General features: G+C 76.7%; 52 protein-coding genes and 3 pseudogenes (2 of these 55 cut by a window edge). 18 read left to right on the forward strand and 37 right to left on the reverse strand.

Translation table 11 applies throughout. The annotated features are described in order from the left end of the window. Both LUW75_RS00760 and LUW75_RS00765 read left to right on the forward strand, forming a co-directional pair. Positions 1–1,203 carry the 3' portion of a cytochrome P450 gene (locus LUW75_RS00760; protein ID WP_250333882.1) on the forward strand. The gene continues 45 nt to the left of window position 1, outside the view, so 1,203 of the gene's 1,248 nt are visible here — the last part of the coding sequence; its start codon lies off the left edge, out of view; it ends in the stop codon at positions 1,201–1,203. Beyond that, positions 1,200–1,742 (forward strand): cupin domain-containing protein, encoded by a 543-nt coding sequence (locus tag LUW75_RS00765; RefSeq protein WP_250333883.1) that lies wholly within the window; start codon positions 1,200–1,202, stop codon positions 1,740–1,742. Before LUW75_RS00760 ends, LUW75_RS00765 begins: the two co-directional genes overlap by 4 nt. Before the next feature lie 104 nt (positions 1,743–1,846). Here the strand turns inward: LUW75_RS00765 and LUW75_RS00770 are convergent, their stop codons facing one another. Continuing rightward, a complete protein-coding gene (locus LUW75_RS00770) occupies positions 1,847–2,305 on the reverse strand; it encodes an SPW repeat protein (protein WP_250333884.1) in 459 nt (152 codons plus the stop codon). Between the two features lie 232 nt (positions 2,306–2,537). Between LUW75_RS00770 and LUW75_RS00775 the strand changes: the two genes are divergently transcribed. The 3 genes from LUW75_RS00775 (at position 2,538) to LUW75_RS00785 (ending at position 4,697) form a co-directional block, all read left to right on the forward strand. Next, a complete protein-coding gene (locus LUW75_RS00775) occupies positions 2,538–2,750 on the forward strand; it encodes a hypothetical protein (RefSeq protein ID WP_250333885.1) in 213 nt (70 codons plus the stop codon). Between the two features lie 320 nt (positions 2,751–3,070). Continuing rightward, positions 3,071–3,523 carry a subtilase-type protease inhibitor gene (locus LUW75_RS00780; protein ID WP_250337503.1) on the forward strand — a complete coding sequence of 151 codons (453 nt, stop codon included), beginning with the start codon at positions 3,071–3,073 and terminating at the stop codon, positions 3,521–3,523. Positions 3,524–3,719: 196 nt separating this feature from the next. Then, positions 3,720–4,697 carry a hypothetical protein gene (locus LUW75_RS00785; protein ID WP_250337784.1) on the forward strand — a complete coding sequence of 326 codons (978 nt, stop codon included), beginning with the start codon at positions 3,720–3,722 and terminating at the stop codon, positions 4,695–4,697. A gap of 351 nt (positions 4,698–5,048) precedes the next feature. On the opposite strand, the gene LUW75_RS00790 is transcribed toward LUW75_RS00785, so the two are convergent. From LUW75_RS00790 to LUW75_RS00805, 4 genes are all read right to left on the reverse strand, one after another. Beyond that, positions 5,049–5,450, reverse strand: a complete 402-nt coding sequence (locus LUW75_RS00790; RefSeq protein WP_250333886.1) for a hypothetical protein — start codon at positions 5,448–5,450, stop codon at positions 5,049–5,051. Positions 5,451–5,980: 530 nt separating this feature from the next. Next, positions 5,981–6,649 carry an HAD family hydrolase gene (locus LUW75_RS00795; protein ID WP_250333887.1) on the reverse strand — a complete coding sequence of 223 codons (669 nt, stop codon included), beginning with the start codon at positions 6,647–6,649 and terminating at the stop codon, positions 5,981–5,983. 122 nt (positions 6,650–6,771) lie between these two features. Beyond that, positions 6,772–7,455, reverse strand: a complete 684-nt coding sequence (locus LUW75_RS00800; protein ID WP_250333888.1) for a DUF6766 family protein — start codon at positions 7,453–7,455, stop codon at positions 6,772–6,774. Between the two features lie 86 nt (positions 7,456–7,541). Continuing rightward, positions 7,542–7,946, reverse strand: a complete 405-nt coding sequence (locus tag LUW75_RS00805) for a hypothetical protein (protein ID WP_250333889.1) — start codon at positions 7,944–7,946, stop codon at positions 7,542–7,544. Positions 7,947–8,159: 213 nt separating this feature from the next. Between LUW75_RS00805 and LUW75_RS00810 the strand changes: the two genes are divergently transcribed. Then, complete coding sequence (locus LUW75_RS00810; RefSeq protein ID WP_250333890.1) at positions 8,160–8,714, forward strand: DUF6328 family protein; 555 nt, start codon at positions 8,160–8,162, stop codon at positions 8,712–8,714. On the opposite strand, the gene LUW75_RS00815 is transcribed toward LUW75_RS00810, so the two are convergent. Next, positions 8,696–10,243 carry an ATP-dependent DNA ligase gene (locus tag LUW75_RS00815; RefSeq protein WP_250333891.1) on the reverse strand — a complete coding sequence of 516 codons (1,548 nt, stop codon included), beginning with the start codon at positions 10,241–10,243 and terminating at the stop codon, positions 8,696–8,698. The genes LUW75_RS00810 and LUW75_RS00815 overlap by 19 nt on opposite strands. Positions 10,244–10,823: 580 nt before the next feature. Next, positions 10,824–11,231, reverse strand: a complete 408-nt coding sequence (locus LUW75_RS00820; protein WP_250333892.1) for a roadblock/LC7 domain-containing protein — start codon at positions 11,229–11,231, stop codon at positions 10,824–10,826. 621 nt (positions 11,232–11,852) lie between these two features. Here LUW75_RS00820 and LUW75_RS00825 point away from each other — a divergent pair. The 3 genes from LUW75_RS00825 (at position 11,853) to LUW75_RS00835 (ending at position 18,112) form a co-directional block, all read left to right on the forward strand. Further along, positions 11,853–12,170 carry a hypothetical protein gene (locus tag LUW75_RS00825; protein WP_250333893.1) on the forward strand — a complete coding sequence of 106 codons (318 nt, stop codon included), beginning with the start codon at positions 11,853–11,855 and terminating at the stop codon, positions 12,168–12,170. Positions 12,171–12,770: 600 nt separating this feature from the next. Further along, positions 12,771–17,456: a hypothetical protein gene (locus tag LUW75_RS00830; RefSeq protein WP_250333894.1), complete on the forward strand. Its 4,686-nt coding sequence runs from the start codon at positions 12,771–12,773 to the stop codon at positions 17,454–17,456. Next, on the forward strand, positions 17,453–18,112 hold the full coding sequence (locus tag LUW75_RS00835) for a hypothetical protein (protein WP_250333895.1): 660 nt from the start codon (positions 17,453–17,455) through the stop codon (positions 18,110–18,112). Before LUW75_RS00830 ends, LUW75_RS00835 begins: the two co-directional genes overlap by 4 nt. A 170-nt stretch (positions 18,113–18,282) precedes the next feature. Here the strand turns inward: LUW75_RS00835 and LUW75_RS00840 are convergent, their stop codons facing one another. The 24 genes and pseudogenes from LUW75_RS00840 to LUW75_RS00955 all read right to left on the reverse strand — a co-directional run bounded on the left by LUW75_RS00840 (position 18,283) and on the right by LUW75_RS00955 (position 42,300). Further along, positions 18,283–18,504, reverse strand: coding sequence for a hypothetical protein (locus LUW75_RS00840; RefSeq protein WP_250333896.1), 222 nt, complete (start codon positions 18,502–18,504; stop codon positions 18,283–18,285). After that, complete coding sequence (locus LUW75_RS00845) at positions 18,471–20,420, reverse strand: ATP-binding protein (RefSeq protein ID WP_250333897.1); 1,950 nt, start codon at positions 20,418–20,420, stop codon at positions 18,471–18,473. The genes LUW75_RS00840 and LUW75_RS00845 overlap by 34 nt, the downstream gene beginning before the upstream one ends. Positions 20,421–20,425: 5 nt before the next feature. After that, positions 20,426–21,400, reverse strand: a complete 975-nt coding sequence (locus tag LUW75_RS00850) for a hypothetical protein (RefSeq protein ID WP_250333898.1) — start codon at positions 21,398–21,400, stop codon at positions 20,426–20,428. A gap of 694 nt (positions 21,401–22,094) precedes the next feature. Then, the gene (locus tag LUW75_RS00855; protein WP_250333899.1) at positions 22,095–22,628 is read right to left on the reverse strand and encodes a hypothetical protein; all 534 of its coding nucleotides are present in this window, start codon (positions 22,626–22,628) and stop codon (positions 22,095–22,097) included. 2 nt (positions 22,629–22,630) lie between these two features. Continuing rightward, positions 22,631–23,770: a hypothetical protein gene (locus LUW75_RS00860; RefSeq protein ID WP_250333900.1), complete on the reverse strand. Its 1,140-nt coding sequence runs from the start codon at positions 23,768–23,770 to the stop codon at positions 22,631–22,633. Then, complete coding sequence (locus LUW75_RS00865; RefSeq protein ID WP_250333901.1) at positions 23,767–25,800, reverse strand: hypothetical protein; 2,034 nt, start codon at positions 25,798–25,800, stop codon at positions 23,767–23,769. Before LUW75_RS00865 ends, LUW75_RS00860 begins: the two co-directional genes overlap by 4 nt. 13 nt (positions 25,801–25,813) lie before the next feature. After that, a complete protein-coding gene (locus LUW75_RS00870) occupies positions 25,814–27,079 on the reverse strand; it encodes a hypothetical protein (RefSeq protein ID WP_250333902.1) in 1,266 nt (421 codons plus the stop codon). Positions 27,080–27,091: 12 nt separating this feature from the next. After that, positions 27,092–28,051: a phage tail protein I gene (locus tag LUW75_RS00875; protein WP_250337504.1), complete on the reverse strand. Its 960-nt coding sequence runs from the start codon at positions 28,049–28,051 to the stop codon at positions 27,092–27,094. Next, a complete protein-coding gene (locus LUW75_RS00880; protein WP_250337785.1) occupies positions 28,012–28,767 on the reverse strand; it encodes a hypothetical protein in 756 nt (251 codons plus the stop codon). The genes LUW75_RS00875 and LUW75_RS00880 overlap by 40 nt, the downstream gene beginning before the upstream one ends. Positions 28,768–29,061: 294 nt before the next feature. Continuing rightward, positions 29,062–29,307: a hypothetical protein gene (locus LUW75_RS00885; RefSeq protein WP_250337786.1), complete on the reverse strand. Its 246-nt coding sequence runs from the start codon at positions 29,305–29,307 to the stop codon at positions 29,062–29,064. Between the two features lie 145 nt (positions 29,308–29,452). Next, positions 29,453–31,105 (reverse strand): annotated as a pseudogene (locus LUW75_RS00890) (putative baseplate assembly protein); the annotation flags it as partial. Positions 31,106–31,448: 343 nt separating this feature from the next. Then, a pseudogene (locus LUW75_RS24450) lies at positions 31,449–32,780 on the reverse strand (baseplate J/gp47 family protein); the annotation flags it as partial. Then, on the reverse strand, positions 32,774–33,040 hold the full coding sequence (locus tag LUW75_RS00900; RefSeq protein WP_250333903.1) for a hypothetical protein: 267 nt from the start codon (positions 33,038–33,040) through the stop codon (positions 32,774–32,776). The pseudogene LUW75_RS24450 and the gene LUW75_RS00900, both read right to left, overlap by 7 nt. Then, complete coding sequence (locus tag LUW75_RS00905; protein ID WP_250333904.1) at positions 33,037–33,459, reverse strand: GPW/gp25 family protein; 423 nt, start codon at positions 33,457–33,459, stop codon at positions 33,037–33,039. The genes LUW75_RS00900 and LUW75_RS00905 overlap by 4 nt, the downstream gene beginning before the upstream one ends. After that, entirely contained in the window at positions 33,456–35,336 is a 1,881-nt protein-coding gene (locus LUW75_RS00910; RefSeq protein WP_250333905.1) for a phage baseplate assembly protein V, read from the reverse strand. The genes LUW75_RS00905 and LUW75_RS00910 overlap by 4 nt, the downstream gene beginning before the upstream one ends. 10 nt (positions 35,337–35,346) lie before the next feature. Then, positions 35,347–36,018 carry a CIS tube protein gene (locus LUW75_RS00915; protein ID WP_250333906.1) on the reverse strand — a complete coding sequence of 224 codons (672 nt, stop codon included), beginning with the start codon at positions 36,016–36,018 and terminating at the stop codon, positions 35,347–35,349. Beyond that, positions 36,015–36,209 (reverse strand): putative phage tail protein, encoded by a 195-nt coding sequence (locus tag LUW75_RS00920; protein ID WP_349816382.1) that lies wholly within the window; start codon positions 36,207–36,209, stop codon positions 36,015–36,017. Before LUW75_RS00920 ends, LUW75_RS00915 begins: the two co-directional genes overlap by 4 nt. Beyond that, positions 36,206–36,724, reverse strand: coding sequence for a phage tail protein (locus LUW75_RS00925; protein WP_250333908.1), 519 nt, complete (start codon positions 36,722–36,724; stop codon positions 36,206–36,208). The genes LUW75_RS00920 and LUW75_RS00925 overlap by 4 nt, the downstream gene beginning before the upstream one ends. Beyond that, complete coding sequence (locus LUW75_RS00930) at positions 36,721–38,244, reverse strand: phage tail sheath family protein (RefSeq protein WP_250333909.1); 1,524 nt, start codon at positions 38,242–38,244, stop codon at positions 36,721–36,723. Before LUW75_RS00930 ends, LUW75_RS00925 begins: the two co-directional genes overlap by 4 nt. Position 38,245: 1 nt before the next feature. Continuing rightward, positions 38,246–38,701 carry a phage tail protein gene (locus tag LUW75_RS00935; RefSeq protein WP_250333910.1) on the reverse strand — a complete coding sequence of 152 codons (456 nt, stop codon included), beginning with the start codon at positions 38,699–38,701 and terminating at the stop codon, positions 38,246–38,248. 31 nt (positions 38,702–38,732) lie between these two features. Further along, a complete protein-coding gene (locus tag LUW75_RS00940) occupies positions 38,733–40,997 on the reverse strand; it encodes a phage tail sheath family protein (protein ID WP_250333911.1) in 2,265 nt (754 codons plus the stop codon). Positions 40,998–41,008: 11 nt separating this feature from the next. Next, entirely contained in the window at positions 41,009–41,209 is a 201-nt protein-coding gene (locus tag LUW75_RS00945) for a hypothetical protein (RefSeq protein ID WP_250337787.1), read from the reverse strand. A gap of 609 nt (positions 41,210–41,818) precedes the next feature. Then, a pseudogene (locus LUW75_RS00950) lies at positions 41,819–42,055 on the reverse strand (Pvc16 family protein); the annotation flags it as partial. Next, positions 42,031–42,300, reverse strand: a complete 270-nt coding sequence (locus tag LUW75_RS00955) for a DUF4255 domain-containing protein (RefSeq protein ID WP_250333912.1) — start codon at positions 42,298–42,300, stop codon at positions 42,031–42,033. The gene LUW75_RS00955 and the pseudogene LUW75_RS00950, both read right to left, overlap by 25 nt. A gap of 538 nt (positions 42,301–42,838) precedes the next feature. Between LUW75_RS00955 and LUW75_RS00960 the strand changes: the two genes are divergently transcribed. After that, entirely contained in the window at positions 42,839–43,558 is a 720-nt protein-coding gene (locus LUW75_RS00960) for an AfsR/SARP family transcriptional regulator (protein ID WP_250333913.1), read from the forward strand. Positions 43,559–43,757: 199 nt separating this feature from the next. Here LUW75_RS00960 and LUW75_RS00965 read toward each other — a convergent pair whose 3' ends face one another. The 4 genes from LUW75_RS00965 to LUW75_RS00980 all read right to left on the reverse strand — a co-directional run bounded on the left by LUW75_RS00965 (position 43,758) and on the right by LUW75_RS00980 (position 47,634). Continuing rightward, complete coding sequence (locus tag LUW75_RS00965; RefSeq protein ID WP_250333914.1) at positions 43,758–44,717, reverse strand: sensor histidine kinase; 960 nt, start codon at positions 44,715–44,717, stop codon at positions 43,758–43,760. Then, the gene (locus LUW75_RS00970) at positions 44,714–45,589 is read right to left on the reverse strand and encodes an MEDS domain-containing protein (protein ID WP_250333915.1); all 876 of its coding nucleotides are present in this window, start codon (positions 45,587–45,589) and stop codon (positions 44,714–44,716) included. The genes LUW75_RS00965 and LUW75_RS00970 overlap by 4 nt, the downstream gene beginning before the upstream one ends. Before the next feature lie 122 nt (positions 45,590–45,711). Beyond that, on the reverse strand, positions 45,712–46,746 hold the full coding sequence (locus tag LUW75_RS00975; RefSeq protein WP_250333916.1) for a DNA topoisomerase IB: 1,035 nt from the start codon (positions 46,744–46,746) through the stop codon (positions 45,712–45,714). A gap of 492 nt (positions 46,747–47,238) precedes the next feature. Further along, complete coding sequence (locus LUW75_RS00980; RefSeq protein ID WP_250333917.1) at positions 47,239–47,634, reverse strand: VOC family protein; 396 nt, start codon at positions 47,632–47,634, stop codon at positions 47,239–47,241. A gap of 229 nt (positions 47,635–47,863) precedes the next feature. On the opposite strand from LUW75_RS00980, the gene LUW75_RS00985 reads away from it, so the two are divergent. From LUW75_RS00985 to LUW75_RS00995, 3 genes are read left to right on the forward strand one after another with little or no spacing between them, the layout of a single operon-like run. After that, positions 47,864–48,547 carry a HemK2/MTQ2 family protein methyltransferase gene (locus LUW75_RS00985; protein ID WP_250333918.1) on the forward strand — a complete coding sequence of 228 codons (684 nt, stop codon included), beginning with the start codon at positions 47,864–47,866 and terminating at the stop codon, positions 48,545–48,547. Further along, positions 48,531–48,746: a CDGSH iron-sulfur domain-containing protein gene (locus LUW75_RS00990; RefSeq protein ID WP_250333919.1), complete on the forward strand. Its 216-nt coding sequence runs from the start codon at positions 48,531–48,533 to the stop codon at positions 48,744–48,746. The genes LUW75_RS00985 and LUW75_RS00990 overlap by 17 nt, the downstream gene beginning before the upstream one ends. 2 nt (positions 48,747–48,748) lie before the next feature. Beyond that, a complete protein-coding gene (locus LUW75_RS00995; RefSeq protein ID WP_250333920.1) occupies positions 48,749–49,762 on the forward strand; it encodes an iron-containing redox enzyme family protein in 1,014 nt (337 codons plus the stop codon). 335 nt (positions 49,763–50,097) lie between these two features. On the opposite strand, the gene LUW75_RS01000 is transcribed toward LUW75_RS00995, so the two are convergent. Further along, positions 50,098–50,268 (reverse strand): hydrophobic protein, encoded by a 171-nt coding sequence (locus LUW75_RS01000; protein WP_250333921.1) that lies wholly within the window; start codon positions 50,266–50,268, stop codon positions 50,098–50,100. A 293-nt stretch (positions 50,269–50,561) separates the two neighbouring features. Here LUW75_RS01000 and LUW75_RS24455 point away from each other — a divergent pair, with 293 nt between their 5' ends. Both LUW75_RS24455 and LUW75_RS01010 read left to right on the forward strand, forming a co-directional pair. Beyond that, complete coding sequence (locus LUW75_RS24455) at positions 50,562–51,311, forward strand: restriction endonuclease (protein ID WP_349816383.1); 750 nt, start codon at positions 50,562–50,564, stop codon at positions 51,309–51,311. Next, complete coding sequence (locus LUW75_RS01010; protein ID WP_250333922.1) at positions 51,308–51,850, forward strand: putative immunity protein; 543 nt, start codon at positions 51,308–51,310, stop codon at positions 51,848–51,850. The genes LUW75_RS24455 and LUW75_RS01010 overlap by 4 nt, the downstream gene beginning before the upstream one ends. A 521-nt stretch (positions 51,851–52,371) precedes the next feature. Here the strand turns inward: LUW75_RS01010 and LUW75_RS01015 are convergent. Next, a complete protein-coding gene (locus LUW75_RS01015; protein ID WP_250333923.1) occupies positions 52,372–53,013 on the reverse strand; it encodes an RNA polymerase sigma factor in 642 nt (213 codons plus the stop codon). 407 nt (positions 53,014–53,420) lie between these two features. Between LUW75_RS01015 and LUW75_RS01020 the strand changes: the two genes are divergently transcribed. The 3 genes in view from LUW75_RS01020 to LUW75_RS01030 are tightly spaced (each overlapping or abutting the next) and all read left to right on the forward strand, a layout consistent with a single transcriptional unit that may run on beyond the window. Then, the gene (locus LUW75_RS01020; protein WP_462933679.1) at positions 53,421–54,719 is read left to right on the forward strand and encodes an FAD-dependent oxidoreductase; all 1,299 of its coding nucleotides are present in this window, start codon (positions 53,421–53,423) and stop codon (positions 54,717–54,719) included. Beyond that, on the forward strand, positions 54,716–55,450 hold the full coding sequence (locus tag LUW75_RS01025) for a methyltransferase (protein WP_250333924.1): 735 nt from the start codon (positions 54,716–54,718) through the stop codon (positions 55,448–55,450). The genes LUW75_RS01020 and LUW75_RS01025 overlap by 4 nt, the downstream gene beginning before the upstream one ends. Next, on the forward strand, positions 55,447–56,025 hold the beginning of the coding sequence (locus tag LUW75_RS01030; protein ID WP_284453791.1) for an FAD-dependent oxidoreductase. It continues 981 nt past the right edge of the window; the window shows 579 of its 1,560 coding nt (coding positions 1–579); the start codon lies at positions 55,447–55,449; its stop codon lies beyond the right edge, outside the window. The genes LUW75_RS01025 and LUW75_RS01030 overlap by 4 nt, the downstream gene beginning before the upstream one ends.

Below are 56,025 nucleotides of genomic sequence, written 5' to 3' on the forward strand. Positions count from 1 at the left end.
GCCGGGCCGGCGCTGCCGCCCGTGCGGCACTGGCCGGCGCTGGACCTGTCCGGGGTGGACTTCGACCCGGTGCTGGCCCGGCTGATGGAGGAGGGCCCGGTCACCCGCGTCAAGCTGCCGAACGGGTCCGGCTGGGCCTGGCTGGTGACGCGGTACGACGACGTGCGCATGGTGACCAACGACCCCCGGTTCAGCCGGAAGCTGGTCGTGGAGAACGACGTCACCCGGTTGGCGCCGCACTTCATCCCCGTCGACGGGGCCGTCGGGTTCGAGGATCCGCCGGACCACACGAGGCTGCGCCGCGCGGTGGCGCCCGCGTTCACCACGAAGGGCGTCGAGCGGCTGCGCGACCGGGCCCGGGAGATGCTCGACGAGCTGGTCGAGGGCGTGCTGCGGGACGGGCCGCCGGCCGACTTCACGCAGCGGCTGCTCGGGCCGTTCCCGCTGGCGGTCGTGTGCGAGCTGATGGGCGTCCCGGCCGGGGACCGGCCGCGCATGCACGAGTGGACCAACCTCATCCTGTCGTCGGCGCAGGGCGCGGAGCGCAGCCAGCGCGCCAAGGAGGAGATGTGCGCCTACTTCGCCGAGACGATGCGGCGGCGGCGCGGCACCGGCGGGGAGGACGTCATCGGGCTGCTGTCGGCCGCGGTGGAGGCCGGGGAGATCACCGAGTCCGAGTCGGTGGGTCTGGCGCTGCTCGTCCAGATCGGCGGCGAGGCGGTCACCAACAACACCGGGAACATGCTGTTCATCCTGCTGACCCGGCCGGACCTGATGGACCGGCTGCGCGCCGACCGGCAGGGCAGGCCGCGCGCGATCGAGGAGCTGCTGCGGTACATCCCGCACCGCAGCGCGGTCGGGCTGTCGCGGATCGCGCTGGAGGACGTGACGGTCGCCGGCGTGCGGATCCGCGCCGGCGAGGCGGTGTACGTGTCGTACCTGGCGGCCAACCGCGATCCGGACGTGTTCCCCGACCCGGAGCGCGTCGACTTCGACCGGGCGCCCAACCCGCACGTGGCGTTCGGGTACGGGCCGCACTTCTGCGTCGGCGCGATGCTGGCCCGGCTGGAGTCGGAGCTGCTGGTGGACGCACTGGCGGACCGGTTCCCCGGGTTGCGCCTCGCGGTGCCGGCGCAGGAGGTCCCCTTCCGGCGCGGCGCGCTGATCCGGGGCCCGGAGTCGATGCCGGTGGCCTGGGGATGAGCGCGCACGCGACGCCGGACGGGCTGCTGGTCCCGACCGGGCACGGCCGGACGCTCAGCGCGCCCGCCCACCAGGTGACGTTCAAGGTCACGGGCGAGCACTCGCGGGCCGCGTCGAGCTTCGAGGTGGTCGTGCCCCCGGGGTTCGACGTGGGCGCCCACGTGCACGCGCACAGCGAGGAGCTGTTCTACGTGCTGGAAGGGGAACTGGAGGTGCTCGCCTTCGAACCGCGGGTGCGGACGCGGGACGACTGGCGCACCTGGGAGTCGCCGGCCGGGCGGCGGACGGTGCGGGCCGAGCCGGGCACGGTGATCGTGGTGCCGCCGGGCTGCCCGCACGCGTTCGCCAACCGTACGGACGAGCCGGCGAAGATGTTCTTCCAGGCGTCCCCGCCCCCGGACCACGAGCGGTACTTCGAGGAGTTGCTGGAGATCCTCGACGGGGGCGGCCCGCCGGACCACGCCGCGATCGCGGCGCTGCGCGCCCGGTACGACATCGAGCAGCTGACGCCGATGCGGCACGGCGCGCCCGCCCGGTGACGGCGGCCCGCCCCGGACCGGGGCCCCGGGCGGGCGGGTGGGCGGACGCGTGGTCCCTGGGCCGCCCTCGGGGCGGTCCGGGGACCACGCGCGTCACGCCCGGGTCACGGGAGGGACGTCTTCCCCCGGGCGCGGGTCGCGCCGGTGCGGCGCCCGCGCGTCAGGAGTGCCATGGCCGCGCCGAGGAGCAGGGCCAGGAGGCCGACGACGACGTTGTTCCAGACGCTGCGGGTGGTGTCGACGTTTCCGGCGACGAGCCACGGCGAGAGGATCGTGAACGCCCCGATGGCCACGGCGCACCAGGCCATGGCGTGGGTCCGCTCGTACGCCGAGCCGAGGCCGCTCACGCACAGCGCGTAGGCGAGGCCGAGGATCAGGTTGCACACGGCGAGCGCCGTGAGCCCGCTGAACCCCGCGATCCAGGGCGACGCCGCCAGGTACACGCCGGTGAGGAAGGCCAGTGCCTCGATGGCCTGCCCGCGCGGGGTGCTGGTGGCCCGTTCGAACCGGGCGCGCATCTCGGCGACGTCGGGGTGGTGCTCGATGGTCGGGTGAGTGGTCATTGCGGGCCCGCCTCCCGTAGAAGCCTTTATCTACCCTTTATGAACATAGAACCCCCGTTGTCCCGTTCAGGCAACAGGAGCCCCTCCGCCCCCTCCACCCGCCCGCCTCCGGCCCGGCGGACCGGAGGCGGCGCGGCGCCCCTGCGACACCTCCGCGGCGCGCGGTCGTTGATCAGCCGTACGGGGCGCGACCGCGCACCCCGCCATGACGCCGAACGATCGAGAGGGAACCATGAGTCTCCGCACCGCCGCCACCACCGCCCTGGTCACGGCCGCCGGCGCACTGCTCGCCGCGGGCACCGCAACCTCCGCCCAGGCCGCGCAGACCCCCGTCCCGCAGACGCCGACGACCCCTGCCGCCTTCTTCGGAGAGGAGGTCACCCCCGCGGAGGGCGCCGCCGCGACCTGGTCCCTGACCCGCTTCCTCCTCGGCAGCGGGGACTGACGAGGGGACACCGGCGGCCTCCGCGCGGCCGGCGGGGAGGGATCAGGAGGATTTGTCACTACCGGGTTTCGGCCGTGTTGCGACTCACACGCCGCGCCGTTTCCCCCATGGTTCGCGCATGGACCAGTTCCACCACACTGCGTCAACCAGCAGTGACAGGGGGTCACACGTCAGGCCGTGACCTCGGGGTGACTGTTTCACGCCACTGCTTGAAGGAGTGACGAAACCTGAAAACCTCCACTGAACGTGCATCAAAGGCCCTGACACGACAATCTGTTCACGCACCACGACCGAGCCGGACGAAAAGGAAAGGGATGACCATGTCGCACAAGCGGGCATCTATACGGCGTACTGCCATCTTCGGGATGATCACCGCCGCGGCGATGACCGCGCTGGCGCCGGCCGCCGTCGCCGCCCCGGAGCGGGCGGGCACCGGCACCTCACGGCTCTACGCGCCGAACGCGCTGGTCCTCACCGTGGCGAAGGGCGAGAAGGCCAAGACGGCGACGCCACTGCGCGCGGTGACCCTCACCTGCGCCCCGACGCCGGGTGGGACCCACCCCGCGCCCGAGGAGGCGTGCGGTGAGCTCCGCGCCGCGAATGGCGACTTCTCCGCCTTGCGCGGTGAAGCGGAGCGGGCCTGCGCCAAGATCTACGACCCGCTCGTCGTCACCGCCGAGGGCGTCTGGGAGGGCAAGCGCGTCGCGTACGAGCGCATGTTCGGCAACTCCTGCGTCCTGCAGAACGAGGGCGGCAGTGTGTTCTCCTTCTGAGCCCTGCCGCTCGGCCCTTCCCCGGCCCGCGTCCTCCCCACGGCCCCCGCCGTGGAGACGGCGCGGGCCGCCGTCGTGCGCGGGACGGACGGAGTGGCCGACACGGACCGGTGGAAACGGGCACCCGTGGACACGGGAGCCGCTGCCGGCGGTACCGCCCCGAACAGGACCGACCGTGAGCCGTGGAACGTGAGTCATGGACGTGGAGAGCGCCGCCGAGGAGTTGTACGGGCTGCCGCCCGCCGAGTTCACCGCGGCCCGGGACCGGCTCGCCGCCCGGGCCCGCGCGGCCGGGGACCGCGAACTGGCCGCGCGGATCCGGGCGCTGCGCCGCCCGACCCTGGCCGCGTGGGCGAGCAATCTGCTCGTACGCACCCGGCCGGACCGGGCCCGGTCGCTCCTCGCCCCCGGAGGCGGGCCGCGGCCGGCCCGCACGGCCCCCGGCGGCGCGCGGCCCGACGAACCGGAGTCCCGGCACCACGCCCGGGTGGCCGCGCTGGCGCGGGAAGCGCAGCGGCTGGCGGCCGAGGCCGGGAGGGAGATCGGGGACGCCGCCCGCGGACAGGTCGAGGCGACCCTGCGGGCGGCACTCGCCGACCCGGAGGCGGCCCGGCAGTGGCTGTCGGGACGCCTCAGCAGGGCGCTGGGCGCCCCGGCCGGTCGCGGGACGACCGGTACCGCCGGGAGCGGTGGACCCGGGCGCCCGCGTCCCTCCCCCCGCGTGCCCGGCGGCGCCGGGGAGTCCTCCGCCGGTGCGGGGGCCCCCGGCCCCTGCGCCGCCCCGGCCGGGCGCCGGGGCGGCCCGCGGGCGGGGGACGGCGACGGCCCGCTCCACCCGGACGCGGCGCTCCGGGTCCCGCGGGAGCGGGCCGGGGAGGAGGTGGTCGCCGCCCGGCGCGAGGCGGCGGCGCGGGAGAGCGAGGCGCGCCGCGCGCGGGACGCGCTGGAGGGTGCCGAGCAGCGGGCGCACGAGACGGACCTGCAGGTGGAGGAGGTGGTCGTGCGGCTGAGGGAGGCGCAGGCCCGCAGGGAGGCCGCGCACCGCGCCGCAGACGAGGCCGGGCGGCGGGTCCGGGAGGCGGAACGGGCCGCCCGCCGGGCCGCGAGGCACGTCCGGGAGGTCGCCGGGCGGCCGGATCGGGGAGGCCGGGACGACGGGGGCGGCGGAACGTAGGGGGGCGGCGGGACGTAGGGGGCGGGACCGGTCCGCCGGCGCGAGCGGCCTGCGGCCCGGTCAGGGGGCGGCGGACGGCGGCCCGGGGACGGTGAACCGGCGGGTCAGCGGACCGGGCGGGGCCGGCGCACCGGTGGGCCGGGTGGAGCCGGCGGGACGGGGGCGGCGGGGCGTGGGACGGGACCGGTCCGTCGGCGCGGACGGCCGGCGGACCCGGCGAGGCCGCACCCCGCGTCCCGCACAGGACGTGCGACGCGTGGCGGTGTCCGCGAAGGGGCGCGGACACGTCCGGGCGCGCCGGCGCGGAGCCGGCGCGCCCGGACGGCGGAGGAGCGCGGTGCCGGTGGGGCGTCAGCGAGAGGCGAGGAGCAGGCGGCACTCCGCCTCGTGCTCGCCGGGGACGTGCTGCGCCGACCGCACGTCGAAGAGCCGGCCGAGCGCCTTCTCGACCTCTTCCACCGCGTGGTGGTCGCCGGTCAGCAGCGCCTCGACCGGCGAGTCGAGCCGCGGCGCGCCGGTGGGCTCGCCCGAGCGGGCGGAGCTGTCGAACGTGGCCACCCACACGGTCGGCTCGCGCCCTGCGCCGGAGTGCGGCGCCACGTCCTCGCAGCCGGCGAAGACCTCGTCCAGCGCCCCGAAGACCGCCTCCGCCTCCGCGCGGCCGCAGCCGCTGAGCTGGACGGTGACGTCGCAGTCGGCGGGGTGCTCCCCCGCACCCCGGTTCGCCGTGTCCTTTTCCAGGTCGCTTGCCATGGGGTCTCCCTGTCCTTCCGTCGGATCCTGCGCAACGGGTACCCGTCTTCCCCGTGCCGCCACGGACGGCACCCGCGGGCCACTCCGCTGGCGGACGGGCGCGACGGGGGTTCGCGGGACGGCACGGCTGGCACCGGGGTGGAGCCTGCCGGGGCCGCCGCAGGGCGTCGGGGAATCGTCGAGGAGGGGGACGGCCGTGCCCGCGGGATCCGGTTCCGAGTGCCAGCGGCGGTGCGGCCGCGTCGGGAACGGCACCCGCAGCCGCGGCGAGGGCGGGAAGCGCGCCCGGGGAGCCGCGGCACGCACGGCCGACGGGGAGCGGGCGCGCAGCGGCGGGGCGGAGTCCTCCGGCGGGGCGCCCGCGCGCGGCACCCCGTCGCCGAAACCGGGCGGGCGGCGCGGGCGGGGCGGCGGTTCCGGAGGGGCCGCGTGCGACGAGCTGCGCGCCGAGGCCGGGAAGCGCGAGGTCCGGCCGCTCCTCGGTGGACGAGGCGGAGCCGCAGCGCAGGCCCGGCAGGTGATCCGGCGCGTCACGCGCCGCCCCCTCCGAACGGGCCGGCGTCCAGGTGGGCGAGCAGGTCGGCGGGGTCGGCGTAGAGGGCGGCCGCCCCCGCGTCGACGAGGTCCGCGCGGGGGATGCCGCCGCAGAGGAGGCCCACGCAGGTGACCCCGGCGCGGGTCCCGGCCCTCATGTCCCAGACGGTGTCGCCGACGAACACGGACCGGTCGGCGGGCGCACCGGCCAGTTCCAGCGCGTGCCGCACGGGGTCCGGGGCCGGCTTGCCCCGCTCGGTGTCGCCGGCCCCGGCGACGGCGGTGACGGCGTCGTCCGCGTCGATCGCGCGGCGCAGCGCCGCGAGTTCGGCGCCCCCGGCGGACGTGGCCAGGACGACGGTCCAGCCCCGGGCGGCGAGGGTCCTCAACAGCAGGCCGGCGTCGGGGAACGCGGGCAGGCGGTCGGAGTAGGTGCCGTAGAGCGCCTTGTGGGCCGCGCTGATCGAGGCGTCGCCGCTCCGGTCCCGGTCGGGGGCGAGGAGGTGCTCCACGAGGTCCTCGGCGCCGAGGCCGACGGCCCGGTGCACGGCGTGCATCGGCACGTGGTGGCCGGCCTGCCGGAACGCCTCCCACCACGTCGTGACGTGGAGGTGGTTGGTGTCGGCGAGGGTGCCGTCCACGTCGAACACGGCGGCGCGGTTCATGGGGATCCTCTCGATGCGGTCGATGCGGTCGGTGCAGTCGATGCGGTCGATGCGGTCGGTGCGACCGGTGCGACCGGTGCGACCGGTGTGCTGGTGCCCCCGCTCCCCCGCTCCAGTCCCCGTCAGCCCTCGACACCGGTCGCGCCGTGGGGGGCGCCGACCGGCTTGGACTCCGGGGAACCGCGCTGCCGCAGGTACACGGAGAAGATCGCCATCGAGCCGATGGCGAGCAGTTCCGACTGCCAGTTCTGGAGCGTGCGGCCCCAGAAGTCGGGCGAGGCGAGGTACTCGGACCAGGGCGGCGGGCTCTCCAGTGCGCGCAGCCTCTCCTCGCCGTACGCGGCGGCGCCGCTCACCGACTGGGCGTACCAGGAGCCGAGGAACACGGCGCACATCCAGATGCCGAGGGAGCGCGAGTACAGGGTCCGCCGCAGGCCGTCCGCGGCCGCCCAGCGGGGCGAGTCGGGGGTGGCGTAGGGGCCGACGCGCTGGTCCTCCTCGGACTCGGTTCCGGCCTTGTGCATCTCCTTGGACTCCGGGGAGCCGCGCTGCAGCAGCCACACCGTCCCGAAGAGGTAGAGGAAGAACTGCAGGTACTCGGACTGCCAGTTCTCGGTGACGGCGACGGCGAAGTCGGCCGACGCGAGGTAGCGGGCGAACCCGACGGGCTCGGCGCCCAGGGCCCGCATCTCGTCGTCGTACCGCGCCTGTCCGGCGAGCGCCTGGCAGCAGAGGGTGGCGAGGAACCCCACCCCGAAGGCGAGGGAGAGGCCGTTGTCCCGGGCGAAGCGGAGGAGGCGGTTCATCGGTGGGTCACCCCGAGCGCGCTGAAGTAGACCAGGCCGCACAGGAGGGTGAGGGCGTACAGCGTGAACATGGTGCGCACGGCGGGTCAGTCCTCCTTCACCCGGCAGTCGTAGGGGCGCTCGGGACGCGGTGCGCAGCCGGCCGCCCTGATCCTCCAGCCGTCCGGGAACCGGGTGGCGAAGTACGTGTCGCGTTCCAGGACGACGCGGGCCTGGTGGCCGTAGACGTCGAGGGTGCGGACCCGCCCCGGCGCGGGCAGGGCGGCGCCGGAGAGCCCGGCCTCGCAGGACGGGCCGGGGTCCCGGGCGAGCGCCTCGCGGGTCGCCGGGGCGAGGAGCCGGCAGGCGGCGGCGTGGCCGGCGTCCCCGGTGTGGGAGGCGAAGCGGAGCGCGGTCGCGGTGACGGCGGTGCGCTCGGCCCCCGAGACGGAGCAGCCGGCGAGGGCGGCGGCCGGGACGAGGAGCGCGAGGACGGCGGGGAGGCGGCGCACGGGGCTCTGCTCCTCTCGGCACCCGGCCCCGCGGGACCTTCCCGGAGGCACGGGTACGAGCATGGCGGTTCGGCGGCGGCCGGTCGCGTCATGACGGCGCGACACCCGGTGGGCTTCCTCCCGCTGCCGTATCGGGGCGGGGCGCGCCCGGGTCGGCTGGAGGGCGCCGGAGCGGGTACCAGGGACGGGTCGGACCGATGACGGGAGGGCGAGATGCCTGGCCGGGAGCACGGCGCCTCGAAGGGCGCGGACGGGGCCCACGGACCCTCGGGCGCCGAGGAGCGGGGGAACGAGCAGTGGCGGGGCCGGCGCGAGACGCCGGAGGAGCAGGCGGACCGCCGGTGGACCGAGTTGCTCCAGGAGATCCGGGTCGCGCAGACGGGGGTGCAGATCCTGTTCGGCTTCCTGCTGACGGTGGTCTTCGCGCCCCGCTTCGCGGACCTGTCGGACGTGAACCGCGCGATCTACATCACGACGGTCGTACTGGGCGCGGGGGCGACGGGCGCGCTGATCGGGCCCGTGTCGCTCCACCGCCTGGTGTCGGGCCGCAGGATCAAGCCGCAGACGGTGGTGTGGGCGTCGCGGATGACGTTCACGGGGCTGGTGCTGCTGCTGGCGACGATGGTGTCGGCGCTGTTCCTGGTCCTGCGGGTGGCGACGCACGACGGCTACGTGCCGTGGCTGGTGTCGGGGGTGGCCCTGTGGTACCTGCTGTGGTGGTTCGTGCTGCCGCTGTGGGCGCGGCACCGCTACACGACGCGTGACTGAGGGCCCGCCAGGACCGTGTCGACCGTGTCGGCCTGGGCGGCGGGCTTGTCCGGGCGGTGCCGCACGACGCGGGCGAAGCGGAGGGTGATCCCGGCCGGATAGCGCGGGGAGCGCTGGAGGCCGTCGTAGGCGATCTCGACGACCAGTTCGGGCCGTACGCGGACGGTGGAGCCGTCGTCGGAGACGGCGAGTCCGCGCAGCCGGTCGGTCTGCCAGCGCAGCATCGTGTCGGTGAGGCCCTTGAAGGTCTTGCCGAGCATCACGAAGGTGCCGTCGGCGGCGCGGGCGCCGAGGTGGAGGTTGGACAGCAGTCCGGTGCGCCGGCCGTGCCCCCACTCAGCGGCGAGGACCACCAGGTCGAGGGTGTGCACCGGTTTCACCTTCAGCCAGGAGCGCCCCCGCCGGCCCGCGCCGTAGGGCGCGTCGAGCGCCTTGACCAGGACGCCTTCGTGGCCCCGGTCGAGGGTGTCGGCGAAGAACGCCTCGGCGGTGGCGCGCTGCCCCGGGTCGGCGGGGTCGGTGACGACGGTCCGCCGGACGCGCAGGGCCTCGGGGACGAGGCGGGCGAGCTCCGCGTGCCGCTCCCGGCCGGGCAGGTCGAGCAGTACGGCGCCGTCCGCGGCGAGGACGTCGAAGAACACGGGCGACACGGGACGGGTCGCCGCGGCCGCGGCCACGTCGGCGCGTGAGCCTACACGGGAGGCGGTCTCCTGGAACGGGGCGGGGCGGCCCGACGCGTCCAGGGCGATCACCTCGCCGTCCAGGACGAACGCGTCGCCCGCGATGCCGCGGGCGGCGGCCCGGACCTCCGGCAGGCGGTCGGTGACGTCGTCGAGGGAGCGGGTGTAGATCCGCACGTCGTCGCCGGTGCGGTGCACCTGGATGCGGACGCCGTCGAGCTTCTCCTCCACCGCGCACGGCCCGAGCGCGGCGAGCGCGTCGGCGACGCTCCCGGCGGTGTGGGCGAGCATCGGCTGCACGGGCGTGCCGACGCGGAGCCGGAACCGCTCCAGTGCGGCCGTCCCCTCGGCGAGGAGCGCCGCGGCGACCCTCGGCAGGGACCCGTCGAGCATCACCGCCCGGCGTACGTCGGCGGCCGGGACCCGGGCCGCCGCGGCGACGCCCTCCAGAGCGACGGCGTCCAGCGCCCCCTGCCGGATCTCGCCGGTGAGCAGCCGGAGGAGGAACCGCTGTTCGGAGGCGGTGGCGGCGGCCATGAGGCCGTGGACGAGGCGCCTCCGCTCCGCCTGGGAACCCGGCCCCGCGACGCGGGCGAGTTCGCTCAGCGCGGCGTCCGCGCCGGCGACGGTGAGGGTGGCGCGGCCGGCGGGGGCGACGGGTTCCTTCAAGGTGCTCCAGCCGACGCCGACGCGGCCCTGCGGGAGGCGGCCCGCGAGGTAGGCGATGACGAGGGGGACCTCCGCCGGTGGGGCCGCCGAGAACAGCTCCGCCAGTACGGTGATCTTGCGGGAGCGCGCCGCGGTGGCGGCGACCTGCTCGGACACGTCTGCGAGTCGGGCCAGCAGCATGCGGCCATCGTGCCCGCACCGCGCGCCGCGCACACCCGGGGCGCCTCCCGCCGGGCGCCCCGCGGCGTCGCGGTCCCGGCGCGCCCGTGCCCCGTCCGCGGCCTGGACCGCGTCCCTCCCCGCCGGTATCACCCTGCATCGTCGACGCGCCCGAACGGGGGACGTTCCGCGTCGTCGGGTGAGGGGGCGGTGCCGTCCCGCTGAACGCTTCCCGTCCTGAACGCACCGCGCGGTCCCGGTGGTGGCGTGGACGGCGGCGGTGGTGCGGCCGGTTTCCCCCACGCCAGGACAGCGCGTCCCCGCCGGGCGGGTTCGGCCACCGCCGGCGGGGAAGGGCCGGTCCCGTTCCGCCGCGGGTACGGCTTTCCCGCCTCCACCGCCGGTCCCGGCTCTCGTCCGGGGCTTCGGGACGGGCCGCCGCCGGCCCGCGAGGGTGCCCGTGCCCCCGGAGGGGGCGGGTCGTGGGTGGCGGCGGGGAGCGGCACCGCTCCGGCGTCGTCCCGGAACCGTCCGGGTGGCCGCGGCCCCGCGGTCCACCCGGGGGCGACCCGGCCCCGGCGGCCGGGGCCGGGAGCGGTCCCTAGCCCCGTCCCCGGGTGTCCGGGCGGCGCGAGGCCACGGCCAGGTGTTCCCCGACGCGGTTGACGAGCAGCGTCATCTCGTACGCGACCTGCCCGACGTCCGCCTCTGCGGTGCTGAGTACGCACAGGCAGCTGCCGTCGCCCGCGGCGGTCACGAAGAGCAGGGCGTCGTCGAACTCCACCATGGTCTGGCGGGCCTCCCCCGCCCCGAAGTGCTGTCCGGCGCCCCGGGCGAGACTGTGCAGGCCCGACGAGACCGCCGCGAGGCGTTCGGCGTCCTCCCGGGCGAGATCGCTGCTGGCGGCGGTGACGAGTCCGTCACTCGACAGCAGCAGGCCATGGCGGATGTGGGCGATGCGCTTGGTCAGGTCGTCCAGGAGCCAGTCGAGTTCCTTGTCGAGCGCCATGCTCGGTCCTCCCCGTTGCCGTATGTCCCCGTTTCCCCCGGGTTGGCGCAAGCCTTACCCACCGGGGCTGAGGGGAGCAAGCGTTCTCCCGGCCACCGGGCCGTCACACGGGGTCGGACGGGCGGACCGAGGGGGCGCGGGGTCGCGCGGCCGCGCCCCGGACGGGAGCCCCCTCCGCGGTGCCGCGGACACGGGCGTCCCGCGTCGGCCGGGGGCGCGCCCCGGTACCGGCTCCCCACCACTCGGCCCGGGGCCCGGGGCGGGGCGGTGAGGGGCCCGCCGCTCGCGGGGTACGGCCCCGCGTACCGCGGCGGCACGCGGTGGAGGTCCGCCCGGCGGCGCGGGCCGGTCACCGCCGCGTCGCGGCGCCCGCGGCCCGGTGTTCCGCAGCCCGGTGTTCCGCGGCCCGGTGTTCCGCTTCGGTGCGGGTCCGTGCCCCGCCGGAGCCGTCGGGCGTGTGGGCGAGCGCCGTTCCGCCGCGGGGGGCGCCCGCCGACGGTCAGGGAGACGAGGTCCGTCCCGCCGGGAGCGCCCTTCTGCCGAGGGGGCGCCCGGCTTACGTTGGACGTGACGGGACGGCGGGTGGCGGCGACGCGTCCGCCGCACGGGAAGGTGGGCCCCATGTTCAGCAGACTGCGTACGCTCCTCCCGTTCCCCGCGCGGACGCGCCGGGACGCGAGGGCCCCGGAGGGCGGGGAGGGCGGCCCGGGCGGCGCGCCGCGGCGGCACAACATCTTCGAGGCCGCGGCCGTCCACGTCGCCGCCTGTGCGGAGGACGACGAGGACGCCATGGAGGAGGCGGCCGGGTGGGTGTCGCCGGAGGCGCTGTCGTTCGGCGTCCGGGAGCTGGCCTGCCGCGCGGTCACAGCCCTCGCGCGTGAACGCGACGAACCGCCGGAGGCGGTGGCGCGCGGCCTCCTCGGACTGCCGCCCGCCTGACTGCCGGCCCGGCCCCCGGCGGCCGGGGCGCCCGCGGGTCGGGGCGGGTCGGCCGATCCCGCGCGGTGCTCCGGGGGCACGCCGTGCGGGCCGTCGCGACCGGGCGCCGGGGGCCGCCGCGGCCGGGGTCGGCGACGGGCTCGCGGACGCGGGCCGGAGAGGTCCGCGCGGGCGCCGCCGGGCGGGGCGGCCGGCTGCCGGACCGGTTCCGGGTGGACGGCACCAGGCGGTAGCCGCCCGGGGCCTCGACGGGGCGCCCCACCGGTCCCGGGAGGGGCTGCGGACGGGGCGCGCCGACCGCCGTGCCGTCGGAGGCGCCCCACGAGGGCGTCGGGGACCGGCCGGTCGGGGTGGACGACCGGCGGTCCTCCGGCGCCTGCCGCGGGGCCGCCGTACGGGCGGGGGACGGTGCCGGGCCGTACGGGTGGAGGACGCGACGGGGCGGCGGGGCCGCTGGGGGCGGGGGCGGTGCGGGTGCGGAGACGCTTCGGGGGACATGGGGGTGACGGGCCGGTCACGCCCGCGCCGGCACACTGCCCTCGGGGAGTCCCGGGGGTTCCGGGCCCCCGTCGCCGCCGACACGCCGGAGGGGGCCGCCCGGTGCCAGCGTCGAAGGTTCTCGCCGTACGGCCGGCGTCCGCGGCGGTGTCCGCGACGGCGGGGCGGCGGCCGGAGGCGGCCGTCCCCGCCCGCTTCCCGGGAATCCCGTCCAACGCTGCGGTGACGGCCGCCCTCGCGGGCGGAACCGGAGGGGCGGCGGCCCCGCCCCTCCCGGGGCGGGCGGCCGACGCCCAGGACCTGCTCGGCAACGGCGCCGTCGCGGCGGCCGGCCGCGGCGCGGCGGCCCCGGCGGCCCCGGCCCCGCCGGCGCGTGGCGGGGAGGACGGGGCTTCGGCCGCACGGGACGGGGAGGACGGGACTCCGGCCGCACGGAACGGGGACGCGGGGGCGCCGGCGGCCCCCGCCGCCGCGCGGAAGGCGGAGAAGGCCGGGAAGGCGGGGAGCCGGCCGGGTCCCCACGCGGATCCGAAGTTCGCCTCCCTGAAGAAGGACGTGCGGCGCAAGAAGCGCTCGCTCGCCGCCTCGCACCCGCCGCCGCGCGCCGAGGCCTCGGCGGCGCAGGACGCGGCCCTGCCTCCCAGGGACGACGAGGTGGCGCAGGGCAAGGCCGCCAACGCCGAGAAGATGAACGAGGCCGAGCCGAAGGAGTTCGACAAGGACGCCTTCATCAGGGCGGTCGAGAAGGCGATCGCGGACAGGGCCCCGAAGAACCTCGACGAGGCGGACAGGTTCGCCGACTCCGGCAAGGCGGACGAGGTCCGCGCGGAGGTGCACGACAGGGTCGGCGAGGGCAGGTCGGACTCGGCCGAGCAGATCGCCACGACGACCGCCGCCCCGCCGGACACGTCGGCGGCCGTGCCCAAGAAGGTCGTACCGATGAGCGCCGACCGGCCTCCCGGTGCTCCCGGCGCGCCGGACCCCGCGCAGGCCGTACCGGACAGGCTGCCGCCGTCGGCCACCGACATGTCGGCGGGCCCCGCCGAGGTCGACCGCCGGATGGCGGACGCCCAGGTCACCGAGGTGCAGCTGCGGAAGTCCAACGAACCCGGCTTCACCAGGGCCCTGGGCGCGAAGAGGGCCGCCGAGCGGCACTCCGACGCCGCCCCCGGGCGGCTGCGCAGGCACGAGGCGGCCGAGTTGCGCGCCTCCACCGCGCAGGCGAAGCGGCTCGGCACCGCCGCCATGGGCGCGATGGGCGCCGAGCGGGTGCGCGCCGGGCAGCGGGTCGACACGGGCAAGAAGGGGGCCAAGAGCCGGGACGAGGAGAAGCGGGCCCAGGTCACGGCGGTCCTGCAAGGCGTCTTCGACACGATGAAGAAGGACGTCGAGGCGATCCTGGACGGACTCGACAAACTGGTCGACGACCAGTTCGGCCGGGGCGAGAAGGCCGCCCGGGAGGCGTTCACCGCCGAGCACCGGCGGAAGATGGACGAGTACAAGGACCGCCGGTACTCGGGCGCCACGGGCAAACTGCGCTGGGTGCGGGACCTGTTCGCGGGGCTGCCCGCCGAAGCCGACAGGATCTTCGAGGAGGCCCGCGACCACTACGTGCGCCGGATGCGGCAGGTGATCTCCGAGGTCGCCGACACCATCGGCGCGGAGCTGAACCGGGCCAAACGGCGCATCGCCCAGGGCCGGGCCGAGCTGCGGGACGCGGTGCGCGGGCTCCCGGCCGACCTGCGGACCATCGGGCGGCAGGCGGCGGCCGAGTTCGCCGACAAGTTCGGCGAACTGACCCGGGCCGTGGACGACAAGGGCACCCGGCTCGTCGACACCCTGGCGACGAAGTACACCGACGCGCTCAAGTCGGTCGACGACGAGATCGCCGCGGAGAAGGAGAAGAACAAGGGGCTGGTGGCCAAGGCCGTGAACGCGGTCAAGGCGGTGATCAACACGATCCTGGAACTGAAGCGGCTGCTGCTGGCGGTCCTCGCCAAGGCCGCCCAGGCCGTCGTGCTGATCCTCAAGGACCCGGTCGGCTTCCTGCGCAACCTGGTCTCCGCCGTCGGAGCCGGTCTGCGGAGGTTCCTCCAGAACATCGGCCGCCACCTCCAGCAGGGCGTCCTGTCCTGGCTGCTGGGCAGGACGGCCGAGGCGGGTCTCGAACTGCCCGCGAGGTTCGACACCCGGGGCGTGGTGAAGATGCTCGCCGGGCTGCTCGGCCTGTCGTGGCGGAACATCCGTGCCCGGATCACCCGCAAGGTCCCCGAACCGGCCGTCGCGGCGGCCGAGACGGGGGTGCCCCTCCTCGCCGACGTCCGCAGACGGGGCGTCACGGCGATGTGGGAGGACCTGAGGACACACGTCGGCGACCTGAGGAAGAAGCTGCTCGACGACGTCATCGCCTACGTCACGCCGACGATCGTGGTCGCCGGCGTCACGTGGGTGATCTCGCTGCTCAACCCGGCGTCCGCGTTCGTGCGGGCGGTGAAGCTGATCATCGACTTCATCCGGTTCGTCGTCACCCGGACCCGCCAGATCTTCGACTTCGTCGACGCGGTCCTCGACGCGGTCATCGCCGTCGCACGGGGCGGCAGCGGCGGCGTCCCCGCCCTGATCGAACGCGCCCTGGCCCGTTCGATCCCGGTCCTGCTGGGCGTCCTGGCGGCGGTCCTGGGCGTCGGCGGCGTCGCCGCACGGGTGCGGCAGATCGTCCAGCGGCTGTCCGCCCCGGTCGACCGGGCGGTGGACCGGGTCGTCGACAAGATCGTCGGGCTGGTCGAGAAGCTGTGGGCCGGGCTCCGTTCGAGGTCCGGCGAGAAGCCCTCCGGGCGCCACCCGGCCCGCCCCCGTCCCGGCAGGCCCCGCAGGGGCGGGCGTCCCGGCCGGCGGCGCAGGCCCGACCGGCACGGGCCCGGGCCGGGTCGGGGGCGCGACCCGAGGAAGCAGCGTCCCGACCAACGCTCCGGGCAGCAGAAGAAGAACGCCCTCGACGCCGCGGTGCGTGACGCGACGCGCCTGCTCAACGAGGAATCGGCCACCGTGAAATCCGTACGGCACGGGCTTCCGGCCATCAAACGGCGGCACCGCCTCACACGGATCCGGCTCGAGAAGGTCGCCGAGGGCAGGTACCGCGTCAGGGTGTCCATCAACCCGCAGGCGGAGACCCCGGTCGAGGACCTGGGCGACAGGTTCCCGTACAGGATCGGCCCGGCCGAGGGCCGGTTCGCGATCAGGAAGCACGGGAAGGTGGTCGACCAGCTCAACCCGATCAGGAAGATCCCCATGACGGGGAACGACTCCCGAGCCGGCTTCGTCATCAACATGGCGGCCGTCCCCGGAGAGGTGAAGAAGAATCCCGGCATGGCCGCCCGGTACCTGCACGAGGCGTGGAAGCACCCCGAGACCAGGCATTTCGGCGCGGTGAGCACCGCCGTCGTGGTCGGCGTCAACACGTTCGAGCACCTGGACCCGACGAACGACGGCAGGGTCCTCAACGAGGCCATCGACTCGGTCAAACGGCCGGTCAAGCTCATCATGGCCGTCTTCGGCTTCACCTGGACGCCCAGGTGGCTCCACAGCGACGGCCGTGAGGTGCCCATCGGCGAGGTGCGCAGGAAGTACCGGGAGCTGACCGCCGAGGAGAAACCGATCGCCGAGCGGAACGAGAAGGGCCTGCGCGACAGGGGCGCCCTCCCCTACGGGCTCTTCCGCGAGCAGGTGATGAACTCCTCGTACACCCGCGAGGCGGTGGCGATCCTGTCGCAGGCGAACGACCAGGTCCACATCCTGGGCCAGGACGCCGACACCGGGGCCGCGGTGTCCGAGACCACCGGCGTCCTCGCCGCGTACCGGCAGGTCCTCCGGGCGATGGAGAGCCACCCGCTGATCACGATCGGCGGCTACCACTTCAAGGGCTTCGACTGGAGCCCGGAGGGCGACCAGCGCCCCAAGCAGCTCACGCTGCTCGCCAACGAGCTGGACCGGACCGTCCGGGTCGCGATCGGCAGGGAATTCCCGCAGATGCTCTACCCGACGGAGCCGAACATGCTCGTCAAGGCGTGGGATCGCCGCCGGGCGGACGGCCTCTTCCAGAACAGCCGCGTCCACGCCCTGCGCCAGATCCAGGGCGGGCTCTACGGGATCGGCCAGGCGGAGGGGCGCAACCTCCGTGTCCGGCTCATGGAGCTCTTCGGCGAGGACTTCACCGTCGCCTACGCTCCCGAGGCCTCCACCACCACGAGCCCGGAGCCCGGCGACGAGGACAGGGGCCTGACCGTACGGCCGTCGGGCGTCCACCTGGCCGAGAGGGGCCTGATGAGGACGAAGGGCGGCGGGGAGGCGGCCGTCCGCGTCGCGCACCGCATGTACGCGCTCCTCATCCAGTCGCAGTCGTACGCCAGCGCCCACACCCTCTCCCGGGAGTACTTCCACGCGAATCCCGGGATGCCCAAGGACCTGCGGTTCGCCCTGCAGAAGAGCGTCTTCGTCCACGTCGAGAACGTCGCGATGCTCATGGCCGACGACCCCGGGCTGACCACGCGGAGCGACCGCGTGCAGGCGGAGCTGCAGCAGCTCGCGGCGGCCGTCGACCGGCTCCTCCGCCAGGCGAAGCAGCAGCGCGACCCGCGGCGCAGACAGGCCGTCGAAAGGGCCCGGGACCTGACCCGGGACATCGTCACGGCGATGACCGCGCCCGAGCTGCAGACGTTCTGGGAGAGTGTCCGTACCGCCCTCGACGATGCCGTGAGGGACGCTCCGCAGAACGAAGGAGAACCGCGGTGAACCCGGAGTCCGTCGACCGCCTGCGGCAAGCGGCGTCGCGCGACGACTACGCCTCCATGGCGAGCCTGGCGCGGGCACTGTACGGGACCGGGCTGGGAGCGCGCGAGGTCTTGCGCGAGTGCTACGGCACCGACTTCCCCGAAGAGGTCCTCACCATCGTCGACGCCGGGCTGTGGTCCCTCGACCTGCTGGCCTGCTTCACCAACCAGCCCTGGCAGATGGCCGTCCCGCCCGACCGGGGCGGTCCCGCCGACGACCTCGATCCGATCGTCGACACCGAGCTGCTGGTCCTGGCCCTCGATCCGGACCTGGTGCCGCTCGCGCAGATCCCCGGCGTCGAGGCCGGCGAGGACGACCGGGTCCTCTGCTATCGCGTCGGGGAGCTCCGGGCCGGCCGCCCCACGGTCTTCTGCCTCCGCGCGGCGGCCTACCCGTACAGCGAGCTGCGGGACACCGAGGCGACGCGCTGCGGCCCGTCCCTGCTCGCGGTCCTGCACGAGGTGCACGCCGACGACCTCCGCCGGCTTGAGGAGGAGCTCCACCAGCCGTGGAACCGGGGCGCCGGCTCGGTGGACCTCGGGGAAGTGGAGCAGGCGCGCGCGGCGCTGGAACGGGTCCGGGAACTGTCGCGGAGAGCGGCGTCCCGGGAGCGCTGAACGGCCTTCGGCCGCGCGTCGCCGCCGTGCCCGCGGACCGCGACCGGACGGGACCGGCCCGCCACCGCCGCGCCCGCCACCGCCGCGCCGCCCGCCCGGCCCCGGTCCGCCGCCGGGAGGCGCTCGAAGTCGGTCGGTGGCTTCGCCGGGGCGTGGCGGTGGCCACGGCCTCACCCCTCCGGTACGGCGTCGAGCAGATGGGCGTGGGGGCCGAGCTCGGACGGGCGCAGCAGGCGGGCCTCGCGCTGGAACTGGCGCACCACGCCGCGTACGACGTGCCGCATGCCGATCGCGTCGCCGCCGCCGTCCGCCGCGGCCAGGGCGGCGGTGCGGGCCGCCGCCGCGATGCCGGCGCCCGTCATGTCGAGGCGGGCCAGCGCGTCGAGGTCCACGTCGGCGGCGAGCGGGGCCTCCCGGGGAAGGCCAGCCGCCACAGCCTGCGCCGCTCGGCCACGCCGGGGCGGGGGAAGTGGACCACGAAGTGGAAGCGCCGGGTGAACGCCGGGTCGATGTTGTCCTTCAGGTTGCTGGTGAGGATCACCAGGCCGTCGCTCGCCTCCAGGCGCTGGAGGAGGTAGCCGACCTCCAGGTTGGCGTACCGGTCGGTGCCGTGCTTGACGTCGCCGCGCTTGCCGAACAGGGCGTCGGCCTCGTCGAAGAGCAGTACCGCGTGGCTCTCCTCGGCCTGCCGGAACGCGGTCTCCATGTTCTTCTCCGTCTCCCCCACCCACTTGGAGACGACCTGGGCCAGGTCCACCTTGAGCAGCTCCAGGCCCAGCATGCCGGTGACGATCTCGGCGCTCATGGTCTTGCCGGTGCCCGGCTCGCCGGTGAAGAGCGCCTTGACCCCGCCGTGCGCCGAACGGCGGGCAAAGCCCCAGGTCTCGGCGATCCGGGGCCAGGCGCGGAACGCCGAGGCGATCTCCAGGATCTGCTGGAACTGGACGTCGGGCAGCACCAGGTCGTCCACGGTGCGCCGGGGCGCGATCGAGCGCACGGCGCTGCCGCTGCGCCCCCGGGTGACGGCGGCGATGGCGGATCCGACGTGGCCGGCGACCGGTTCGGGGCGGCCCCCGCCGACCAGGCGCGCCCCGGCCTCCGCGACCGACGCCACGGCCCGCAGTTCGCCCCCGCTCATCCGGTACCGTGCGGCGAGGTCCTCCAGGAGGGGGCCGTCCAGGTCCGGGAGGGCGGCCGACCACATCGCCCGCCGCTCGGCGAACCCCGGTGCGGAGAGGGCGAGCTCGGCGTACGCGCGGGCGGCGAGCAGGGGCGTCGGGCGCCAGGGTCGAAGACCGGTCAGGCACACCGGCACGCGGGAGCGGAGCAGCGCGGCGACCACCCCGTCGGCGTCCTGCCGCCGCGGTTCGCCGTGCAGGCCGTCGGTGGGGATCCACAGCACCGCGCCCAGCGCGGCGGCCGTCCGCAGGTCGGCCTCGGGGTCCTCGGTCAGGGTCCGCAGCGGTGCTCCGGCCACCCGGGCCAGGGCCTGCACGGCGTCGTGCCGGCCGTCGGGCGAGCAGCCCCACAGCCCGACGAGGTCCACGGCGCCCGCGCCCAGGGCGCGGCCGAGGCGGGTGAGCCGGTCCGAGGACAGGTGCGGGGCGAGGAGGCGCGGGTCCGGAGGGGCGACCTCGCCGGGGTCGTGGCCGAGCAGGCCGGCGTCGGTGACCCAGCCCAGCAGGAAGTCCACCACCCCGGGGCCCGGGAGGAGCTCCTGGGCGAGTTCGACCGGGGCCTGCCCGTGGGGGCGCAGCAGGCCGTACCGGCGCAGCGGCCCGGCGGGCCCGAGCGCGCGGCGCAGGGCGAGGCGGGCGGCCGTGTTCGGCTCCCCCGCCGCGGTCCCGGTGCCGTCGTCGCCCGGCGCCCCGACCGCGACCAGCAGTTCCACGCTCGGCAGCCGCCGGTTGAGGTTGTCCACGACGTAGGCGTAGATCCGCTCGTAGCCCCGGTCCAGTTCGGGTGCGGCGGCCAGCAGCAGCGCGTCCTGCTCCGGGCGGGTCAGGCCGAACCGGGCGGCGAGGGCGTCCAGCGGCAGGGTCCTGCCCTCGGCCGACGCCCGCCGCCTCAGGACCAGTTCGGCCTCCGGCTCGGGCCGGCGGGGCGGGTGCGGCCCGGTCATCGCGTCGGCGGAGGCGGCCACCTCGGCGAGGAGCACGCCGACCTGCTCGTCGGTCACGCAGTACGGCGTGAGATCCGGCCGGGTGAGCCGGGCCGCGATCCGCGCCTGCCGCCCGACGGCGGCCCGCAGCGCCCGGTGGACGTCCGCGAGGCGGATCCGCAGGTGCTCCAGCGCCGGGTCGCCCACGGACCTCATCCTCCCGAGAACGTCAGGGTCCGGCCGCCCAGCCAGGCCACGTCGGGCACGTCGGCGAGCAGCCCGCCGCGCAGCAGGTCCGCGTGGCGCCGCCCCATCGGGACGCGCACCCGGACGGCGGCGGACTCGAACCGGACGGTCGCCTCCAGGTCGGCGAAGCGGTCCAGGGCCAGCAGGGGGTCGGGGGTCTCGCGGTCGCGCCAGAGCGTCCAGGCGATCGTGGACAGGCCCAGGGCGGCGGCCAGGGTGACGGTGCGCTCCAGTTCGCCGTACCGGGCGAGCGGCACCGCCCGGCGCTCGGCGACCAGGGCGGCGACCAGGCCCGCGAGCCGGTCGGCGTGGCCCGGCAGTTCGGCGGCGAGGCGCAGGTCCGGCCCTCGCCCCGCGGTGCCCGTCCACAGCGGCGTGCGCCAGGGCAGCCGTGTGGCCGGGTCGCCGCGCAGCGGCCGTACGCCGGTGAGGAACGGCACGTCCGCCGAGGCCAGTTCGCGCAGGGTACCGGGGGGCAGGGGGCCGTCGCAGACCAGCACGGGCGGCCGCCCGCAGTGGCGCCAGTACGGCAGCAGCGCCGCGGCGTCCGCCGCCCAGGCGATCGGGAACACGCCCCGTGCGTCGACGAGGAGGAGCCCGTCGGCCCCGGTGAGCAGGAGGGGGTCGGCGGGATCGTGACCGCGGCACACCGCGAGCGCGAGGACGCCGTCGAGGACCGGCAGCGCGGGGCGCACGGCGCGGGCGAACGCGGTCAGCTCCTCCTCGTGGACGGGGGGCCGGAGCCCGGCGAAGGCGGCGGCCGCCTCGCCGTCCCCCTCCCCGCGGCGCCAGCCGCGCGCGGTGGCGCCCAGGACCTTGTACGCCAGGGCCGCGGCGAACAACGGGAGGTCCTCCGCCAGTTCGGCGCCGGCCAGGGCCGGGCCGAGCGCGTCGAGGTACCCGATCCGCGCCAGGGGGCCGGCGAGGAGGAACGGCAGCACGGACCGCACCCGCACCTCGCCGGCGGCGCCCGCCCGGGGGGCCGGCCCCCGGGCGGGCGGTCGTGCGGGCCGGCCGGCCCGGCCCCCGGCCGGGCCGCCTCCTCGCGGCCGGCCGGCCCGGCGTGCCCGGCGGGCGGTCCGGGCCGCCCGCCGGGGCGGGTGCGCCGGGCGAGCTCCGCGCGCAGCCGGGCGGCCGCCGGGTCGCCCGCGTCGAGCAGGGCGGACGCGTACAGCCGGAGCGATTCCCCGGGCAGCAGCGCGAGCAGCGCGTCCAGTTCGCCCCGCTCGGCGAGTTCGCCGAAGAGCGCGGCGGCCCCGGGCACGGTCCTGGGGTCCGCCGCGGCGAGGGACTCCCCGAACGGCACCGTGCCGGGGGGCGCCCCGCCCGGGTCCGGCGCCCCCGCGGCCGGTTCGAAGCGGACCTCGGCGGGGGCGTGGGCCCGGCCGGGCCACCCGGGTCCGCCCGGGCGGACGGTGACGGTCACCGGTTCGGTGATCTCCACGTCCGGTCCGTCGCCGGCCAGCTGCCGCGCGAAGTGGTCGGCCAGCAGTTCCGGGAGGGCGTCGACCACCCGCTGCACCAGGCCGTGCGGGTCGGGCCCCCAGCTCCATCCGCCGCTCCGCACCACCGTCACCGTGCACCGGCGCACGGTGACCTCGCCGGTCTCCCCCGCGGCCGGCGAGGCGGGCGCGGTCACGTCGCCTCCGCCCTCTCCAGGCGGCCCGCCCACCCCTCCACGAGGACCAGCACGCCGTACGCGCCACCCGCGTCGAGGGCCACGGGCAGCTTCACCCGGTCCTGTCCGGCGGGGAGCTCCCCGGCGAGCACCCGGGTGTCCCGGTCGTCGGCGACCAGGGCGACCACCCGGGCGGGCCGGGCCGCCGCGACCCGGACGGCGACGGTGAGGCCGTCCGCCGCCAGCGCGACGCCGTCGCCGCTCCACTCGGCCAGGCGCAGCAGCGCGGGCCGGGGCGCGCCCTCGGCGGTCAGCCCGACTCCGAAGGCCAGCGGGTCGGCGAGGGCGGCCGGTTCCTCGTCCACGGCCGCCACGGCGAGCTCCCCGGCGCCCAGCGGGAGGACGGCGGTGCGGCCGCCGCCGAGGGGGACGCGCAGCGGCAGCGCGCGCCCCACGAGCGCGGCCGCGTCGGCCGGGGCCTCGGCGCCGGTCAGGGCCAGCGCGCCCACGACGTGGCCGGTGCCGGCCGCGTACACCACGGTGAGGGCCATCGTCAGCCGCCTCCGTTCGCGGCCGCGACCGTCGCCAGGACGAGGAAGTCGACGACCCCGGGCCGTTCGGCGACCCCGGCCGGGGTCGCCAGCGGATCGTACAGGCGCATCCGGCACCTGACCCTGCGGTCACCGTCCACCGCGGCCTCCACCGTGCTGACCAGCGTGGAGTCCGTGGCGGGCGGTGGTGTGCGCGGGGTCAGCAGCACGTGGACCGCGACCCGCCCGTCGGCGACCTGCTGCGGGGTGACGCCGGAGGGCAGCGGCAGCAGCATCCCGTCGGTGGCGGTGCCGGAGACCGCCGGTGTGCCGCCGGCCGGCATCCGGCCGCTGAAGCCGCCCTCGACGGTGAGGTTGCCGTTGGCCGCGACGGTCATCAGCGGGGCGACCGCGCCGCCGCCCCGGTACAGGCCGAAGACCAGGCTCGGCTGCTCGCCGCCGGACAGCACGAGCGCGGGTTCGCCCTCGCGGGCCGCCGTGCCCGTCCGCAGGGTCAGCGAGCCCGACCGGGCCGCGACGGTGTCCGCGCGCACGCCCGTGAAGCGCACCCCCACTCCGCGCGCCCTGGTCTCCACGCCGCTGAAGCGGCCGTCCGTCCAGCGGACGTAGCCGAGCAGGACGAGCCAGCGGTCGGGCGGGGCGGCCGGCGCGGCGCCGGTCGCGGGCGGCCGCTGCTCCTCGACCAGCCGCTCGTCGCCGAGGCGCCCGAAGAGGATCCGGTACGACTCCTCCACGCGCGTCCCGGCGGCGCCGCCGGCGCAGGGGACGGGGGTCCGGGCGCGGTCCGGCCTCCGGTCGGCGGCGGTGAGGAAGACCGGGTAGGGCTCGTCCGTGGGCCGGTCCGCGCCGTTGACCTCCTCGAAGTCGCTCTCGCGCAGCACGACCGGTTCGGTGACGACCACCTCGCGGCCGGTGCCGTCGACGGCGACCCCCGGCGCCACGCTCACCCCGACGTGACGGGCGCCGGTCAGCGGGTCGGTGCGGGGCTCGGCGGCCAGGCCGAGCCCTTCGGCGACACCCCACTCGTGGAGGTGCCGCGCGTGCCGGACGGCCAGGCCGCGCGCGTACTCCACGGTGGCGGTCAGGTCCGCGGCGGACAGTACCTGGCCCTCGTGGAAGGCGGGGCGCAGCGGGCCGGTCACGGCGCCTCCCCGGACTTCCGGTTACGGGAGGAGCGGGTGCGCCCGGCCGGGGGTCCCGCGGTCCCCTCCCGGCCCGGCGGCTCTCCCGCGGTCCCGTCCGGCGCACCGGGCGGTTCCCCGCCGGGCGCCCGGCCCGATGACCCCTCGAGTTCCGCGAGGCGCGGCCCGAGCCGTTCCGGGACCTGCTTTCGGAGCCGGGCCAGCTGGGTCCGCGCGCCGGCCAGCTGGGTGCGCAGACCCTCCAGTGCGGCTGTCAGGTCGGCGACGTGCGTCCGCAGCGCGGTCAGTTCGCGCATGCCGTCGGTCACTTCGCTGGGCGTCGTGTAGACCTGCTCGTGCAGCGCCTTGGGCGGCGTCTCCCCGGGTGCGGGGGTGAGGAGCAGGGACAGCATCTCCTCCAGGTCCCCGGTGCGCGGCCAGTCGCCGAGCAGTCCCTCGGCGTACGGACGCACCACGTCGCCCTCCGGGGGGAGCGCCGGCCCGCGGTGCCGCGGCACGGGGCGGCAGCACAGCCGTCCGGCCAGCTCCCGCAGCCGGTAGAGCTTGGGCAGCCACTCGCCGTACGCCGAGCCGCCCGGCAGCACCTGCTCCCGGGTGGCCGGGCAGACCCGTACGACGTCGCAGCCGTCCAGTTCCAGGTGGGCGAGGAGGACGTCGGTGTCCGCGCAGTCGCCGCAGGGCGGGTTGAGCGTGGCGCACGCCGTGTCGGTCAGGAAGCGCCGCAGGGCGGTGGTCAGGGCCGCCGCCGCCTCGGCGATCCGCTGCACCTCGGCGACGGTGGCCTTCTCCGCGCTGTCCCGGGGCGGGACCGGCAGCGGCGGCGGCGCGTCGACGGCGGCGACCTCCGCGCGCAGCCGGCAGTCGCCGCTGCCGTCCGCCCGGTCCAGGCGGCACAGCAGCCACTCCCGGACCAGGCCGAGGTCCGCCCGGAACTCCGCCCGCAGCGCGTGGCTCAGCGGTGTGCCCTGGGCCAGCAGGCGCACTTCCAGCGGCGCGTCGGCGTCGCCGCGTTCCGGTACGATCCGGGCCGCCGTCTCGGTGACGACGGCGCGGGCGAGCGTGCGGTGCAGCAGGTCGGGCCACGCCTCCTCCGTGTCGGTGCCGCCGAGCCGGTCGCACGCCGCGCCCAGGACGCCCCGGGCCTCCCGGACCGTGGCGAGGTCCGGGTACTCCCTCGTGAGCCGGTCCCGTCCGGCCGCGTCGTGGGTGTCGAACCGGGCCACGGCACTGGCGAGCGCGCGGACGTGTTCGGTCATCTCGCGGGCCGCGGGCGGTGGCGGCGGGCCCTCGCCGGCCGCGTTCTCCCGCAGCCACGCCAGGGACGTGGCGTACCGCCCGGCGTCGGCGGCGTCGAGGCGGAACGTCCGGCCCGTACCGGCCGCGGCGGCGGACAGGGCGTCGAGGTAGTGGCCGAGCCGCCGGTCCCGGGCGCGTGCCCGGTCGGCCCGCGCGGGGTCGCCGATGCCGGCGAGCAGCCGGGTGCCGGGGTTGTGGCGGTGGTCCTCGGCGCCGTCGCACCTGACGACGAAGCGGAACCCCTCCTGGATCCGGGAGGGCACGCAGCCCGGCGTGGGGCAGGGCTCCTCCGTGGCGTACGGCGCCACCGGTTCGACGGGGCGCTCCCGGTAGCGCACGTAGAGGCCGTAGCGGCGCCCGCCCTCGTCGTCGCAGTCCTCGCCGCAGTCCGCGCCGAGGGAGCCGATCCGCTGTTCCCGGACCAGGGCGCGCACGTCGACCTGCTCGGTGCAGGGCACCACGATGTCGTTCCCGGCGCAGTCGAGCGCGTGCCCGGGGTGCACCGACACGGTTCCGCCGCCGCAGGGGGCGCAGGTGACGGCGAGGCCGCAGACGACGCCCGGCCCGTGCAGGGAGCGGTTGTGCAGCCTGCTCTTCGCGGTCGTGTAGTCGACCAGGAGGCCGAGGTCGTCCTCGGTCAGCAGTTGGCCCGCGAAGAAGCGCGGGCGCACGAAGGCGGCGGTCCGGGTGGCGTCACCACCGCAGCCGCAGCCGCATCCGCGGTCTGTTCGCATGATCAGCGCTCCTTCACGAAGAACCAGCTCTCGAAGACGTCCCCGCCCGCCCCGGTGCCGGACGTCCAGGGACCGGTTCCCGACGGGGGAGGTCGCCTCCGCCGGGGGCCGCGGGCGCGTCCGCGCGGGCATCGAGGAGGGGTACGCGCCCGCCGACGTGGGTGCCGTCGACCGGTCGGCGGCAGCGGTCCAGGACGAACGCGGCACGAACGGTGACCATGACGCGGTCGCCGTCCTGCAGCGTCTCGCGCGTGGTCTGGCGGTAGCGGAACCGCCGGGTGAACTCGCCGCACCCGTCGTCCGGTTCGGCGAACGTGCCGCCCATGTACCAGGTGGAGGCGTTGCGGCCGCTGCCGCCCTCGATCACCTGGAGCTCCACCACTCCGGGCCGCAGGGAGTCGGTGCGCACGTCGCCGGAGAAGCGCACCACCAGCCCGGCGTCCTCGTCCTGGGTTCCGAGCAGCGCCCTGGCCTCGTCGACGGTGTAGGTGTGTCCGTGGATCCAGTTGATCCCGGTGATCACCGTGGGCACGTGGCGGCCGAACGGACGGCGCACGTCCATGTGGATCCGGTCCCGGCGCACCGGCTCGTACCGGTCCGCGCGGTCGATCCGCGCCAGCCACAGCACCTTGTGCGCGCACCGCGGGCAGCAGGTGTCGCAGCGCTCGTCCACCGGCGGTTCGCACCCGGTGACGCAGATCCGGTAGCACTCCTCGGTCCAGCCGTACTCGCAGTCGGAGGTGTCCGCGCAGCCGTCGTCGTGGACGGCGCGGGTGGCCTCGACGGGCCGTTCGGCGTAGCGGACGCCGACCCAGACCGTGTCGGTGTCCCGCTCGTCGCGGGGCAGCGCCTTCCACAGGTCGATCACGCGACCGCCCCGCACCACGACCTCGTCGCCCTCGCAGTCCACGGCGAGGCCGGGGGTGAGCCTCACCCGGGCCCGGTGGCGGGGGCGCTCGGGCCCCGCGGCCGCCTCCCCGGCCGGCGCGGAGCCGGCGGCCTCCGCCGGGTGCCCGGCGGCTTCCGCCGGGTGCCCGTCCGCCGCGGGCCCGTGGCCGCCGGACGGGCAGTCGCCGTCCGGCGGCGCCGGCTCCACGAGCAGGCCGCACACCACGCCGTAGCCGAGCAGGCTGCGCACGCGCAGCCGCGCCTTCTCCCGGTGGTACTCCTGTTCGCGCCGGAAGTCCCTGGCGCCCAGCATCTGGCCGTGGAAGTAGCGCAGCCTGCGCAGCGGCGGCGCGTCGAACCCCTCCGCCGCCGGTGTCCCCGACTCCGTCATCTGACCGTCCTCTCACGTCACTCGTGTGTGCACACCGACGGCGGAGACGACTCCCACACCCACCCCTCGGCGTGATCCTGCAGGTCCCGGCCAGAGCACCCCGTCGCGGTCCAGCCTGAGCGAACCGCCGAGCACGGGCGGCGGCAGCGGGACGAACGCGGTGTCCACGCCGACCGCGGACCGGGAACCGACGACGAAGCCGGCGCCGCCGATCCGCACCGCCCCCACCGTGTGCGCGGGGGCCTGGCGCTCCACCAGCCGCCGCAGCGCCCCCGCGTCCGCCGGCCCGGTGGGCAGGAGCACCCGGAACCGGTGCGCGTGCGCGGCGAGCGGGTCGCCGTCCGGGTCCCCGAACGCGCGCAGCGGCGCCGCGCCCAGGGCCGAGCCGCCGGCCCGGAAGCGACTCGCCGACCGGCCGAACAGCCGTACGGAGCCGAGGCCCCCGTCCCGTTCCGGCCCCCGTCCCGGCCCGGCGCGGCCGGCGTCCGCCCGCAGCCGCGCCCAGCGGCGGTCGGCGGCCGCCTCCTCGACGACCGGGGCCGCCCCGAACACGATGCGCACCGCCTCCCGCAGCGCCCACGGCGTGCCCCGGCGCCGGTACAGCTCGGGCGCGGCGGCCAACAGCGCGCGCCTGGTGCGCGCGTCCCAGCCCGCCTCGAACGACAGGCCCAGCAGCCCGGCGAGCCAGGGCAGCACGCGGTCGGGGACGCCCTCGGGGTCGAGGAGGGCCGGGTACCGCTCGACGACCCGGTCGAGTTCGGCGAAGGCGGCGTCGAAGAGCGACAGGAACCGCTCGGTGAAATCGTCGGCCGCGGGGTCCTGGCGGAAGGCGGGGGGCAGCAGGTCGGCGCTGGTGGCCCGGGGGAAGTCCAACCGGATCCGGCGCACGACCGGGGTCGCGCCGCCGTCGCCCGACAGCCGCAGCCTCAGCTTCAGGAAGCGGCCGGGCGGCTGGTCGACGAGGAAGTCCACGATCCCCGGGGGGCCGCCTGCCAGTCGCTCTCCTCGTGGTGGCCGTCCTCGGTCACCACGATCTCGGTGCGGACCGACGTGCCGGACGGCACGTCGGCGTCGAGGCGGACGCGGTGCCAGCGGCAGCGCGGGATGCCGCTGTCGATCAGGGCGGTGGCGTACGAGCCTCCGGTCACGTACGCGCCGGGCGCCTGCGGCGCGGCGTCGCGGGGCAGGCCCCGCCAGGTGTACCAGCGGGTCTCCGGACCGTCCGGGCCGTTCTCGTCCAGGCGGAAGCCCTCCTCGCCGGCCGCGGTGAGGGCGGAGGGCGGCAGCGCCGCGGCCAGCTCGTCCGCGGTGGCGGCGCGGAAGGGCCGGCCGTGGCCGCCGCGGTGGATCCTCAGCCGGGTGCCGTCGTCGGTGAGCAGCCACACCGTCCGCTCCGGTCCGGTGCGCAGGCCGACGACCTCGCCCCGGACGCCGGTGCGCAGCACGCCGCGGAAGCCGCCCGCCGAGTCGAACCGGCGCAGGTCGGCCCCGCCCCGGCAGGCGACCAGGACCTCGTCGCCCGGCGCCATCGCGGCCCACCGGGGTCGCGGCACCCGGATCACCCCGGCGAGCCGGGCGCCCTCCGGGCGCCACACCAGCACCCGGTCGGAGCCCACCACGGCCAGCCGGTGCCCGCGCGCGGCGACGGAGACGGGTTTCCGCGGCGCGTACGGGCCGGGCGGCCGCACGGGTGTGAAGGCGCCGGTGCACGCGTCGCGGCGCAGCAGCAGCCGCTCGCCGGGGACGAGCAGGTACCAGGCGCGCGGTCCGCGTCCGGGCGCCAGACGCGGGTCGGGGAACCACGGCAGCAGCCCGGCCCTGGTGGGGCCCTCCGGAGCGGGGCCGGGACGGGCGAGCCGGATCCCGGCCGGGTCGTCGAACCCGACGACGCCCTCCGTGCCCGGCCCGTGCCCGGCGGGGGGCCTCGTCCCAGCCGACGTACGCGTCGAGGAGGCGGAAGGTCGCGGGGGACGGGGTGCACGTCACGGCGGGTCTCCTGCGGGGATCAGCAGCGGACGCTCGGGCCAGACCAGTTCGTGGGGCCCGATCGCGTGGTCGGTGCAGGCCGGCAGCCGCACGCCGTCGACGGTGAACGAGAGCCGGGGGACGGCCAGGACCCCGTCGACCGCGAGGAGGCGCCGGACCAGCGGGGCGTGCCGCAGCGTGCCGCCGAAGGGCCAGCCGGCGCCGTCCTCCCCGCCGTGCAGCGGGTCCAGGTGGGCGCGCACCGCGTCGCCCGCCCTCGCCAGGACCGCGGCGCGGTCGAGGTCCGGGTCGAGGGCGATCCGCGACTCGACGGCGACGCGGCGGTACCGCGGGGGGCGCCGCGACCACGGTGACCCCGGCGGGGGCGGCTTCGCGGGTCAGGAAGTCGGCGACGGCCCGCAGCGTCGCGGCGGTGGGGACCGGCGGCCCGCCGCCGTCGCCGCCCGGCGGTACGACGAGGACGCCCACGACGCCGGGGATCGGCACCCCGGCGAAGTCCGGGTGCAGGCCGGGCACGCCCCGGGCGCGGGCCACCGGGGCGCCGGGCGCCCGGGTGGCCAGCAGGCCGTAGTCGGCCGGTGCGACGGCCCGGCCGCGGGCGCGCAGTTCGCCGACGCCCCGGAGCACCGCGGCGGCGTCGGGCTCGGCGTCCGCGCCTCCCGAGGAGGGGAAGGGGTTGGTGACGCCGACGACGTGCGGCAGGGCGGTCACCACGGAGCCGACGGCGCCGGCCCGCACGGTCACGGCGCCGCCGCCCACGCGGTAGCGGACGGCTCGGACGTTGCGGAAGCCGGACGGCACCGCCGCGCCGTGGACGCCGTCGCCGAAGGCGACCTCACCGCTCGCGTGGTCGACGGTGAAGACGCGGTCGTCGGCGCCGTGGGCGGTCAGGCTCTCCACCTCCCGCCAGCGGGAGGCGGAGCCGGCCGTGGTGCCGAACACGTCGGCGCCGGGGTCGTCGTCGACCTCGATGACCACCGAGCCCTCCAGGACGGGGACCTGGCTGAGCCTCATGCGGCGGGGCCCGCCGCCCCCGGTGTCCTGGACCGGCCGCAGCGGCTCGTCCCCGACCGTGCGGGCGGCCGTGGCGGGGACCGTGTTCAGCCGCAGCCCGGACAGGAGCGGCGCGGGTCCGCCGGAGGCACCGTGCGCGACCCGCAGGCGCAACCAGCGCAGCGGGGGCCCCGGCCGGGCGCCGGGCGGGCTGCCCGGCGCCCAGGAGCGCGGGACCCGCAGCTCCACGGTCCCGCTCGCGCGGAGCCCGCCCGTGGAGTCGCGCACCGGCTCGGCGGGGACGAGGCGCGCGCCGTCCAGCACCTCCCAGCGCAGCGGCGGCGCGGGGTCGGGCGTCCGGGGCGCGGCCCCGCCCGAGGCCGCGGGCGCGGGCGGGGCGGCGGCCACCTCGAAGCCCAGCGAGAGGGCCGGGTGGGGGGCGGCCGTCCCGGTGAGCCCGATCCACAGGCCGTCGCCGGGCAGCGGGTCCCGGCCGAACGGCGCGAACGGGCGGCCGGGACCCGCCGGGCCCAGCGGCAGGGCCTCCAGGGTGCCGCCCTCCTGCACGGCGAGGGCGCCGAGGGCGGCCGGGGTGGCGTACAGGTCCCGGTCCGTCTCGAACACCACCTGCCCGGCCGGCCCGGACGCCGCGCTCCGGAACCCGGCCGGCACGAGGACGGAGGCGCCGTCCGGCGGGTTCACGGTGAACTCCAGCAGGACGGTCGCCGCCCCCGCCGGGCGCCGCCGCACCCCCGCCGTCGCCAGGTGTTCGGCCAGCACCTTCTCCGGCAGCCGGTTGACCCGTGCCAGCACGGGTTCGGCCTGGACGCCGAAGAGGCGGACGAGCGCGACCCCGGCGTCCCGGCGGTCGGGGTCGGTCCAGTCCGGGGTGTAGCCCGCGATCCGGTCGCGCACGCCGGCCCGGACCGCCTCGCGGGTCGCGTCGATCAGCTCGGGCCGGACGCCGGCCGGTCCGGGGTCCGGGACCATCCGGCCCTCCCCGGGTCCCCCGCGCGCGGCCCTCTCCCACCACACCTCGCCGGTCATACGAGCCCCTCCCCGGGGTCGGGGGCGGGCACGATCCGGGTGCGGAGCGCCCGCAGGACGGGCAGTTCGCCGGGTCCGAGCGGCACTTCCCGGCAGGTCTCGACGGGGGCGCCCCGTCGAGACCGACCGCCACGGCGGAGACGTCCGCGAGGTCGCCCAGCGCGCGCCGTGCGGCCCGCAGCAGGACCGGGGGCCGCAGCGGCTGCCCGAACGGCCAGCCCTCCCGGTCGTCGCCCCCCACCAGCGGGTCGAGGAAGCGGAGCAGCGCCCCGGTGAGCACGGCGGAGACCCGGGTGCGGTCGGCGGGGCGGCCCGCCAGGTCGGCGCGCACCGCCACGTCGCGGTAGCGGGGGGCGCGGACGAAGACCTCGGAGGTGAGCAGCCGGGCCTGCTCGAGCCGGGCGGCGACCGCGCACAGCATGCCCGGGTCGGGGAGCGGTGCGGCGACGAAGTCCTCGCGGGCCGGGTCGGGGCGCGGCACGGCCGGTACGAGGTGCACGGTGACCGCGCCGGGCACCGTGGAGCACGGGAAGCCGGGGTGCTCGCCCAGGGCGGCGTGGGCGCGGGCGACGGCGACGCCCGGCGTCGTACGGGCGAGGGTGACGTAGTCCTCGGCGGTGACCGCGCGGGTCACCTCGCCCAGGGCGGCGGCGGCGCGCCGCCGCGCCTCGGGGACGGTCTCCGGGTCGGCGCCGCCCTCGGCCCGCACGGGGTTGGCCGCCGTGACGGCCGCCGGGACCGCCCCGGCCGGAACCCAGTTCGCGGTCGTGCCGCCGTTGCCGCCGCGGCCGCCGCCGACGGTGTACCCGACGCTCACGTCGCGGTCGGGGCGGGGCACGCGACCGGTCAGTCCGTCGCCGAACACCACCGCTCCCCCGGTCCGGTCGAGGACGAAGACGCGGTCGGCCGGCCCGCAGAGGGCGAGGTCCGGCACCGGCCGCCACTCCTCCCCCGCGAGCCGCAGGCGCGCGTCGAGGAGCCGCTCGGCGGCGTCCGGCAGCACCAGGCGCTGGCCGGGCAGCCTGAGCCAGGCGTCGGTCTGCTCCCGAAGTTCGCCGCCGTCCGCGGTGCGCCGCTCGCGGTGGTGCGCGGCGGACACGTTGACGGCGAGCCGGAGCAGGCGCGGCGGGGCTGCGTGGGTCGCGGCCGGGGTGGAGACGAGGACGCCGCTGTCCCGGGTGGTCCAGCCGGGGGGCGGGTGGAGCCGTACGACCCCGGACCGCCTGAGCCCCGCCGTGCCGTCCTCGACCTTCTCGAACGGGCCGCCCAGGCCGGTGCCCGGCCGGAACCAGGACCAGGTCAGCTCGGCGGGCGGCGGTACGTCGGCGACCGCCCCGGGCAGCCAGGACGGGACGGACGCGGCGGGCGCGTCCAGTTCGAACAGCAGGCCGAGCGGGCCGGGCGCGGGGTGCGCCCCGGTGAGCGGCAGGGTGAACCGGGCGCGGGCGGGCCCCCCGCCGGCGGCCAGGAGCGGGACGCCCCGGCCGGCCCGCAGGTCCGCCGTGCGGTCGCGGTCGGTCCACACGGCGGGGGGTGCGTCCTCGGCGAGCGGGAAGACGGCCACGTCGTCGTCGAGGGTGAAGACGACCCGCCCCGCCGGGTCGCGGGTGAGCGCCGTGCCGGCGGGGACGACCGGGACGGCGGTCCCCTCCCGCCGGGCGGTGACGCTCAGCACGGTGGCGGCGGGCCGGGCGGGGCGCGGGGGTCGAGGCCGAGCAGCCGCAGGACGGCGGTCACGAGCGCGTCCGGCACCTGGTCGAGCCAGTACAGCCGCTGTTCCAGGAGGTAGGCGAAGAGTTCGAGGAGGGTGACGCCGGGGTCGACGGGTGCGTGCAGTGTCCACAGGCCGTCGGACTCGGCGGGGACGCGGCGGCGGACGGCCGCCGTCATGTCGGCCCAGGTGAGGTCGTCGAGCTTGGGTACGGGCAGGGTCATGGGGTCCTCCCCGCGGGGCCGGCGGGTCCGGTGAGCGCGGTGTAGAAGGGGAACACGAGGTTCGCCTTGGTGTTGCTGCGGCGGACGCGGTAGACGACCGAGACGGTGACCCGCGAGGGGTCGGCCGGGTCGGCCTCCGCGCGGACCTCGTCGAGCTCCACCCTGGGCTCGTGGGCCCGGACGGCGGCGGCGATCGAGTCCTCCAGGTCGCGCAGGTTGCGCACGCCGCCGGGTTCGAAGACCGACTCGTGCGCCCGCGTGCCGAGGTCGGGCCGCATGACCCGTTCGCCCGTGCCGGTGAGCAGCAGCGCCCTCAGGCAGTGTTCGACGCTCTCCTCGCCGACGGCGTACCCCAGCCGCCCGGACGCGTCGGGCAGGATCGGGAACCGCCAGCCGGTCCCGAGGAACTCCTCGCTCACGCCGTCCTCGCCTTCCTGGCCAGTACGGCGGGGGTGAGCGGCGGGGCCGGCGGGCCGGTGGGCCCGGCGGCGGAGGGGTGGGTGTGCGCGTTGAACGCCCGGAGCAGCGCGTTGCCGAGCACGAGGGGCTCGGTGGCGCCGCCGCCGAGGTCGACGGCGGGGGAGTCGAGCGTCACCCTCGGCGCCTTGAGCGTGATCTCCCCCTGCGCGGTGACGGTCACGCTGCCGCCCTCGGCGGCGGTGATCCGGACCGCCTTCCCCCCGTCGTCCAGTTCCACCACGTGCCCGGCGGCCGAGGTGATCCGGACGGCGGCGTCGGACCGCGTGTCGTCGAGGAGCACCTCGTGCCCGTGCCTGGTCCGGATCGTCTTCCGGTCGCGGCCCCCGGTGCGGGAGGCCGGCGGTTTGTCCTCGCCGTTGTAGAGGCCGCCGAGCACGATGGGGAACCGCATGTCCCCGTGGACGAAGGCGACGAGGACCTCGTCGCCCTTCTCGGGCACGAACACGGCGCCGTAACCGCGTCCGGCGTACGGCTGGCTGACGCGGACCCAGTCGGTGACCGTGACGTCGTCGAACCACGGGAAGCTCAGCTTGACCCGGCCCTCGTCGTCGCCCTCGTTCTCCACGACGAGCGCCTCGACGACGCCGTAGTACCGCTTGTCGGTGCTGCGGGCCCGCGGTGTGGTCCTGGTGGTCACTGGTCCCCCTGGTGGATCCGCCGTCCGGTGAACTGGGTGAAGAAGCCGCCGGTGTTGAGGGTGTGCTCGACGCGTTTGACGAAGTACATGCCGGAGAAGCGGCGCCCGAGGGCCGTGGATCTCCAGGTTGTCGCCGGGTCGCAGTTCGGGTAGGCCGGCCACCTTGCCGGTGGCGGTGATGAACTCGTAGGCGCGCTCCCGCAGCAGGCTGATCGCCAGTTCGCGGGCCTCCTGGTCGCTGCCGACCGGCGCGTCGACCAGCACTTCCTGACGGCCCTGGAGCGCCGACTCGGCGACCTGCGGCCCGCTCTGCCCGTCGGCGGCGTCCTGTCCGGCCGGCAGGTTCTCCGCGGTGGCGGTGAACGCGATGGGCTGCTTGGACCGGGGGTCCCAGCCGCGCACCGTGACCTTGCTGACCTGCTGGGACACCGTCAACGTGGGGGTGAACTCCAGCAGGTTGGGGACCAGTCCCCCGGGCTGGGCGGCGGGGCCGGTGGACAGCCCCGGCGCGTAGGCCAGCCGGTAGACCCGGATGGGGCGGCCGTCCCGGCCGTCGGTCGGCCTGGTGAAGTGGAGGGTGTCCTCGCCGGTCTCGGGGTCCGGCAGGATGTGGCAGTCGAAGTCCAGCCGCTTGGCCCGCTCCAGCAGGAAGGTGGCATCGTCCTGATTCTTCTGCACCACCCGCTCGTGCGTCGGCCCCTCCCGGGTGACCTCGACCCGCAGGTGGTTGCGCCGGGCGATCTCCTCGGCGATCCGCCAGTCGGGCATGTTCCGGTAGATCTTGGTCTCGTTCCCGGTCGGTTTGCGGTCCTTGAGCCGCAGCAGCCCGTCCACCCCGCTGACCTGGACGGTGGGGGACGCGCTCTCGGTGAACCTCGGGCTGAGCGTGGAGATGGTCCCGGTGGCGACGGTGAGGAGCCTGTCGGCGTAGCCGAGCCGCACCGAGACCCGGCCGCCGAGCCGGAAGCTCGGCGAGTCGCTGTGCTTGAACCGCAGGTGGGCGTCGTCCCAGTTGTTGAGGGTGAGGTCGAAGCCCGACATCTCGTCGATGTCCCGGTTCACTTTGATGTCGATGACGTCGTTCTTGGTGGAGGGGTCCATCTCCAGTCCCTCGATGCGCACGTCGAACTCGGGGGCGTACCGGTCGGGTGGGGCCGCCTGGGGGGCGGGGCTGCTCATCGCGCGCTCCTCACGGCAGCCGGGGCACGGTCAGCACCCGGCCCGGCCGCAGGTCCCGCGGGTCGGTGATGCCGTTGGCGCGGGCCAGTTCCCGCCAGGCGTCGGGCCGCCGGTACAGGGCGCTGGAGATGGTGCTGAGCGTGTCGCCGCGCCGCACCACGTAGCTCTTCTCCACCGTGGGCGAGGAGCGCGGGGCCTCGGCGACCTGCAGGGCGGCGGGGCGGAACTCCTTGAGCGTCAGGTCCAGCACGGCCCGCAGCGGTACGCCGTCGGGCCGGAACAGCTGGTAGTGGACGTCCAGCTTCTCCACGACGCCGGTGAAGACCTCCTCGTCCCACACGAACCGCACGACGGGCGGCGCGTGTTCGCGGCCGTCGGGCCGCAGCAGGTCGCGCAGGGCGCCGACGTAGGCCCTGCGCACGTTCTCCAGGGTGTCGGAGGTGTCGACGAGCGCCTGGACGGTGAGGGTCTCCGTACCGCCGCGCACGTACTGCAGGGGCGGGGTCTCCAGGCCCGGGATGGCGATCTCGGCGAAGGTGTTGCTCTTGCTCAGCTTGTAGTCGGTCGGGTTGAACCGCAGCGGGATCCGCCGGCGCCGCTCGTCGGCGATCACCGGCCGGACGATCTCCAGGTGGGCCCGGGCCGCGTTCTGGCGGGCGAAGGACACGGGGGTCACGCTCACGGCTGGTCCTCCCCGTCGCCGAAGCGGCGTTCGGCCCGGGTGTGCCTGGCCCGGGCGCACGCGTCCTCGTACAGCTTCGCCCAGGCCTGGATGTGCCGGTTGAACAGGCGGGTGAACACGGCACCGTCGTCGCCGTCCACCTGGAACCGCACCTCGAGATGGTGAATGGTCACCTTCGGCACGTCGGTCACCTCCCTCGGTTCGGCCGCGGCGAGGGGCTCGCCGCGGTGTCCTGAAGGACCCTGGTCAGTCCCTCGTGGGCGATCTCCAGCGACTCGACGGCGATCGCGTTCTGCTCGGCGTGCAGGTCCGGGCCGGTCCACTTGGCGGCGAGCCCGCCGTGGAACGCCCAGGCCGCGCCGGGTGCCCCGTCCGGGCCGAGCACGATCACCGCGCCGTCCCGGCGGGCGCCCAGCGAGTCGGCGAGCCCGGCGTGGTACCAGGCCCACAGGCCCGGGTCGCGCACCACGCCGCGCTTGAGGACGATCCGGTTCCACGAGTGGCGCAGCGGCAGCTGGTGCACCGAGTCGTTGCGGCCGCCCTCCGGGTAGGCCGTCACCTCCAGTTGCGCGCCCAGGCCGGTGACCTCCTGGAACGCGCCGGACGCGGCCAGCGGCAGCAGCAGTGCCTGCGCGGGGGGCAGGTAGGCGTCGCCGGGGTCGAGGGTGACCAGGAAGCGGTACTTCGGCAGCGGGTCCTGGTTCATGCCTCGATCACCTCCAGTCCTCGGTCCTGGCCGAGTACGAGACGCAGCCGGATGAACTCCATGGGTACGGCCGGGGCGACCTCGATCTCGCAGACGAGCCGCCCCGGGTCCTGCTCGGGCGGGTTGTTGGTGTCGTCGCACACCACCCGGAACGCCTGCTCGGGCCGCGCCCCGGCGAGCGCCCCGGTCCGGAACGCGGAGAGCAGCACCGAGGTGACCGCCCTGACCAGGGTCAGCCGCAGCTCGGGAGAGTTGACGTCGAACACCAGGGGGCCCGCCGCCCTCCGCACGGCGCGCACCAGGAGGTGCACCAGGCGGCGGTGCGCGACGTGGCGGGCGCGGGGGTCGGCGGAGAGGGTGCGCCCGCCCCACACGACCAGTCCGCGTCCGCGGGTGCACCGCACCAGGTCGATCCCCGCGTCGAACAGCCGCTCCTGCTGCGGTCCGGGGAGGTCGGCCGCCAGGTCGACCGCTTCCAGGACGACGGCGTTGGCGGGCGTGTGGTGCGCTCCGCGCTCGCCGTCGAGGCGGGCGATGACGCCCAGGACGTGCCCGGAGGCGGGGACCGTGCGCAGGCCGTTGCCGTCGGGGGTGCGCAGCGCCGGGTGGTAGGCGGCGGCGCAGCCGAGGAGCCGGCCGTCGTCCGCCTCCGCGAGCGACCGCGCCCAGCCGACCACCTCGTCCGCGGAGGAGAGCCGGGGCGGCACGTCCAGGACGGCCAGCCGGTCGTGCAGGGGGGCGACGCTCCGCAGGAGTGCGAGCACCACGTCCGTGTGGGCGTCCCCGGCCAGGTCCGTGCCGAGGTCGGGCATCGCCACCAGGGCCGGTTCCGGGAGTTCGGCCTGGGCGGCCACGGCGTCCTCGTACGCGCCGCGGGTGGGTGCGGAGCCGGTGCCCCCGGTGAGCGTCAGCTCCCAGGACGCCGAGATCGGTCCGGGCCGCCCGGGCGGCGGCGGGGGCCCGTCGGGGACCAGCCGGACGAGGCGGGACGCGGCCAGCCGGTCCGCCGCTTCGGGGAGCGGCAGGCCGGGGAAGGCCTCGGGCGGCTCGCCGGGCACGGCGATCCGCACGCTCACCGTCGGCGGTCCGGCGACCGTGCTGGCCTGGTAGCGGATGGCGACCCGCCCGCCGTTGGCCCAGGTGCCGGGGGTGGTGGCGGTCACCCGGTAGGCCGCGGCGGGCAGTCCGTCCAGCGCTCCGGCCGCCCACCGGGCCCGGGCGGTTCCGGCCGGGCCGGACACCCGCACCACCCAGGCGGTGCGGCCGCCGTTCTCGAAGAACCCGCGCAGGGCGTACGGGGTGGCGAAGGCGCCGTCCCGGGGGACCCTCCCGCCCGGCGGGCCCTGGGGCGGCCCGAAGACGCCCACCGCCTCGTTCCAGCCCTCCACCCGCACCGGGACGCCGACCGGCCCCCGGCGGAACCGGCCGAGGAACGCCGCCACGTCCGTGCGCAGCGGTTCCGCCCCGGCGCCGCGCGGCGCGGACGTCAGGCAGACCCCGGGAAGCGCTTCACCGGCCATGTCAGACGTCGATCTCCAGTTTCTCGACCGCGAGGACGAGCGTCTCCATGGCGATCTCGTTCTTGGCGGCGCTCAGGGTCGGCCCGGTGTACTTGGTCGGCCAGCCCCGGTCGAAGTTCCAGCGCATGGCCTCCTGGCGGTTCTCGTCGAGGAGCACGATCGAGCCGGAGGTGCGCCGCACCCTGCCGTTGAGCGCCTCGGCCACCCAGTTCCAGAAGCCGACGTGGCCGGTGATGCCGCGCTTGAAGGTGAGGTTGGTGTACTTCCTGAGGCCCGGGATCTTGCGGACGGTGAGGTCCTCGCTCCCGTTGCGGTACTCGATCGGCGGGATCTCCAGCTCCAGGCCGCTGGCCTCGGTGAAGGAGCCGCTCACCGCGAGGCCGTCGTCGCTGACGTTGGTCACGATGATCTGGAAGTTGTAGGAAGCGTACGGGTCTTCCCTGGTCGCGGGTGGCACGGCGGCCCCTCCTCGTTCCTCGGTCGGGTGCTCAGGCGAGCTGGGTCTCGCGGGTCTTCTGCTGGATCCGGAAGACGACGAACTCGGCGGGGAAGACCGGTGCGACGCCGACGACGCAGATGAGGCGGCCGTTGGCCAGGTCGTCCTCGGTCATCGTGGTGCGGTCGCAGGCGACGAAGAACGCCTCGTCGGCGGTGGTGCCGGCGAGCGCGCCGCCGCGCCAGACCGTGGTGAGGAAGTTGCCGACCGTCTGGCGGACCAGGGCCCACAGCGATTCGTCGTTGGGCTCGAAGACCGCCCACCGGGTGCCCTCGTCGATCGACTCCTCCAGGTAGAGGAAGAGCCGCCGGACGTTGACGTACTTCCACGAGCCGTCCGAGGAGAGCGTGCGCGCGCCCCACACCCGGTGGCCCAGGCCGGGGAAGAACCTGAGGGCGTTGATCCCCCTGGGGTTCAGCAGGTCCTGGTGGCGCCTGGTGATGTCCTGGGCGAAGCCGTCGGTCTGCCGGACGCCCCGGACGACCACGTTGGCGGGCGCCTTGTGCACGCCCCGCTCCGCGTCCACCCGGGCGTAGATCCCGGTGATGTGGCCCGACGGCGGCACCTCGACGTCGCGGCCGGTGGAGGGGTCGCGGGTGACCAGCCACGGGTAGTAGAGCGCCGCGTACCTGGTGTCGAAGGGCTCGCGGAACGCCTGGATCCCCTCGATGTCGAGGCCGTCTCGGGGGTCGAGCACCGCGAACCGGTCCTTGAGCAGCTCGCAGTGGGCGACCAGGCTCGACTCGACGGTGCCGGACCACACACCGGGCACCGCGCACACGGCGATCTCGTCGATGTCCTCCAGCGCGACGATCCCGGTGCGCCGCCCGCTGCCGCCGTCGGCGCCGACGAAGTCGGCCGCGCTCAGGGTCCCGTGCGCGTCGTCGCCGCCGGTCAGCGTCAGCCAGGAGCCTGCCTCGGGCACCGGGAACCTGGTGGGGTCGGTGGACAGCCCGGGCAGCGCGGTGGCCCGCACCAGCCGGGACCGGCCCTCCAGGGCGGCCACCAGGCTCGCCGGGGAGTCGCCGGTGAGCCGCAGGTTGCCGAAGGTCTCGGTGACCGCGGCGCCGCCCGGTTCGGTGAACCGGGTGCTGACCTCGGCCTCGACGAGGTGGATCCGGTCGGTCTCGAAGAGCGTCCCCGGCACGTCGCGGTCGAAGGTGACGGTTTCCCCGGCGACCGCCTCGACGGCCATCGCCGTCAGCGCGGTGCCGTCGTCGAGCTGGACGACCGCGCCCTCGTACAGCCTGCTCGCCCCGCCGATCCGCAGGGTCCGTCCCGTCTCGGTGTTGCCGCGGCGCACCCGGCGCACCGTCAGGCCGCTCTCCCAGCCCGGGTGGGCGGTGCCGGCCGGGAGGGTGAGGACGACCCTGCCGTCGGCCGGCCGGCCGACCCGGGCGGTGAACCGGTCGGGGCCGATCTGCACCCACACGTCGGCGGGGAGGTCGTCGGGGTCGAGCCCGGCGACCGCGGCCACCTCGACCGTCGCGCCGTCCTCGGGCGCGTCCGCGACCAGGCGGGTGACGAACAGCCCTCCCTCCTGCGGCTCGGGCAGCACCGGCAGCGCCGCGCCGACCATCGGCTGGACCCGGACCTGGATCCCCCCGCCCCAGGCGCCGGGGCTCACCGCGGAGAACCGCAGCGTCTGCTCGGCGCCGTGCGGCCCGATCCGGACGTGGTCGCCCCGGGAGGCCCTGACCTCGGCGGGCAGCGGCTGGTCGAGGGTGACGCGGCGGGCGGTCATGTCGTAGCCGGAGACGGTCGCGGTGTGGATCGCCCGCCGGTCGTCGCCCCGGAGGACCTGGAGCTGCTGCCCGACCCCGGTGAAGCCGATCAGGTGGCCCAGCTGCAGGCGGGCGGCGCCCCGCGCGGCGTCGGCGGTGATCCGGCTGACCAGGCCCTGGCCCAGGGAGCCGGAGGCCGCCCGGGCTTCCGCGGCGACGACCCGCTTGACGTACAGGCGCCGTCCGCCGTTGTCGAAGAACCCCTTGACGGCCAGGGGGAACAGCCACCAGCGGCCGCCTTCGGAGGGGTTGTCCGCCCACGCGTCGCGCACGGCCGCCTCGGGCTCGGGCAGGAAGCCGCCGAAGGTGTTCTGGAACTCCAGGAAGCTCGTGACCAGGCGGGGTTTGCCGGTGTACGGGCCGCGGGCGGTGACCCCGACCATCCCGGCGGTGCTCGTGCTCACCCCCGCGATCGGCCGCGGCCCCGCGTCGACCTCCTCGACGTAGACCCCGGGACTCAGGTACTCGGCCATGGACGGTCTCCTCACTCCTCGCGGATCTCGATGACGTGCCGGCGCTCCGCCTCCCGGGGAAGGTGCACGCAGAGCGTCCCGGTCCGGCCCGGCCGCTCGGTGGCCTCCAGTCGGAACGTCTCCTCGACCGCGTGCTCGGCGGTCTTCTCCCCCTCCCACCGCAGGGCGAGCCGGAAGGCCCCCGGGTGTCGCAGAGGGCGCGCTCGCGCCACGGCGCCAGGTCCGGGACGGTGCGCCCCGCGGCCTCGACGAGCGCGTTCGCGACGGGCGCCCGGGTGGCGGCGTCCACCACGACCCCGTGGACCGTGCGCACCCCCGGCGGGTAGGGGAAGGCGGGGCCGGGCAGCAGCCGGACCGTCCGCGGGGGGACCTCCGAGGGGGGCGGGCGGGTGTCGTCGTACGGGTGCACCGGGAACTCGACGCCGAGGAGGGCGGCCGAGAACGGCAGGCCGTCGGCCGGGTACAGCGGCCGGTAGCCGGCGGCCGCGAGGCGGACCCGGTGGAGCTCCGGCCGGACCGCCCGCCTGCCGAGGCCGGGGAAGGCGATGGAGCCGCCGGGGGTGCGCACCGCCCGGTCGTCCGACCGCAGCCAGCCGCCGCCCGCGTCGTCGAACCGTTCGAGGCGCACCTCCACGCCCGCGGTGCGCACCCGGCGCGCGTAGTCGTCGAACGGCACCAGCCAGACGGGGCTGCGGAGCGTCGACCGGGTGAGGGGCAGGAAGGCGCTCACGGCGTCGCCCTCCCCCGATGGTCCGGCTGCGCACCGGCCGCACCGGCCTCTCTGCGGCCGGGTCCAGGTCGACGACGCGGATCTCGTAGTTCAGCGAGAGCCGGTACGGCTTCTGGATCGCGTACCAGACCCAGGACTTCTGGTCGAGGGCCAGCGGCGTCAGGGTGACGTGCAGCGAGTCGGTGCTGCCCGCCAGGCCGCCGGTCAGGCGGGCGCCGTCGAGGATCGCGTCGTCGTAGAAGGTCTGCAGGGCGCGCCCGAGCATCCGGTGCTGGGTCGCCTGGTCTCCGCCCCAGGGGGTGATCAGGTAGCGCAGCAGCAGGGCCATCGGCGGCTTGCGGACGGTCGGCGGCCCGGGGGCAGGGAGCGCACCGGGGGCCGGTTGCGCGAGGCGGGGTCCTCCGCGATCTCGTAGAGGAACACCGTGAGTTTGGGGGGCGGCGTCTGCACCGTCTCGGAGAGGTCGTTCAGTTCCGCGACCGGCGGCTCCACCCGGCTCAGTCCGCGCAGGGACCGCGTCAGGGCGTTCACGACGACCGACGAGACGTCGGCGATCACCCCGAAGTCACCCATGCGCAGCCCCCCTCGGTCCGGCACGTGCCGACCACGTGTGCCGAAAGGGTGCAGACCCCCCTGTGTTCCGTCCGCGACCCGTCCGTCGTGCGCGCGTCACCCGTGCGTCCCCCGCCGGGTGCGGCGGCGTCCCGGACGGGGCGGGGGCGGGGGCACCGGGGACGCCCCCGTCCTCCGCGTGGTTCCGGAGCGGTCCGGCGTCCCCTCTTCCCGGAAGGGGGCCGGGGCGGTGGGCCGGGCGGCCCGCGCGGCGTCCTCCGGACCGTCGGCGGGGGGCGGGCCCCCGGCGGCGGTCGGGACACCGGGCCCCCGGGGGGGCGGATCCGGCCCGGTGGGCCGCCGGAACAGGGAGGGTGACGTTTCCGCGACGTTCCGTTGATTCCCTTTTGACGCCCGACCCGCTAATGGTCGGTCCTACGGCCGGACGTGCCCGTAGCATGGCTTCGACAATTCAACGAGCCGAACCGAAGATCACCAAACCGGCACCGGTAACGGGGGGTCGATGAACGGACAAGCTCATCTTATTACTTTGCGACTGTTGAAGGGTTTCGCCCTCGTGGTCGGTCGCACGAACATTCCGGTCTGTTCGAGTGTCCAGCGGCTCCTGGCGTTCCTGGCCCTGCAGGACATGCCGCGGTCCCGCGCCTACGTGGCCGGGACCCTCTGGCCCGACGTCACGACGGCGCGCGCCAACGCGAACCTGAGGTCGTCGCTCTGGCGGGCGGCGCAGGTGGGCCACCGCGTCATCGAGGTGTCCGCCCGCGAACTGGCCCTCTCCCGGAACATCGCCGTGGACCTGCGCGACGCGATCGCACGCGCCCACCGGCTGCTCGACAACTCGCATCCCTGCGACGACATCCTCACCATGCAGACGCTGACGGATTTGTCGGCGGACCTCCTGCCCGAGTGGCCGGAAAACGACTGGATGCTCATCGAGCAGGAGCAATACCGTCAACTTCGGCTTTACGCCCTGGAAGCGATGACCGAGCGGCTGACGTCGGCGCAGCGATACGGGGAAGCCGTCGCCGCCGGACTCGCCGCCGTACGGGCCGAACCCCTTCAGGAAAGCGCCCACCGCGTACTCGTGAAGGCCCATCTGGCCGCCGGGAACAGAGGTGCGGCCGTGCACCAGTACGAGCAGTGCCGCCGCGTCCTGCGGGAGGAGTTGGGGCTGGAGCCCTCCTCCTCGCTGAGAGCCCTGGTCCCCCTGCGTCCCGAACGCGGCGGACGGCCCCGCATCCGGTCCTCCAGCGCCTGAACGCCCGCGGCGGCGGCGCCGGGCACCACGGTTTCCGGCGGCGGGCCGGCCGCGCCCGGAGCCGGACCCGCGGACCCGTCCGCCGGCGGGCGGACCGGCGGTCCGGCCCGCGGACCGCCCCGCCGTACCGCGCCGGAGCGGGGCGCGCCTCCGGCGCCGGCCTCCCCGGGCGGCCCCGGCCGCCGGTTCCCCGACCGTCTCAGTCCACTCCCATGTGCAGGCGCAGGACGAGTTCCCCCGCCGTGGCGCGGATCTCCACCAGGTCGCACAGCTGGTGCATGATCCAGACCCCCCGGCCGCCGGTCGGCGCGCGGGGGTCGGGGCGGCGGCGGCCCGTGAGGGGGTCGTCCAGGCGGCCCCGGTCGCTGATCTCCGCGACGAGTTCGCCGGCCGCCCTCCACATGCGCAGGGTGCCCCGACCGCCGCCGTGGCGCACCGAGTTGCTGACCGCCTCGCTGACGGCGAGGAGCCAGTCCGTGCGGCGCGTCGGCGGCATACCGGCGGCCGCCGCCCAGCGGTCGGCCTCGTCGCGCGTGGGTGCCAGCTCCCGCTCCCCGAACGGGACGACGGCGACGGCACCGGCCGGTTCGGGCAGGAGGACGTCGCAGTCGCGGCAGACGTCGTGCGGGTCGGTGTAGCGGGAGCTGGCGCGGTAGGCCCCCGGGGAGCCGACGGTCGGATGGGTGCGGTACGCCTGCGCCAGCACGTCGTCGGGCAGCGCGGTGTCGTAGGGGCACAGGATGCTGGCGGGACGGCCCTCGAAGGCGAGGTTGATGAGCGCCTCGTGGCGGGTCGCCTCCCACGTCTCCGCCGGCGTGCGCCCGACCCAGATCGGCTCCCCCACGATCGACACCGGCGCGGACGCGTCCGCGCCGTCGGCGAACTCCTGCAGCATCGACAGGATCCGCCCCGGGTTGCGTCCCGCCTCGGTCATGTCCACCCACGCGACGCGCCCGCGGTCGTCGGCGAGGGCGTCGCGCAGCAGCGGGAGCCGTGGTCCGGGCACGGCGACCAGCACGGGCCGCCCGTCGTCCAGCGCGTCCCGGACGAAGGCCCCGAGGCCGTCGAGGTACTCGTCCGGCGTCCCGTAGAACAGCGCCGGGTGGAAGAACGCGCCCTGCCGGCCGACTTCGCCGTCCCGGCGTGTGGAGGTCGTCATCGGGTCACGACCTCCACCGCGGAGTCGAGCGCGGGGAACAGCTCCAGCAGGCGGCGCAGCGACGGCGGGGGCCGGCGGACGCGCAGCGCCCCTCCACCGGGCCGCTCCGCCGCGGCGTCGGCCAGGACGGCCAGCGAGGCGGCGTCCAGGTGGCGCAGGGCGGTGAGGTCCAGCTCCATCCGCTGCGCCGAGGCGCCCCTGACGGCCGCCGCGACGGCCGCCACGGCGATCCTCGTGTCGTACCCGGCCGATCCGGACATCAGGAAGCCGGGCCCGTCGGCCAGCGGGGCCACGTGCAGCGTCGGCTCGGCGACGGGCTCGCCCCGGTGGGCCGGGTGCGCGCCCGCCAGGAGGTCCACGCAGGCGTCGGGCAGCAGGCGGCGGTCGTAGAAGCACCAGGCCGTCAGCGGCCGCCGCTCGAAGACCTCGTGGTGGACCCGCAGCTCGTACTCCAGGAGCCGGTCGGCGCCGGCCACGTCCCGCCCGCCCCAGGACATCTCGCCGATCGCCCGCAGCCCCCGGTGCCCCCGGGCGGAGGCCGCCTCGACGGCGTCGTGCCAGAGTCCGATCATCGCGTCCGGGTCGAAGGCGGCGCCGGCGAGGTAGGTCTGCACGGCGATGGACACGCACAGCTGCCCGCGGGTCACGGCGGCCGCGGCGTCGATCCCCGCGTCGGTGAGCGTGCGCAGGACCCGCTCGGGCTCGGTGGTGTCGGCGAAGTACCGCACCTGCTCACCGTGGTCCAGGCCGCTGCGGACGAAGCCGCAGAGGTGCTCCGCCCACTGCCGGTCGTCCGAGAAGACCACGGCGGCGTGGCGTCCCGCCGCGGGCGTCCGCCCGGGGAGCGCGGCCGTCTCCGGCGCCACCGCCATGCCACTCCTCTTCGTCCCGTCCGCTCCGGCCTCCCCCATGGAAGCACATCTGAGCGCGTCGGCCGCCCGGCCCGCGCCCAGCCTACTGGCGCCCGGGCCCGCCGCGCGTCCCGCGCCCCCGGTCAGTCGGCCCGGGGCGGGCGCCCGGTCCGGAGCATGTGCAGCACGGCCCGCTCGACGGGCCCCTGCGTGGCGGGGACGCCGGACGCGCCCTCGGCCCCGAGGCGCGGCAGGGCGGGGGCGACCGTGACGCCCTCCTCGTACAGCTCGATCACCCTCGGGTTGATGTAGGAGGCCCGGCAGACCGCCGGGGTGTTGCCGAGGTACCCGGAGACCTCGCGGCACGCACGGGCGATGGCGCGCCGCCGGGCGCTCTCGCTGCGCGCGACGGGCTGCGAGACGGCCAGCGCCACGGCGGCCATGACCGTGGCGTGCCAGGTGCGGAAGTCCTTGGCGGTGATCTCCAGGCCGGCGAGCTCCTTCAGGTACGCGTTGACGTCGGCGCCGGTCACGTCGTGCCAGGAGGGCCGCTCCCAGTAGGCGAGGAGCCGGTCCCCGCCGCCGCGCCGGCGGAGCAGCGCGGTGAGGTTGCGGCAGACGGCGGGGTCGGCGACGGCCTGGACGATCTCCTTGCCGTGCTTGCCGGTGTACGTGAAGAGGACGGCGCCGCCCTGGCAGCGGGAGTGCTCGCGCAGCAGCGTGGTGAGGCCGTAGCTGCTGTTGAGCTCCGTGTAGCGGTCGCTGCCGATGCGGAAGAAACCGAGGTCGAGCAGGCGTACGGCGGTGGCCAGGACCCGCTGCCGGGTCAGGCCGCGGTCACCCATGTGGTCCTCGACGGCCCCCCGCACGGCGGGCAGCGCCTCGGCGACGTCGAGGACGTGCTCGTGCTTGGCCTGCTCCTGCTCGGCGCGGAACCGGGGGTGGTAGAGGTACTGGCGGCGGCCGGCCGCGTCGGTGCCGACGGCCTGGAGGTGGCCGTTGGGACGGGCGCAGATCCACACGTCGCGCCAGGCGGGCGGGATGACCAGCGCGCGGACGCGGGCCAGCTCGGCGGGGTCGCGCAGCGGCTGCCCCCGGGTGTCGAGGTAGCGGAAGCCGCGCCCGTGGCGGACGCGGGTGTAGCCGGGGTCGACGGGACGACTGTGGTGGAACCGCAACGCAACCTCCGTGACGCGCACTGCTCCGGCGGGACGGACGCCACCGTGGTGCGGCGGCCCCTCCGCGCGGACGACTGCCCTGCGTGTACCCGCATACCGGGCCGGCCCCTCTCCCCGGCGGGTGCCCTTCCGGACCGGGGCCGCCCGGTCCGGAAGGACACCCGGCCGGTCGGGAGCTGCTGCGCCGACGCGGCCGACCGGGAGCTGCCCGGTGGGGAGTCGTTCGGCGCGGTACGCGTGCGGCTCCGCTCCCCGCGTGAGACCGGGGCCCGGCCGGGCCCCCGTCCGCGGCCCGTCCGGGGGCCGCCCGGACGGGGCGGAGGGACGCTCCCCGGGCGGCCGCGCGGCGGGCGGGCGGTGCCCGCGTGTCCCGGGGCGGGCGGACCCGGGTGCGCACGCGCCGCCGGGAAGGGCCGGCCGGAACACCGCCGGGCGCCCTGCCCGCCGCCGTCCGGGCGCCCACGCTCCGGGCACCGGTGCGCCGCGCCGGCCTCAGGAGGCCGAGCGCCCCTCCCGCGCCACCAGGGCGAAGGAGTGGCCCGCCGGGTCGGCGTACACCCGTACGTCACGGGGGCCCGAGTTCTGCTTCGTCTCCACCGGCCGCGCTCCCAGGGCGACCGCCTCCCGCTCGGCCTCGTCCATGTCGGCCGCCGCGAGCAGGATGTGGAGGTGCGCCTGCTGCGAGTCGTCCGGGCGGGGCCAGCTGGGCGGGGCGTACCCGTGGTCCCGCCGGATCGCCAGTTGCACGCCGTCGTTGCCGACGACCTCCACGAAGTCGGGGTCGGCGCCGCGCCGCACGTCGCCACCGAGCAGGCCGGCGTAGAACTCCGCCAGCGCCTCGGGCTCGGAGCAGTCGAGGACCAGGACGCTTCTCTTCGATACCGTCATGGCCCCCTTCTGCCCCTCCCCGCCCCGGACACGCCCCGGACGTGCCGCGGGGCCGCGGCCCCGGGGCGTGGGGCGGTGCGCGCCGGTCCGCGTCCTCCGCCCCCGCGGGCCGCCCGCCCCCGAGGCCGCGCCCCGTCCGGAACGGATGAAAGCGGCGCCGGCGGGCACCCGGGGAGCGAGAACGCCGGGCGGCAACGGGCCGCCGGCACGACCTTTCCAGGGAGCCGGTATGCCGAGTCTGATGGACACCGGCCGGGGCGCCGGGGCGCTGCTGCTCGCCCCGGGGGTGTACGCGCCGCAGTCCGACACGTTCCTGCTCAGGGACGCCATCGAACGCGAGGAGCTGCCGGCCGGGGCCGAGGTGCTCGACGTGGGCACCGGGAGCGGGGCCCTCGCCCTCGCGGCCGCGCGGCGCGGCGCCCGGGTGACCGCGGTCGACCGCTCGTGGCGCGCCGTGGTCACGGCCCGGCTGCACGCGGCCCTCGCCCGGCAGCGGATCCGGGTCCTCCACGGCGACCTGCTGCAGCCCGCGGCGGGCCGCCGCTTCGACCTGATCGTGTGCAACCCGCCGTACGTCCCCTCCCCGCGGAAGCGGCCGCCCCGGCGGGGCGCCGCGATCGCCTGGGACGCGGGCCACGACGGCCGGGCGGTGCTCGACCGGGTCTGCGACGGCGCGGCCGACCTGCTGCGGCCCTCGGGCGTCCTGCTGCTGGTGCACTCGGCGCTGAGCGGCGTCGCCCCCACCATCGAGCGCCTGGAGCGGGCGGGGCTGAGAGCCGCCGTCGTCCGGCGCAGCTCCGTGCCCTTCGGCCCCGTACTGCGCTCGCGTTCCGACTGGCTGGAACGCCGGGGCCTGATCGCTCCCGGCCAGGAGAAGGAAGAACTGGTGATCATCCGTGCCCACCGCCCCTGAGGAACGCCCGGCCGCCGGTCCCTGCCGCGTCACGGTGACCGGGGAGGGCCCGGTGCTGCTCGACGGGCCGGTCGAGGTCGCCCTGGACGACGGGACCGTCGTGCGGTCCGACCGGTTCGCCGTGGCGCTGTGCACCTGCCGCCGCAGCCGCACCTACCCCTGGTGCGACACGAGCCACCGCCGACGTACGAAGAGGTGACCATGGAGGACCGGATCCCACCGGCGGGCGAGGCCCGCGGAGGCGAGCTGCCGCCCGCGCGCGGGGAGGTGTCCGAGGGGGTGCTGGCCGCCCTGCGCGGCCCGGCGGGCGGCCCGGTGCCCGTCCCCGGGGCCGCGCGCACCGCCGACCCCCTGGGCGACGACCTCCAGCTGACCCTCTACCTCTGCTACGAGCTGCACTACCGGGGGTTCCACGGCGTCGACCCGGCCTGGGAGTGGGACCCCGGGCTGCTCGCGCTGCGCCGGACGGTGGAGGAGCGCTTCCTCGGCGAGCTGCGCGCCCGGACCGGCGGCCGGCCCGACGTGCACGAGGCGCTCGACGAACTGCTCACCGAGCCCGTCGACGGCGACGGCGTCTCGCACTTCCTCCGGGACAAGGGAGAGCTGTGGCAGCTGAGGGAGTACGCCGCCCAGCGGTCCCTCTACCACCTCAAGGAGGCCGATCCGCACGCGTGGGTCATCCCCCGGCTGCACGGCAGGGCCAAGGCGGCGTTCGTGGCCGTCGAGTACGACGAGTTCGGAGGGGGCCGGCCCGAACGGGTCCACGCGCGGCTCTTCGCCGACCTGATGACCGACCTGGGGCTCGACACCCGCTACGGGCGCTACCTCGACCACGCTCCCGCCGAGATGCTGGCGAACGTCACCCTCATGTCGCTCCTCGGGCTGCACCGGGTGCACCGGGGCGCCCTGGTGGGGCACTTCGCCACCGTCGAGGTGACGTCGTCGCCCGGGTCCCGCCGGCTCGCCCAGGCCATGCGCCGTACCGGCGCGGGCCCGGCGGCCGAGCACTTCTACGCCGAGCACGTGACCGCCGACGCGGTGCACGAGCAGATCGTCCGCAGGGAGGTCGTCGGCGGGCTGCTGGCCGACGAGCCGGAGCTCGCCCCGGACGTGGCCTTCGGGATCGCCGCCACCGTCCACCTGGAGGACCGCCTCGGTGAACGCCTGCTGGGCGCCTGGCGCGAGGGCGCCACGAGCCTGCGGAAACCGCTGTGAGGCACCGGCCCGGGGCGCGGCGGCCGGTACGGGGCGCGGCCCGTCCCGCCCCGGCCGGCGGCGGGCGGCCGCCCGCCGCGGGTCCGGCCTGAGCGAACCCCCTGCCCGGGGCCCGGCCGTGCGCCGGGCCCCGTCCGTACGCGCGGGAACGGTCCGGAGCACTCCGTGCGGCGTGTTCCGGACCGTTCCCGCGGGGCGTGTTCCGCCGTACCGGCTGCCGGGCGACCGGCCTCCCCGCGGGTGCGGACGGCGCGCCCGGAGAGGGCCACCCGGCGCCGCGGCCCCCTCCCGAAGGGTTCGGGAGGGGGCCGCGGCGCCGGGTGGCCGGACCGTGTCTACCAGCGGTACCAGCGGCCCCGCGTGCCACCGGCTCCCGCCGAGCGCATGACGAAGCCCAGCAGCCACACCACCAGCACGATGACCGCGACCCACCACAGCGCTTCGATCGCGAAGCCCGCGCCGAACAGGAGCAGGATCAGGAGAAGGACCAAGAGCAAAGGAACCATGATTATCAGCCTCCGCTCCCCGTGTGCCCCGCCCCGGCGCGCACACACGTCCGCGTCGGAGTGGGACCTCCTTCCGGCGTACCGGACCGTCGGCGCCGCCGGCAGGCGGCGCCGGAGCGCGGGCGACCGGCTGGTCGGCCTCCTGGTGGCCGCGGTCCCGGCCGTCGCCGTGGTGGTGGCCCTCGTGAACTGGCTGCCGGCCCACTGGTGGGTCCTGGCCGTCACCGGTGGGCTCGCGGCGGCGACCGGCGGCGGTTGGCTCTACCGCAGCCGGCAGCGCGCGCTGGGAGGCGGTGCGTGCGCGGGGCCTGCGTTACGGGCTGGTCCAGCTGGACGGCCTGCACCATGCCCGGTTCGAAGAAGCGGTGCGGGACCTGATGCGCCGTGACGGCTGCCGGGACGCGGTCCGGGTCGGGGGCGGCGGCGACCTGGGCGCCGACGTGAAGGCCACCGACCCCTACGGCAGGCGCTGGGTGATCCAGTGCAAGCACCGCGGCGAGGGCCCGGCCGGTTCCGCCGTGGGCACTCCGGACCTGCAGGTCCTCAACGGCACCGCCCGTCAGGTCCACGGCGCCGACGTCGCGGTGATCGTGACCGACGGCCGGGTCACCGCGCCCGCCGTCGCCTTCGCCCGGCAGCAGCGCCTCCACGTGGTCGACCGCCGCACCCTCGGGGTGTGGGCGTCCGGCTCGCGCCCCCTGTGGGAACTGCTGCGGGCCGTCCCCCGCCCCGCCGGCCGACCGCCCTGTCCTGAGCCCCCCCACGCCCCGGTCGGCCGTCGGCGCCGGCGACGCGAGGATTCGCCGCCCCCGACCCGGCCGGTACGACGGGTTGCGAACACCGCGGCCTCCACGTCCCCGGCCGCCGCGGTTCCACCGCCTCCGCCCCGGCCGCCGGCGCCCCGCGGCCCCCGCGCAGCCCGGACACGCCCGGGTTCCGCGGGGCGGGGACGGGGCGGCGTGCCGAAGGGCGGGGCGCCGAGGCCCGGCGGCCGCGGACGCCGCCGGGACGGGCCGCCCGCGGTGGGAGGATCGACTCCATGACGACTGTGCACGGTGACTTCGAGCTGACCATGGACGAACTGCGGGTCGTGGCGCGCTACGCGGCGGAGAGCGCCTCGGAGGTCCTCCCCGTCTTCGAGGAGGCCGTGCCCGGTGACCTCCGCCCCCGCGCGGCCCTCGACGCCGCCTGGGAGTTCGTCGGCGGCGCGAGGAGGACCAGGTTGCAGCGCGTCACCTCGCTGGACGCGCACCGGGCCGCCGGGGAGGCGGGCACCGAGGCGGCACGGCTCGCCGCACGGTCCGCCGGCGACGCCGCGTCCGCCGCCTACCTCCACCCGATAGCGCGAGCCACCCAGGTGGGTCACATCCTGCGCGCCGCCGCGAGTGCCGCGCGCGTCGCCGAACTGAACGCGCACGGCGACCCCGAGGCCGGAAGGGAAATGATCGAACGGGCCCGGCGGCGCGCCACGCCGGAACTGATCGCCGTCCTCTCCCGCTACCCTCCCGCGCCGACCGCCGGAAAGAACCGCGTCGCACGGCTCATGAGCGCCCTGGACGCCTCACTGCGCGCCTCCGGCTGAAGGCCGGGCAGGTGGCGCGGGCGCGCGGGGCGGGATCCCCGCCCCGGGAGCGACCGGGCACGGGAGCCCTGCGGGAGCCCGGGGCCGAGCGTGTTCCCGCGGGTCGCCGTGGACGGGGCTCCCACCGGACGCCCCGGCCGCGCGGGGAGACGGGGCCTGACCCGTCCGCGCCCCGCACCGGGCGGCCGGCGCGGACCGGGTGCGCGGGGGAGCCGGCCGTTCACCGGGAGCCGGTGGGCCGGCTCGGAGCCCGGCGCCGGGCGGAGTGCCGCAGGGGCTTCGGGGGCGGACCGGCACCCGCGTCAGGGCCCGGACCGGGGAACGGGGCTCGCGCCGACCCGCCGGTGCCGGGACCGGCCCCCGCCGGCCCCGGGAGACCGGCTCCGCAGCCATCGGCTCCGGGGGACCGGCCTCCGCGGTCGGAGCGGATCCCGTGGTCACCGGCTCGGCTCGGCCCCCGTACCGCCGCTCCCCGAGGACCTGCGCCCGGTCGGCCGGGCGCCGCGGCCGTCCCCGTGCGGTCAGCAGGACGGTCCGAGGGGAACGTCCCGGGGGAGGGGCTCCGCCGCGGGGCCCTGCCCGATCCGGCGGCGCAGGACGTGCAGGCCCCTGCGGGCGTGGCTCTTGACCGTGCCCAGCGGTATGCCGATCCGTGAGGCTATCTGGCTCTGGGTGAGGTCCTCGTAGTAGGCCATGCGCAGTACCTGGCGCTGCCGGGGCGGCAGCCGCGCGAGCTCGCCGGCGAGGAGGACGCGGTCCAGCACCGCGTCCGGTGTCGTGTCCCCGTCCGGGGGGACCGTCGTGTCCGGGACGCGGGCCGCCGCCTCGGCGAGCCGCAGGCGCCGGGTCCGCGCTTCGAGCGCGTCCGCGATCTTGCGGCGGGTGATGCCGGTCAGCCATGCGCCGAGCGGGCCGCGCTCCGGGCGGAACCCCGCCCGGCCGCGCCAGGCGGCGACGAAGACCTGCTGGGCGACGTCCTCCGCCTCCCGGGCGTCGCCGAGCGAGCGGGCGGCCATCGCGTGGACCAGAGGGCTCCACCGCCGGTAGGCCGCCTCGAAGGCGCACTCGTCGGAGCCGAGGGGGCGGTGCCCCGGATCCGCCTCGCAGGGCGCCTCCCCCACGGGGGGCACCGTGCGGTCCGCGGGGCCGGTGATCGTGCTCATGGTCTCGTTCCTCCCGCGTCGGCCGCATGTGTGGAATCGGAGGCCATGCGCCGGTCGGCGCCCTCGGCCCGCGTGCCGGAACCCCCGTGCCCCGATCGGGGGCGCGCTAACGGGCAGATCCCCGCACGGTGCCGCGTACGCGCCGCCCGGCCGCGTGGAGGGCGAAGGCGGCCCGCCGTGGCCCCGGGGCCCGGCGGAGGCGCCCGGCCCGTGCCGCGGGGTCGGGCGTCCCCGGCGGCGGCCGCCCGCGCGGTCGCCGGGCGCCGGGCTCGCCCGATGGGGCTACGGCCGTCGGCGGCGCCTGGCTTCGGCGGCCGCGGCGTGGTCCGCTGGATCCCGTCCACCGCATCCACCGGCGTGCGGGCGGCCGAAGTACGGGTGTCGGGGAAACCGCGGCAGGGAGTGGGATGGACTTCGACGGAGTGCCCGGGCCGGTGCCCGGCGCGGACGGCGCCGGGCACCGTGGGGGCGCCCCGGCCCCCGGGGGGGCGCGGCAGGTGAGCGGCGGCCGGGGCGGGACGGACGTGGTGATCGTGGGCGGCGGGGCCTCGGGGCTGAGCCTGGCGCACCGCCTGGCCCGGGCCGGGGACGTCACCGTGACCGTGGTGGAGGCCCCGGACGGCCCGCTGCGCCCCGCCGAGCGCACCTGGTGCTACTGGGAGGAGGGGCCGGGCGAGTTCGACGGCGCGGTCGTCGCCTCCTGGTCCCGGCTGCGGGTCCACGGCCGGGACGGCGTCGCGGTCACCGCGGACCCGGCGCCGCTGCGCTACCGGATGCTGCGTTCGGCGTCCTTCGAGTCGCTGGTGCTCTCCGGTCTGGCCCGGCGCCCGGGGGCGCGGGTGGTCCGCGCGACGGCGCACGACGTGCGCGACGGGGTGCGCGGCGGGGCCGAGGTCCACTGCACCGCGCCCGACGGCCGCGCGCTGGTCCTGCGGGCGCGGTACGCCTTCGACTCCCGGCCGCCCCGCCGGCTGCCGCCCGCCCGCACCACGCTCCTGCAGCACTTCCGCGGCTGGTTCGTGCGCACCGCCGCCCCGCGCTTCGACCCGGGTGTCGCGGACCTGATGGACTTCCGCGTGCCGCAGCCGCGCCACGGGCTCGCGTTCGGCTACCTACTCCCCCTGGCACCCGACCGGGCGCTCGTGGAGTACACGGAGTTCTCCCGCGCCCCGCTCACCGCCGCCGCGTACGAGACGGCGCTGCGCCACTACACCGGTGAGGTGCTCCGGCTCGGCGCGCTGTCCGTGGAGTCGGCCGAGCAGGGGGTCATCCCCATGACCGACGCGCGCTTCCCCCGCCGTGCCGGGCGGGCCGTGTTCCGCATCGGCGCGGCGGGCGGCGCGACCCGGCCGGCGACCGGCTACACCTTCGCCGCCGTGCAGCGGCAGAGCCGGCAGGTGGCCCGCGCGCTGGGCGAGGGGGGCGAGGTCGTGCCGCCCCCGCACGGCCGGCGGGCCCTCGCCATGGACGCGGTGCTGCTCCGCGCGCTGGACACCGGCCGGGTGGACGGACCGGACTTCTTCACCGGCCTCTTCCGCCGCGTCCCGGCCGAACGCCTGCTGCGCTTCCTCGACGGGGCGACCTCCCCGTGGGAGGAGGTCGGCATCGGCCTGCGCACCCCCGTCGGCCCCATGCTCCGCACCGCCGCCGAGCTCCCCTTCCTGCGGCGCCGCACCACCCCCGGATCCGGAGAGGACCCCCTATGACGCTCCTGCGGGACCACGACCTGGCCACCGCCTTCGACCACGCCGCCCGCACCTACGACCGGCTGACGGCGGTCAACCCCGGCTACCGCACCGACCTGCGGCGCTCCGCGCGGCGCCTGCGGCTGCCGGGCGGAGGGGCGGGGCTGCACCTGCTGGACCTGGGGTGCGGCACCGGCGCCTCGACGCGGGCGCTGCTGGAGGCCGCCCCCCGCGCGCGGATCACGGCCGTCGACGCGTCGGCCGGCATGCTGCGGCGCGCCCTGGCCAAACCGTGGCCGCGGAACGTGCGCTTCCTGCACCTGGCCGCCGAGGACCTCGCCCCGGGCCGCGCCGGGGACCCGTACGACGCGGTGTTCGCCGCGTACCTCTTCCGCAACGTCACCGACCCCGACGCCGTCCTCACCGCGGTGCGCGCCCTGCTGCGGCCCGGGGGGCGCCTGGCGGTGCACGAGTACTGCCTCGGCGGTTCCGCGTTCCACCGCGCGCTGTGGAACGCGGTCTGCCGGGCGGTGGTCATCCCGGCGGGGACGCTCACCGGGGACCGGGACCTGTACCGCCACCTGTGGCGCAGCGTGCTCGCCTTCGACTCCGCGCCCGCCTTCGCCGCCCGGCTCGCACGGGCGGGGTTCGACGGGGTGCGCGCGCTGCCGGTCGCCGGCTGGCAGACGGGGGTGGTGCACACGTTCCTCGCCGGGAGCGGCCGCCCGGGCGGCCCGGAGGAGGGCCGGTGAGCCCGGTCGCGCGGCGCCCGGGGGCCGCCCGCCGGGGCCGGGACCGGCGGGCGGAGGTGCTCCTGCCCGCCCCGGGCCGGGAGCGCCTGACCGGCGACCGGCCGAGCGCCGCCGTGGTCGGCGGCGGTATCGCCGGCCTCGCCGCGGCGACGGCGCTCGCCGAGCGCGGGGTGCGCGTCACGCTCTACGAGCGCGAGGAGACGCTCGGCGGGCGCGTCCGGGGGTGGCGCACCCGCCTGGCGGACGGCTCGGAGGCGACCATGAGCCGCGGTTTCCACGCCTTCTTCCGCCAGTACTACAACCTACGCGGCCTGCTCCGGCGGACGGACCCGGGCCTGGACCGGCTCGTACCGCTGCCGGACTACCCGCTGCGGCACCGCCGCGGCCTGACCGACGGGTTCGCCCGGGTCCCCCGCACGCCCCCGTGGAGCGCGCTCGGGTTCGCCGCGCTCAGCCCGACCTTCGGCTGGCGGGACCTCGCCGGTATGGACCCGCGCGCCGCGCTGCCGCTGTTCGACGTGCGCGTGCCCGAGGTGTACGAACGGTTCGACGGGGTGAGCGCGGCGGACTTCCTG

The sequence above is a fragment of the Streptomyces sp. MRC013 genome, assembly GCF_023614235.1.
GTDB lineage: Bacteria > Actinomycetota > Actinomycetes > Streptomycetales > Streptomycetaceae > Streptomyces.

Bases quoted from the DNA above. Each gene is read 5' to 3' on its own strand.
- LUW75_RS00765 (WP_250333883.1), top strand. From the start codon at position 1,200: ATGAGCGCGCACGCGACGCCGGACGGGCTGCTGGTCCCGACCGGGCAC.
- LUW75_RS00770 (WP_250333884.1), bottom strand. From the start codon at position 2,305: ATGACCACTCACCCGACCATCGAGCACCACCCCGACGTCGCCGAGATG.
- LUW75_RS00775 (WP_250333885.1), top strand. From the start codon at position 2,538: ATGAGTCTCCGCACCGCCGCCACCACCGCCCTGGTCACGGCCGCCGGC.
- LUW75_RS00780 (WP_250337503.1), top strand. From the start codon at position 3,071: ATGTCGCACAAGCGGGCATCTATACGGCGTACTGCCATCTTCGGGATG.
- LUW75_RS00785 (WP_250337784.1), top strand. From the start codon at position 3,720: ATGGACGTGGAGAGCGCCGCCGAGGAGTTGTACGGGCTGCCGCCCGCC.
- LUW75_RS00790 (WP_250333886.1), bottom strand. From the start codon at position 5,450: ATGGCAAGCGACCTGGAAAAGGACACGGCGAACCGGGGTGCGGGGGAG.
- LUW75_RS00795 (WP_250333887.1), bottom strand. From the start codon at position 6,649: ATGAACCGCGCCGCCGTGTTCGACGTGGACGGCACCCTCGCCGACACC.
- LUW75_RS00800 (WP_250333888.1), bottom strand. From the start codon at position 7,455: ATGAACCGCCTCCTCCGCTTCGCCCGGGACAACGGCCTCTCCCTCGCC.
- LUW75_RS00810 (WP_250333890.1), top strand. From the start codon at position 8,160: ATGCCTGGCCGGGAGCACGGCGCCTCGAAGGGCGCGGACGGGGCCCAC.
- LUW75_RS00815 (WP_250333891.1), bottom strand. From the start codon at position 10,243: ATGCTGCTGGCCCGACTCGCAGACGTGTCCGAGCAGGTCGCCGCCACC.
- LUW75_RS00820 (WP_250333892.1), bottom strand. From the start codon at position 11,231: ATGGCGCTCGACAAGGAACTCGACTGGCTCCTGGACGACCTGACCAAG.
- LUW75_RS00825 (WP_250333893.1), top strand. From the start codon at position 11,853: ATGTTCAGCAGACTGCGTACGCTCCTCCCGTTCCCCGCGCGGACGCGC.
- LUW75_RS00855 (WP_250333899.1), bottom strand. From the start codon at position 22,628: ATGGCCCTCACCGTGGTGTACGCGGCCGGCACCGGCCACGTCGTGGGC.
- LUW75_RS00865 (WP_250333901.1), bottom strand. From the start codon at position 25,800: ATGCGAACAGACCGCGGATGCGGCTGCGGCTGCGGTGGTGACGCCACC.
- LUW75_RS00870 (WP_250333902.1), bottom strand. From the start codon at position 27,079: ATGACGGAGTCGGGGACACCGGCGGCGGAGGGGTTCGACGCGCCGCCG.
- LUW75_RS00900 (WP_250333903.1), bottom strand. From the start codon at position 33,040: ATGACCCTGCCCGTACCCAAGCTCGACGACCTCACCTGGGCCGACATG.
- LUW75_RS00910 (WP_250333905.1), bottom strand. From the start codon at position 35,336: ATGAGCAGCCCCGCCCCCCAGGCGGCCCCACCCGACCGGTACGCCCCC.
- LUW75_RS00925 (WP_250333908.1), bottom strand. From the start codon at position 36,724: ATGAACCAGGACCCGCTGCCGAAGTACCGCTTCCTGGTCACCCTCGAC.
- LUW75_RS00930 (WP_250333909.1), bottom strand. From the start codon at position 38,244: ATGGCCGGTGAAGCGCTTCCCGGGGTCTGCCTGACGTCCGCGCCGCGC.
- LUW75_RS00940 (WP_250333911.1), bottom strand. From the start codon at position 40,997: ATGGCCGAGTACCTGAGTCCCGGGGTCTACGTCGAGGAGGTCGACGCG.
- LUW75_RS00955 (WP_250333912.1), bottom strand. From the start codon at position 42,300: ATGGGTGACTTCGGGGTGATCGCCGACGTCTCGTCGGTCGTCGTGAAC.
- LUW75_RS00965 (WP_250333914.1), bottom strand. From the start codon at position 44,717: ATGACGACCTCCACACGCCGGGACGGCGAAGTCGGCCGGCAGGGCGCG.
- LUW75_RS00970 (WP_250333915.1), bottom strand. From the start codon at position 45,589: ATGGCGGTGGCGCCGGAGACGGCCGCGCTCCCCGGGCGGACGCCCGCG.
- LUW75_RS00980 (WP_250333917.1), bottom strand. From the start codon at position 47,634: ATGACGGTATCGAAGAGAAGCGTCCTGGTCCTCGACTGCTCCGAGCCC.
- LUW75_RS00985 (WP_250333918.1), top strand. From the start codon at position 47,864: ATGCCGAGTCTGATGGACACCGGCCGGGGCGCCGGGGCGCTGCTGCTC.
- LUW75_RS00995 (WP_250333920.1), top strand. From the start codon at position 48,749: ATGGAGGACCGGATCCCACCGGCGGGCGAGGCCCGCGGAGGCGAGCTG.
- LUW75_RS01000 (WP_250333921.1), bottom strand. From the start codon at position 50,268: ATGGTTCCTTTGCTCTTGGTCCTTCTCCTGATCCTGCTCCTGTTCGGC.
- LUW75_RS01010 (WP_250333922.1), top strand. From the start codon at position 51,308: ATGACGACTGTGCACGGTGACTTCGAGCTGACCATGGACGAACTGCGG.
- LUW75_RS01015 (WP_250333923.1), bottom strand. From the start codon at position 53,013: ATGAGCACGATCACCGGCCCCGCGGACCGCACGGTGCCCCCCGTGGGG.
- LUW75_RS01020 (WP_462933679.1), top strand. From the start codon at position 53,421: ATGGACTTCGACGGAGTGCCCGGGCCGGTGCCCGGCGCGGACGGCGCC.
- LUW75_RS01025 (WP_250333924.1), top strand. From the start codon at position 54,716: ATGACGCTCCTGCGGGACCACGACCTGGCCACCGCCTTCGACCACGCC.